The organism is Pseudomonas sp. 86_A (assembly GCF_017491705.1).
Taxonomy (GTDB): Bacteria; Pseudomonadota; Gammaproteobacteria; order Pseudomonadales; family Pseudomonadaceae; genus Aquipseudomonas; species Aquipseudomonas koreensis.
This window is the reverse complement of record NZ_JAFGYS010000012.1, coordinates 1-57,671: the sequence shown is the minus strand read 5'-3', so window position 1 is coordinate 57,671 and position 57,671 is coordinate 1. Positions and strand designations below refer to the sequence as shown.

The 57,671-nt window shown below is 61.4% G+C and carries 35 protein-coding genes and 1 rRNA gene (1 of these 36 running past the window's edge); 14 read left to right on the top strand and 22 right to left on the bottom strand.

Annotated features, from left to right (window positions below; all coding sequences use genetic code 11):
* From J5M57_RS18935 to J5M57_RS18910, 6 genes are all read right to left on the bottom strand, one after another.
* A protein-coding gene (locus J5M57_RS18935; protein WP_207849348.1) for a DUF1656 domain-containing protein crosses the window boundary here: on the bottom strand, nucleotides 1–168 show its 5' portion. The gene continues 42 nt to the left of window position 1, outside the view; 168 of the gene's 210 nt are visible here — the first part of the coding sequence; its start codon is at nucleotides 166–168; the stop codon falls past the left edge of the window.
* On the bottom strand, nucleotides 165–2,228 hold the full coding sequence (locus J5M57_RS18930) for an FUSC family protein (protein WP_207849347.1): 2,064 nt from the start codon (nucleotides 2,226–2,228) through the stop codon (nucleotides 165–167). Before J5M57_RS18930 ends, J5M57_RS18935 begins: the two co-directional genes overlap by 4 nt.
* Nucleotides 2,225–2,653 (bottom strand): MarR family transcriptional regulator, encoded by a 429-nt coding sequence (locus tag J5M57_RS18925; protein WP_007961473.1) that lies wholly within the window; start codon nucleotides 2,651–2,653, stop codon nucleotides 2,225–2,227. Before J5M57_RS18925 ends, J5M57_RS18930 begins: the two co-directional genes overlap by 4 nt.
* 143 nt (nucleotides 2,654–2,796) lie before the next feature.
* Entirely contained in the window at nucleotides 2,797–3,078 is a 282-nt protein-coding gene (locus J5M57_RS18920) for a type II toxin-antitoxin system RelE/ParE family toxin (protein WP_207849346.1), read from the bottom strand.
* A complete protein-coding gene (locus J5M57_RS18915; protein ID WP_207849345.1) occupies nucleotides 3,068–3,313 on the bottom strand; it encodes a type II toxin-antitoxin system Phd/YefM family antitoxin in 246 nt (81 codons plus the stop codon). Before J5M57_RS18915 ends, J5M57_RS18920 begins: the two co-directional genes overlap by 11 nt.
* Nucleotides 3,314–3,394: 81 nt before the next feature.
* Entirely contained in the window at nucleotides 3,395–3,640 is a 246-nt protein-coding gene (locus J5M57_RS18910) for a DUF2789 domain-containing protein (protein WP_064585401.1), read from the bottom strand.
* A gap of 162 nt (nucleotides 3,641–3,802) precedes the next feature.
* Between J5M57_RS18910 and J5M57_RS18905 the strand changes: the two genes are divergently transcribed.
* Nucleotides 3,803–4,333: an NfeD family protein gene (locus J5M57_RS18905; protein ID WP_347709568.1), complete on the top strand. Its 531-nt coding sequence runs from the start codon at nucleotides 3,803–3,805 to the stop codon at nucleotides 4,331–4,333.
* 2 nt (nucleotides 4,334–4,335) lie between these two features.
* Entirely contained in the window at nucleotides 4,336–5,094 is a 759-nt protein-coding gene (locus J5M57_RS18900; RefSeq protein WP_003220464.1) for a slipin family protein, read from the top strand.
* Between the two features lie 18 nt (nucleotides 5,095–5,112).
* Here J5M57_RS18900 and J5M57_RS18895 read toward each other — a convergent pair whose 3' ends face one another.
* Nucleotides 5,113–6,708: a glycosyltransferase family 39 protein gene (locus J5M57_RS18895; protein WP_207849343.1), complete on the bottom strand. Its 1,596-nt coding sequence runs from the start codon at nucleotides 6,706–6,708 to the stop codon at nucleotides 5,113–5,115.
* 373 nt (nucleotides 6,709–7,081) lie between these two features.
* Here J5M57_RS18895 and J5M57_RS18890 point away from each other — a divergent pair, with 373 nt between their 5' ends.
* The 5 genes from J5M57_RS18890 (at nucleotide 7,082) to J5M57_RS18870 (ending at nucleotide 13,787) form a co-directional block, all read left to right on the top strand.
* Nucleotides 7,082–9,148: a type VI secretion system tip protein VgrG gene (locus J5M57_RS18890; protein WP_207849342.1), complete on the top strand. Its 2,067-nt coding sequence runs from the start codon at nucleotides 7,082–7,084 to the stop codon at nucleotides 9,146–9,148.
* A complete protein-coding gene (locus J5M57_RS18885) occupies nucleotides 9,145–9,996 on the top strand; it encodes a DUF4123 domain-containing protein (protein ID WP_207849341.1) in 852 nt (283 codons plus the stop codon). Before J5M57_RS18890 ends, J5M57_RS18885 begins: the two co-directional genes overlap by 4 nt.
* Before the next feature lie 35 nt (nucleotides 9,997–10,031).
* Complete coding sequence (locus J5M57_RS18880) at nucleotides 10,032–10,766, top strand: hypothetical protein (protein WP_207849426.1); 735 nt, start codon at nucleotides 10,032–10,034, stop codon at nucleotides 10,764–10,766.
* A gap of 69 nt (nucleotides 10,767–10,835) precedes the next feature.
* Nucleotides 10,836–11,591 carry a hypothetical protein gene (locus J5M57_RS18875; protein WP_207849425.1) on the top strand — a complete coding sequence of 252 codons (756 nt, stop codon included), beginning with the start codon at nucleotides 10,836–10,838 and terminating at the stop codon, nucleotides 11,589–11,591.
* Between the two features lie 12 nt (nucleotides 11,592–11,603).
* A complete protein-coding gene (locus J5M57_RS18870) occupies nucleotides 11,604–13,787 on the top strand; it encodes a lipase family protein (RefSeq protein WP_207849340.1) in 2,184 nt (727 codons plus the stop codon).
* Nucleotides 13,788–14,070: 283 nt separating this feature from the next.
* Here the strand turns inward: J5M57_RS18870 and J5M57_RS18865 are convergent, their stop codons facing one another.
* The 11 genes from J5M57_RS18865 to J5M57_RS18815 all read right to left on the bottom strand — a co-directional run bounded on the left by J5M57_RS18865 (nucleotide 14,071) and on the right by J5M57_RS18815 (nucleotide 28,539).
* Complete coding sequence (locus J5M57_RS18865) at nucleotides 14,071–15,630, bottom strand: efflux transporter outer membrane subunit (RefSeq protein WP_207849339.1); 1,560 nt, start codon at nucleotides 15,628–15,630, stop codon at nucleotides 14,071–14,073.
* The gene (locus J5M57_RS18860; RefSeq protein WP_207849338.1) at nucleotides 15,627–16,697 is read right to left on the bottom strand and encodes an HlyD family secretion protein; all 1,071 of its coding nucleotides are present in this window, start codon (nucleotides 16,695–16,697) and stop codon (nucleotides 15,627–15,629) included. Before J5M57_RS18860 ends, J5M57_RS18865 begins: the two co-directional genes overlap by 4 nt.
* A 26-nt stretch (nucleotides 16,698–16,723) precedes the next feature.
* The gene (locus tag J5M57_RS18855) at nucleotides 16,724–18,262 is read right to left on the bottom strand and encodes an MFS transporter (protein WP_207849337.1); all 1,539 of its coding nucleotides are present in this window, start codon (nucleotides 18,260–18,262) and stop codon (nucleotides 16,724–16,726) included.
* 190 nt (nucleotides 18,263–18,452) lie between these two features.
* On the bottom strand, nucleotides 18,453–19,370 hold the full coding sequence (locus tag J5M57_RS18850; protein ID WP_207849336.1) for a LysR family transcriptional regulator: 918 nt from the start codon (nucleotides 19,368–19,370) through the stop codon (nucleotides 18,453–18,455).
* 198 nt (nucleotides 19,371–19,568) lie between these two features.
* On the bottom strand, nucleotides 19,569–20,435 hold the full coding sequence (locus tag J5M57_RS18845; RefSeq protein ID WP_169842733.1) for an ABC transporter permease: 867 nt from the start codon (nucleotides 20,433–20,435) through the stop codon (nucleotides 19,569–19,571).
* Between the two features lie 18 nt (nucleotides 20,436–20,453).
* Nucleotides 20,454–21,314, bottom strand: a complete 861-nt coding sequence (locus J5M57_RS18840; protein WP_207849335.1) for an ABC transporter ATP-binding protein — start codon at nucleotides 21,312–21,314, stop codon at nucleotides 20,454–20,456.
* A 5-nt stretch (nucleotides 21,315–21,319) separates the two neighbouring features.
* Nucleotides 21,320–22,345 carry an ABC transporter substrate-binding protein gene (locus J5M57_RS18835; protein WP_207849334.1) on the bottom strand — a complete coding sequence of 342 codons (1,026 nt, stop codon included), beginning with the start codon at nucleotides 22,343–22,345 and terminating at the stop codon, nucleotides 21,320–21,322.
* Nucleotides 22,346–22,363: 18 nt separating this feature from the next.
* Complete coding sequence (locus J5M57_RS18830) at nucleotides 22,364–23,260, bottom strand: TauD/TfdA family dioxygenase (protein WP_207849333.1); 897 nt, start codon at nucleotides 23,258–23,260, stop codon at nucleotides 22,364–22,366.
* A gap of 370 nt (nucleotides 23,261–23,630) precedes the next feature.
* Nucleotides 23,631–24,998: an HlyD family type I secretion periplasmic adaptor subunit gene (locus tag J5M57_RS18825; protein ID WP_207849332.1), complete on the bottom strand. Its 1,368-nt coding sequence runs from the start codon at nucleotides 24,996–24,998 to the stop codon at nucleotides 23,631–23,633.
* Nucleotides 24,988–27,144 (bottom strand): type I secretion system permease/ATPase, encoded by a 2,157-nt coding sequence (locus J5M57_RS18820; RefSeq protein ID WP_064585368.1) that lies wholly within the window; start codon nucleotides 27,142–27,144, stop codon nucleotides 24,988–24,990. The genes J5M57_RS18825 and J5M57_RS18820 overlap by 11 nt, the downstream gene beginning before the upstream one ends.
* Before the next feature lie 42 nt (nucleotides 27,145–27,186).
* Nucleotides 27,187–28,539, bottom strand: coding sequence for a TolC family outer membrane protein (locus J5M57_RS18815; RefSeq protein ID WP_169842735.1), 1,353 nt, complete (start codon nucleotides 28,537–28,539; stop codon nucleotides 27,187–27,189).
* A gap of 356 nt (nucleotides 28,540–28,895) precedes the next feature.
* On the opposite strand from J5M57_RS18815, the gene J5M57_RS18810 reads away from it, so the two are divergent.
* Both J5M57_RS18810 and J5M57_RS18805 read left to right on the top strand, forming a co-directional pair.
* Entirely contained in the window at nucleotides 28,896–44,531 is a 15,636-nt protein-coding gene (locus tag J5M57_RS18810; RefSeq protein WP_207871987.1) for a LapA family giant adhesin, read from the top strand.
* Between the two features lie 148 nt (nucleotides 44,532–44,679).
* Entirely contained in the window at nucleotides 44,680–45,018 is a 339-nt protein-coding gene (locus J5M57_RS18805) for a hypothetical protein (RefSeq protein WP_064585362.1), read from the top strand.
* A 126-nt stretch (nucleotides 45,019–45,144) separates the two neighbouring features.
* Here the strand turns inward: J5M57_RS18805 and lapD are convergent, their stop codons facing one another.
* Nucleotides 45,145–47,091, bottom strand: coding sequence for a cyclic di-GMP receptor LapD (gene lapD, locus J5M57_RS18800; protein WP_169842737.1), 1,947 nt, complete (start codon nucleotides 47,089–47,091; stop codon nucleotides 45,145–45,147).
* A 14-nt stretch (nucleotides 47,092–47,105) separates the two neighbouring features.
* On the bottom strand, nucleotides 47,106–47,798 hold the full coding sequence (lapG, locus tag J5M57_RS18795) for a cysteine protease LapG (protein ID WP_007962016.1): 693 nt from the start codon (nucleotides 47,796–47,798) through the stop codon (nucleotides 47,106–47,108).
* Nucleotides 47,799–47,994: 196 nt separating this feature from the next.
* Between lapG and J5M57_RS18790 the strand changes: the two genes are divergently transcribed.
* The 5 genes from J5M57_RS18790 (at nucleotide 47,995) to J5M57_RS18770 (ending at nucleotide 55,034) form a co-directional block, all read left to right on the top strand.
* Nucleotides 47,995–48,705, top strand: coding sequence for a GntR family transcriptional regulator (locus J5M57_RS18790; RefSeq protein ID WP_207849331.1), 711 nt, complete (start codon nucleotides 47,995–47,997; stop codon nucleotides 48,703–48,705).
* A 730-nt stretch (nucleotides 48,706–49,435) separates the two neighbouring features.
* Nucleotides 49,436–50,212: a DUF3050 domain-containing protein gene (locus tag J5M57_RS18785; protein ID WP_169842739.1), complete on the top strand. Its 777-nt coding sequence runs from the start codon at nucleotides 49,436–49,438 to the stop codon at nucleotides 50,210–50,212.
* On the top strand, nucleotides 50,209–51,138 hold the full coding sequence (locus J5M57_RS18780) for a diiron oxygenase (RefSeq protein ID WP_207849330.1): 930 nt from the start codon (nucleotides 50,209–50,211) through the stop codon (nucleotides 51,136–51,138). Before J5M57_RS18785 ends, J5M57_RS18780 begins: the two co-directional genes overlap by 4 nt.
* A gap of 13 nt (nucleotides 51,139–51,151) precedes the next feature.
* Nucleotides 51,152–54,544 (top strand): amino acid adenylation domain-containing protein, encoded by a 3,393-nt coding sequence (locus J5M57_RS18775; RefSeq protein ID WP_207849329.1) that lies wholly within the window; start codon nucleotides 51,152–51,154, stop codon nucleotides 54,542–54,544.
* 22 nt (nucleotides 54,545–54,566) lie between these two features.
* Nucleotides 54,567–55,034 (top strand): SRPBCC family protein, encoded by a 468-nt coding sequence (locus tag J5M57_RS18770; protein WP_169842742.1) that lies wholly within the window; start codon nucleotides 54,567–54,569, stop codon nucleotides 55,032–55,034.
* 146 nt (nucleotides 55,035–55,180) lie between these two features.
* On the opposite strand, the gene J5M57_RS18765 is transcribed toward J5M57_RS18770, so the two are convergent.
* Both J5M57_RS18765 and rrf read right to left on the bottom strand, forming a co-directional pair.
* Complete coding sequence (locus J5M57_RS18765) at nucleotides 55,181–57,061, bottom strand: methyl-accepting chemotaxis protein (protein WP_064585347.1); 1,881 nt, start codon at nucleotides 57,059–57,061, stop codon at nucleotides 55,181–55,183.
* A gap of 492 nt (nucleotides 57,062–57,553) precedes the next feature.
* Nucleotides 57,554–57,669, bottom strand: a 5S ribosomal RNA gene (gene rrf, locus J5M57_RS18760).
* Between the last annotated feature and the right edge of the window lie 2 nt (nucleotides 57,670–57,671).

Sequence of the window (57,671 nt, the reverse complement as noted above, 5' to 3'; positions counted from 1 at the left end):
CAGCACGGCGTAGAGAGCCACGTTGAACAATGCCCGGTGCCAGACCAGACGGTAAAAGTGCACACGCGTGAGCACGCCGTGCACCAGCAGAAACAACACATAGGTGATGCCCATCAACACCAGCACGGTCGGCAGGAAAATGCCGCTGATATCCAGATCACCGATCATAGGGGCGCTCCATCGGGCAGCGGTTCTTCGGCATCGCTCGTGCTGACAAATTCCACGCCGGGCAATAGCGCCAGGCGCAGACCGCTCAAGGCATGCAACAGGTTTAGACGGGTTTCCTCGTCGCCGTGGCCTTTGAGCGCACGGCGCGCGCGGTCCATGGTCATCAATAAGGGGCTCGGCGCCGGCAAGCGTTCGCTGGCCTTCAGACAGGCGCGAAAATACTCGCCGACCTCGGCCACCACTTGTTGCAGCAGCGCATTCGGTGCACCGGTCACACGCGGGGTGTAGGCCAACAGATCGAGCAGGTTCAGGCCCACGCGCACTTCACGCATGGCGATACCGGTGTCCTGACCGGTCATCGCCAGTCGTGGCAGGTGCTGCATCAAGCGGTCGAGCAGTTGCACGCCCAATTGCCGGTGTTCGGCCAGGTTGGCCGGCTCGGTCATGTGCACGATGTCCTTCCAGCTGAAGCGGGTCAGGCGCTTGGCGGCCAGCTCGACGCCGAACGGGCGGGTGACCAGGGTCCAGATGAACGCGAACAGCAAGCCCATCGGGCCGGCCAGGTTGGAGTTCACGAAGGCAAAGAAATCCGCGTCGTATGCGCCCTGAATGCTGATGAACGATGAGGTGTTGACCAGCGTCAGGAGCATGCCGAGGTAGAAGCGCGGTTGCACCGTCAGGGTGCCGACACAGATGAACGGAATCGCAAACGCCAGCACCAGCATCGGGAAGTCGTGCAGGTTCGGCAGAATCAGAAACAGATAGAGGCTGGCGAACAGCACCGACATCCCGGTCCAGAAAAAGAACCGGTAGATCTGCGGCGCCGGGTCGTCCATCGAGGCGAAGAAACTGCAGGCCACCGCCGCCAGAATCACCGCACTACCGCCGTCCGGCCAACCGAGCAGAATCCACAGCACCGAGGCGACGATGATTGCCAGAATGGTCGATGTCACCGAATACAGCATCATCCCGCGGTCGAGAAACGGCGTCAGCCGCCCAAGGCGCCAGTGCCGGTAGACCGCGCGCCAGCTGTCCTGACGATCGCAGAGAATCGCGTCCTGCAGGCTGCGGCAGTCCTGCCACAGATCGATGAATTCGCCGAGGCGATAAATCGCGTTGGAGAACAGCAACTGCTTGCGATCTTCCAGCGCCTCGCAGCTCGGCTGCAAGGCCTGAAGCTGATCCTTGAGGGCCTGCCAACGCGCCAGGTCGGCGTCGTTATGGCCCAGCCACAGCTGGGTCGCGGTCAGCAGCGGGGCAAACTTTTCCACCAGTTCCGGCGTGCGCCGTTCAAGGGCGTAGAGCGAGTCTTCGAGGGCGTCGATCACCGGCAACAGGTGGATCATCCGCCCGCGCAATTCCTTGGTGTTGCGCACGGTTTGCGGACGGGCGCCTTCGTGAGGCAGCTGGCCGATCATCAATTCGAGACTGTTGAAATTCGCAACCATGGCCATGCGCAGGGCCGTGACCTGTTCCGGCTGCACATCGCGGCTGAGAAATTTCAGGCTGTAAGTCGTGGCATCGGCGAACCACTTGCCCACCGCGTCGTTGAACACTGGCGCCAGACGGCGCGGCCAGAACATCGCGCCGATCACCGCCGCGACGGCAATGCCGAGAAAAATCTCTTCGGTCCGTGCTTCCGCCACGTCCCACACCGCCAGCGGGTTATCCACCGTCGGCAAGGCAATCAGCGGCAGGGTGTAGCCGGCCAGCATCAGCGCGTAGTTATTGGCGGTACGCAGGTGCAGCGAGAGAAACAGCAAAATCCCCGTCCACAAGGCAATCACCACCACCAGCACATACGGACTCTGCACGAACATCGGCACGAACAGCACCGCCGCCGCTGCCCCGAGGAAGGTGCCGATGGCGCGGTACAACGCTTTGGAACTGGTCGGCCCGAGAAACGGGCTGGAGACGATATACACCGTAGCCATCGCCCAATACGGACGCGGCATTTGCATGAGCAAGGCGATGTACAGCGCAATCATCGACGCTGCAAAGGTACGGACCCCGTAGAACCAGTCCCGGGCCGGGGGAATGCCAGAGAAAAAACCGTTCAAGAATTGATCACCACAGGTGGATTGGCCGCCTCAAAAGCTCTCAGTACCCGAAGCGTAGCTTCCAGATCACTCTGGTCGATGCCTTCGAGCACTTCATGACGCAGACGTACCAGTTCGATTTCCACCGCTTGCACCAGCTCGCGGCCTGTGTCGGTCAGGCTCAGGCATTTGGCCCGGCGATCCTGCGCATCTTCGGTGCGGCAGACATAGCCGGCGTGGCACAACTGATCGAGCAGACGCACCAGCGACGGACTTTCCATCCCGGCCGCCTGCGCCACCTGCACCTGCCGCACGCCCTCGCCCAGCCGCCCGATCATCAAGAGCGGAACGGCGCAGGCTTCAGAGATGCCGTAGTTGACCAGCGTGGTCTGGCAGATCTTCCGCCAATGCCTGGCGGCCACCACCATGGCACTGCTGATGTTCATCTGGAGGGCGTCGAGGGAATCTGGCACGGGGAAATGCACACTGTTAGTTTGCTAACTATCAATATCGCATTGGCGGGGAATTTCAGTCAAGTTTTGAAACAAATAGGTGGTCAGGAGAAGAGCAACGCCGAGCTCTGGACGACTCAGCGTTTTTTGGCTTTCTCGTAAACACTGCTGCGCTCGCGCTTTCCTACAGTGACTACCGAAACGACGATCCGCTCCTCTATCACTTGATAGACCAGACGGTAACCAGAGGCCTTCAGTTTGATTTTGTAGCAGTCAGGCATTCCATGGAGCGCATCCGCCGACACCCTCGGCAGCGCCAATCTTTCGGCGAGCTTTTTCTTGAATTGATCGCGTAGCGTATGACTCAGCTTGTTCCATTCCTTATGCGCAGACGGGAGAAACTCGATCTTATAGGTCATCCAGGCTTACCGAAATGGGTGTTTCATGGCTGCGGGAACGAATGATTTCGGCCAGTTCCAAATCATCAAGCCGCTCCATCATTGCTTCGTAAACATCGGCTGGCACCATGTAGCCCATAACGCGATTATGGTTCAGCACGGCCACCGCTCCGCCATGTGCGCCACTCAGCACCGCTGATGGATTTTTCTTCAATTCGGAAACACTGACTGCCATATCGGCAAGAACACTTTGCATAATAAAAGACCTCAATTGAGGTCGTTATACTGGTCTATTTACACCTCCCAGACAACCGCAAAACCATCGGCCGCTAAACCGTTACCCCTCCCGCCCCTTACGCAACAACACATTCAACTGATCCACCACCTCCGCCCAATCCGCATCATCAAGAATCTCGCCGCGCAAGAAATCCGCCTGACTTTTGCTCCAGAAGAACGCATCCGCCAGGTGCAGCTCGGGCTTGAGCGGCGAATGGGCGGCGATGAATTGGTCGATGCTGGTCGGGTCGTTATCCAGACCCAGTTGTTTGAACAAGGACGGGAGACTGTGGGTTGGCTGTTCCATGAAGCACTCCTTCGTTGTGCCTGTTCTGCTGAGTCTAGTTCGGCACGCTGCTGGCAAAGGGAAATCCGCTCACCGGACACATCTATTCATTGATCAAAATTCATCCAGCGTCAGCCTCAACTAGACTCAAAGAACCACCTCATGACTCTCCCGGAGGGTCACGTGAACAGCCGATGTTGTGTGTATGTCTTTTTACTGCTGCTCAGCGGCTCGGCCTTCGCGGCTGATGTGCCGCTGACAGCGTTCAGTCCGGTCGGCCTGTGGCTGATCACGCTCGGCATTGCCTTTCTGATCGCTGAAGCCGCGTTGCCCAACTACGGGGTGATCGGCCTCGGCGGGATCATCATGTTCGTGATCGGCGCGCTGATTCTGGGCAACGCCGAGTTGCCGGTGCCGATGATCATTGGCCTTGGCCTGCTCAGCGCCCTGCTGCTGATCGGATTAATTGTCCGCGCCTTGAAAACCCGGCCACGCCACGCCGTCAGCGGCGATGCCGGACTGGTCGGCAGCGTGACGGCGGTGACCACCGTGCAAGCGGAAAACACCCACAACGGCTGGGTGCAATTGCAGGGCGAACATTGGCAAGTGCACAGCACGACACCGCTGCACACCGGGCAATCGGTGCGCGTGGTCGGGCGTAAAGGCTTATTGCTGAAAGTCGCCGCGACTGACGCGGTGCGACACGGAGAGTGATCATGGGTCTGCAAATCGGTTTTGTTGCACTGCTGCTGTTGGTGATCGCCCTGGCCGGGTCGACGTTCCGCATTCTGCGCGAGTACGAGCGCGGCGTGGTGTTCCAGCTCGGGCGTTTCTGGCAGGTCAAGGGCCCGGGGCTGATCCTGCTGATCCCCGTGGTGCAGCAAATGGTCCGGGTCGATCTGCGCACCGTCGTCCTCGATGTGCCGCCGCAGGATGTGATCACCCGCGACAACGTCTCGGTGAAGGTCAACGCGGTGCTGTACTTCCGCGTCCTCGACCCGCAGAAGGCGATCATTCAGGTTGAAGACTTTCTCTCGGCCACCAGCCAGCTGGCGCAGACCACCTTGCGCGCGGTGCTCGGCAAACATGAACTGGATGAGCTGCTGGCCGAGCGCGAGCAGTTGAACATCGATATCCAGCAAGTGCTCGACGCCCAGACCGACGCCTGGGGCATCAAGGTCGCCAACGTCGAGATCAAGCACGTCGACCTCAACGAATCGATGGTCCGCGCCATCGCCAAGCAGGCCGAAGCCGAACGGGAGCGCCGGGCCAAGGTGATTCACGCCGAAGGCGAACTGCAGGCCTCGGAAAAACTCATGCAGGCCGCAGAAATGCTGGGCCGCCAGCCAGGCGCCATGCAACTGCGCTACATGCAGACCTTGAGCTCGATTGCCGGCGACAAGAGCTCGACGATTGTCTTTCCGCTACCGATTGAGTTGCTTAAAGGGATGGCGGATTTGTCGGGCAAGTCTTGAACCTGCGCAAGCTGATGATCATTCGACCGGTTTGTCGGCGCCTGGGCCCCTGACATACAGGCGTGCAAAGGCTCCGCCTGCATGGACATCGCTGTGCCGCTGCCAGCCTTCGGGCAACGCCGCAAATTCATTGGGCTCATCCAGCGTCCCGATCAGCCACGCCCGCGTGCTGCCCTTGGACAAATCGCCAAGCCGATCGAGGTACACCTCTTCATTGACCAGTGTGCCGAAGCCGTAAGTGTTGGGACGCGTGGAACGCCCGTCCGCCGCCGGTGGCGTGTACAGGCGAATCTGTGCGTCGGTGCGGTTGTAGTAGATGTAACTGAGGTACCACATCATGTCGCTGGTGACGATCCGGTCTCCCTCGACGAAGTGCCGGTTGACGTAGTCGACCAACACGCTGAACTGATCATTGCTGTCGACCGTGGCATTGTTCTTCACACCCACCAGCTCGACCCCGACAAACAGCACCAGAATCGCCAGCGCCAGCACGCGAGAGCCTGCGTACAGGCGATCGACCGCCAGCGCCACCAGCATCGGCAAACCCAGCGCATAAGCCGTCACGTAACGCTCGATGAACACCGGCGAGATGAACGACACGCCATACACCAGCAGGATCGGCAGCACGCTGTAGAACAGCAACAGCACGCTGCCGCGAAACACGCTGCGATCACGGCGCAGGGCAACGCCGATCACTGCCACCAACGCCACCGGCAGGAGCAAAAACAGCCAACCCGGCAAGGTCATGCCGTCGTCCTGAATCAGCAACGACCAGACCATCGACGGCAAGGAGCTGAGGCTGACCGGGTCTTCCCAGCCAATATCGTTACTGGCCTTGAGTTCCGGCAGGTGCTGCAACAGATCAAGCAGATAGGGCACCCACGGCAGGTACAGCAACGCGATGCCCAGGTTGGCCAGCCACCAGGCCGGGCGCTGGATATGGCGCAACCGATACCCCGGCTGCAGGCGGACGGCCGCCAGATAGAGCCAGTGACTGATCACGCACAGCGCGGTGAAGTAATGGGTATAGAACGCCGCCGTCATCAGCAGCGCATAGGCCACCAGGTAGCGATGGCGCCGGGGTTGCCTGACCCAGTAGACCAGCGCAATGGTCGCGCCGATCAGCCACATGCCGAGCAGCGAATACATGCGCACTTCCTGGCTGTAGCGCACCGCCGTGGGCAACAACGCCAGCAACAGCCCGGCCAGCAGCGCGGCGCGGCGGGTGGCGAGCAGATCCACCAGCCATACCCCGAGCCCGACGGTGATGATCCCCGGCACGGCGCTCATCAGGCGAATCGACAGCATGCCGTCACCGAACAGGCCGATCCAGCCGTGCAGCAACATGAAATACAGCGGCGGATGCACGTCATGGGCCGCGTGCCTCCAGATCTCAGACAGCGAAAACTGGCTGAGCAGGACACTGGAGCCTTCATCGAACCAGATCGACGCCGCCGTCAGATCGTAAAAACGCACCAACGCCGCCAGCAGCATGATCGGCAACAGCCAGTGTTCCCGGGCCCAACGAATCAGGCGCAAGGCAACGAACCATGCCCCGGGGACAGCGCGTGGATCCTGCGTGTCGCCAACCGGCGTTTCTCTGTGTGCCGCCATTGCGTCCTCTTGTTGCGGATTTTCTCGAACGGAAGGTCCCGTACCTGCCCATCACTTTAGGTCAGCCATGGGAGGGCCGTCGATGACGGTGTGCGGTTTCACGACATCCGGCAATCCGCTCGGCACGCCCCCTGCAATCTGCAATTGGATTATTTCAAATCACCTTCAACCGAAAATCCTGCGTTTCCACGGCTCGGTTAATGTGTAACTGCAATTTGGGAAGCGTCTGACATCATTTCTTCGGCGGCCTTGTTAGCGTTGCACGAAACTGGCTCCGAGACGTTTGTTTCGCGCAAGACCACGGAAGGTCGGCGCGCAAGCGTTGCATCGACGTCCGAGAGCCTGTGCCCCGTCACAGGACAAGGAATAAAGGATGTCGACCACCCGTGCCTGCTTCAGCCTTTCGCTCACCGACGTTAAACACGACCTGCAAGTCCTCTCCTTCACCGGCCACGAATCCATCAGCCAGCCCTACAGGTTCGAGGTCGAGCTGGTCAGCGAGCGCGCGAACCTGCGCCTTGAAAGCCTCATGCACCAACAGGCGTTCCTGGCATTCGACCTCGAAGGCCGTGGCATCCATGGCGTGGTCAATCGCGTCGCCCGCGGTGATAGCGGCAAACGCCTGACGCGCTACAGCCTGACACTGGTTCCGCGCCTTGCGTATCTGCAGCATCGTTTCAATCAGCGAATGTTCCAGCAGATGAGCGTGCCGCAGATCATCACCCGGATTCTGGCGAACAACGGCATTCAACCTGACCTGCACCGGTTTCATCTCGGTGCCGACTATCCGCCGCGCGAATACTGCGTCCAGGCGGAGTCGGATCTGCACTTCATCCAGCGCCTGTGTCAGGAAGAAGGCATTCACTACCACTTCCAGCACAGCCGGGAAAAACACCTGCTGGTGCTGGGCGACGACCAGACAGTCTTCCCGCGTCTGGACCGACCGACACCCTACCGTCAGGACAACGGCATGGTCGCCGAAACACCCGCGATCCAACAATTGCAGGTACGTGTAGAAACCCGCCCCACGGCGACCGCGCGCCGCGATCATGATTTTCGCAAGGCCCGCTTCATGCTGGAGGCGACCCACCAGCCCGACAGCGACGCGGCACGGCCGGTGCTTGAGGACTATCGCTATCCGGGGCGCTTCACCGATGGCGCGCGGGGCAAGCAACTGACCCACCGCGCCCTGGAATGTCATCGCGCCGACTATTTGCAGGCCCGTGGCCACAGCAATCAGCCAAGCCTGGTGACCGGGCATTTCCTGTCGATCACCGAGCACGCCTGCGAGGAAAACAACGGACTGTGGCTGCTGACCGCAGTCAATCACCGCGGCAAACAGCCCGCGGTACTGGAAGAAACGCTGGGCGAGGCGACCGCCGCCGCTGACGACGGCTTCGTTGAAGGCTACCGGAACGACTTTGTCGCCACGCCATGGGACGTGATCTACCGCCCGCCGCAATCATTCGTGAAGCCGCGAATTTTCGGCAGCCAGACTGCCGTGGTTACCGGGCCAGTCGGCGAAGAGATCCACTGCGACGCGTTCGGGCGGGTCAAGGTCCACTTCTACTGGGATCGCGAGAGCAGCCACGACGACCACAGCAGTTGCTGGCTGCGGCTGGCCTCGAATTGGGCCGGCAACGCCCATGGCAGCGTGACGCTGCCCCGGGTCGGCATGGAAGTGCTGGTCAGTTTTCTTGACGGCGACCCGGACCACCCGGTCGTCAGCGGCTGCCTGATCAACAGTGCCAACCCGGCCCCTTACGAACTGCCGGAACACAAAACCCGCAGCGTGTTTCGCTCGCGCAGTTCACCGGACAACGGCGGCTTCAACGAATTGCATGTGGAGGATCGCGCCGGTCGCGAGCTGATTTACCTGCGCGCCCAGCGCGACCTTGAACACAAAGTGGAAAACGACAGCCGCCTGAACGTCGGCAACGAACGCCACGAGACTATCAAGGGCAACAGCATCAGCGTGTTACAGGCCGAAGAACACCGCACTGTGCACGGCGACCGCAAAACCCGGCTCCACGCCAGCGACCACCTGCACGTCAGCGGTGACAGCCATAGCCGTGTCGATCAGTTGCAGACGATCGAAGCCGGTCGGCAAATCCACCTCAATGCCGGTGATCATCTGGTACTCAACGCCGGCAACAGCATCAGCCTCACGGTCGGCGGCGAGCATCTGGTGATCGGTCACGGCGGCATTTTCAGCAGCAGTGCCATCCAGGTCGGCGGCAGTCCAAAGGCGGTCGCGCCGGCGCGGGTCTCGATGCCCGATGGCGTCGACGACCTGGCGGCCCCACCTCCATTGCCACCCGTGCTGGCGTCCACGCAACTCGCACTGCTGGCGGACAACAACGCAATGGGAGCGACGTTCTGCGCGCTTTGCGAAGCCTGCCGTGATGGCGTCTGCCTGCCACGGGAGAACGTCGCATGAACGACGCATTCCCGCGCCACTGGATGAACCGCCAATTCGCATCAGGGCATGGCCTGTATGTGCTGCTCGACTCGCAACAACAGGACGTTCGTCGGCTATTGCTGCAGACCAGCGACTTCGAGCATTACCGCATCCTCTACAAAGACACGCCCGCCGCCGAACTGGCGGACAACGGGCCGTTTGTTTTCGCCCTTGAACGGTACGACGACAAGCGCATCGCGCCGCTGCTCGCCCGCCCGCAGGACAACTGGGGCTGGCTGTTCAGCCTGCCTCAAAATTCCCTGTCCGCGTGGGTCGAGCACTGGCAGCAACGGCTGATCATCGGTGCCCGCCCGCATCAGGCGCTGTATCGCTTTCACGACAACCGCGTGCTGACCCGGACATTGGCGTATCTGCCGACCGAGGACATCCCGACCTACCTCGGTCCGACCCTTAGCGTGTGTTACTGGCAGGGCTCACGCTGGGAGAGCAGCGACAACCCGGCGCCCGGCCGCCACCCGTTGCCGGAGTCTCCACCGTGGCTGCAAACACCCGCACCTGCGGCGCAAACCCGCGAGATTCGCCAGCTCAACGCTCACCGTTTTCTGCTGGCCGAACACGAACAGGCCTACGCCGAACTCGCGCGAACACAGCCACCGGATATCTGGCTGCGTGAACGTCTCGAGCAGGCAGATGAATGGGGTTGGCAGACAGCGCAGCAGTTGGAGTTTTTGCTGATCCACAGCTTGCGAAGGCCTGCTCACGGCGTTGATGCGCAATGGCAAGTGCGCCCCGGGGAAACGCCGCAGGAGCATTTCGAACGGGTGAGCCATTGGGTGAAAACGATGGGTGGAGAGGGCGCGCAGTGAAACGATTTTTTCGACATGCCGGGTGGGTGGGCGGCATGGGGATGTTGTTGGGCTGTGTGTCGAGTGCGCCTGACAGCTTCACCTTCACGGCTGATTTGCCGCCGGGGTTTGTTTATCAGGCTGTCGCCAAATACGAACCCGACATAGGTGAAACCTGCAGCGTTCCGGACGGCCGGAATACCGCTGTGGGGTACAACCTGCAGTGGCGTGAGAACTATGTGGCCGCCTCCGAAATAGCTATTCGCAGAACCGTGCGCGGCTGCCCGTTGGTGATTCGCAAAATTGATCTGGAAATCTACTTCGCCTATGGGAAAGACCGGGGTGACTTCGCGTCGGACTATGCCGCCGTCGCCATACGCGGGGAGCTGGAAGAAAAGTACAAGGACACTTTCAACGAAACCGGTGAAAGCCGCTTTTACGGCCAATGTCAGTGGCTGTTCCGCACGATGGGACCGTACCGCCGCATCGTAAAACTCCTCGACTGCAAAAAAACCGATGAGCTTGGCGAGCTAGCCCGAGGTCGCCCGTTTGCTGCCTACACCCTCGACCAACTGCCGGGAAAAACCGTGCGGATGAAGATCAAGTTGGCGGCGGAAGAAAGACCTGGTTGGGGAGACACCTGGGTCAAGGTACCCAACGGCTGGAAGCGCTGCATGGGTAACGGCTTTGAAGACCAGCGTGCCTACTGCAACGGTAATTACACCGATTTCAGCACCTTCCAGATGGTCGATGGCCGTATCTGCATCATCTATCCCGGCTGCACGGAATAAGGAGTGTTCCACATGACGTCACTTGAAAAGACTTTGCACAACGGCCTCACCGGGCCTCGCTTGCGATGCATGGCGGTGCTGGGGGGTTGCTTCGCTCTTATGGCCGGCTGCAAGAGCAGTCCGCCCAACAGCTTCACCTTCACGGCTGATTTGCCGCCGGGGTTTTCTTATGAAGCCATCGCCAAATACGTGCCCGCAAAAGGCGAAACCTGCACCGTCCCGGACGGGCGAAATACTGCGGTTGGCTACAACTTGAAGTGGCGCGAGCACTACGAGCCTGTTTCAGAAATTGCCATCTACAGGACGGTCAAAGGGTGCCCGTTGGTGATCTGGAAGATCGATGTAGAAATCAAGGCTGCATATGGCAAGGGCTGGAGTGACATCAACGGTGACAGCGCAGTAGTCGCTGTACGCGAGGAACTGGAAGCCCGTTACAAGGGCGCCTTTAACGATGAGGCTGAAAGCAAGTTTTACGGCCAGTGTCAGTGGCTGTTCCGCACATCGGGCAAGCCTCGCATCCTGCGAAAACTCCTCGACTGCAAAAAAACCGATGAGCTTGGCGCGCTCGCCCGAGGTCGCCCGTTTGCTGCCTACACCCTCGACCAACTGCCGGGAAAAACCGTGCGGATGAAGATCAAGTTGGCGGCGGAAGAAAGGCCTGCCATCGGCAAGACCTGGATCAAAGTTCCGAACGGCTGGAAACGCTGCATGGGCGACAACTTCGAAGACCAGTACGCCTTCTGCTTCGGCAACCACACCGATTTCAGCACCTTCCAGATGGTGGATGGGCGCATCTGCACCATTTATCCCGGCTGCACGGAATAAGGAGTGTTCCACATGACGTCACTTGATAAGGACCTGCAATCACCGCTCAACAGCCGCCTGCTGAGCTGCCCCGCACAAGGCAACTGGAGCAGTTTTCAACTGGTCGATGAGTGTGGCTCGGGGGAAGCTTATGGGGGATTGGCCTATGTTGCGGTCGATTCAGAGGGACAAACATTCAATGGGTATCTGGATATCAACGGAATCGGCAAAGTCGACAGCTATTGTGCCGGGCCGATTGCCTTATGTTTCGATCAAGCTTACGAAGGTCAAGACAAGTTCTATAACTATTTGCAGGCTAGAACCCACTACCCCCTGAAAATCACCGAACTCCAGGTTCGCGCCGAACAAACCCGTTACCGTAATCCGGACGCCACCCGTAACCGCGAACAACCCGTACCGAACGGCGACGAATACATCCAGGTGGAGGTGCGCCATCTGGTCCGGCATGTCGCTCATCTGCCACCCGAGGTCTACCGCCACTACCCCGCCAACAGCGGCCTGTCAGCGATCATGGGCAAGCACGCAGAAGTCGGCGTCGCCCTGGCCTCGCGCAAACACACGGTGCTGGAAGTGCGCGCGTTGCGAGCCTTGCGCCCGATGCTGTCGACGGCGCCGGAGTTCTGTGCACTCAACCTTTACCAACTGGCATTGATGGCCACCCTGAGTTACTGCCCTTTTGGCCAGGAACCCGCCACCGCGCCGATCAAGGAACCCTGGGTGACCTTCCCCGAACAACCCAGCGTGGGCAACTGGTTCGCCGATGCCTTGGCCAAATCCGACGAGTTGTGGCGCGTCGACGCCGCGCAAAGCAAAGCCTATTACCCCTTGTATGAAGACGTGGCGTATTCCAGAAGGCTGGAAATCGTGCCGTTCGATCCGGTGCTGTATGAGGTCAATGATCCGGCCCTTGGGGAGGATCAGGAGCATCCCGAGAAGGTTCACTTTCTCGACGACAGGCATCTCGGAAATAAAGCCACCGACACTCAGGCCTTTATCACTCACAATGACGAACTGATCCTGATCGCAGTGCGTGGAACGTTCGAGATCATTCCTGACGGGGTGCGCGATGCCGATGCATTACAAGTGCCGTTCGAAGAAGGTGAGGGTCAGGTCCACCGCGGTTTCTACCAAGCTGCAAAAAAAGCCGCGGCATTCGCAATCAGCTATCTAGACCGATTCTACGCCGGCCAAAAACTACTCATCTGCGGCCACAGCCTCGGCGGTGCGATCACCCTGCTGCTCGCGGAAATGCTGCGCCGCAGGTCCGAAGACTACAACATCCAGCTCTACACCTACGGCGCCCCCCGCGCCGGCGACACCGCCTTCACGAAAGCCGCCGCCCCACTGGTGCATTACCGCATGGTCAACCACAACGACCCGGTGCCCAGCGTGCCGGGCAGCTGGATGAACACCAAGGCCGGGGTTTACGGGCCTGGCGCGGCGTTGATGTTTACCAATGTGCCGGTCGGGCTGTCGGTGTTCGTCGCGGGGATTACCAACTGGACGGGGGAAGCCTACGATCACCATGGCACCCTGCATCACGCCATGCCGGTGGAGTTCGGGCGTCAGCAGTCGTCTTCGATTCTCTGGGAGCCGGGCTGCGACACCATCAGCCAGCACGCGGCGTGCACCGTCGCGCTGCAGCAGAAAAACGGCCTGCCGGATCGTCCGGGATTGTTGCGGCAGCTCTTCAATGCCGGGCATCACTCGATGGTCGGCGGCTATGTCCCGGCGTGCTGGGCAGCCTTGCGCCGCTGGCAACAGGCCCATGAGGCGAATCACACGCGGGTCACTGACCGCGAGTTTGAATGGGTGGAGCAAGCGCTGGTGCGCATCACCCGACAATTGCGCGCCGCCCGCCAGGATCTTCTGGCCCGACCAGAGGCCTACGTGCGCACCCAGGAGCGCACGATCGAGGCGATCAGCCACGAAGTCAGCCGCATCGAGATCACCCATGCGCGCCTCAGTGTGCTGCGGCATAAACGGGTCAGGGCAACGGACGTCTATGGCCTGCTCGCCGAACAGCCGGAGCTGCTCGCCGAAAGCGTGCAACGCTGGCGCGCGCACCCGGAAAACCTCAAGGAAGAACAACTGGCGCAGGCACCGGACAACGCCAGCAACGATGCGCTGCTGACCTCACTTTACGGGCACCCGATCGGCGCGCCGCACACGCTCGATATCGACTCGATCATCTAGCACACCCTCGCCTTCAGCTGACTGCACATCACACCTGTGGGAGCGAGCCTGCTCGCGAACGCGCTGGTTCATCCAGCGTCGTTGTTGGCTGACAGGACGCCTTCGCGAGCAGGCTCGCTCCCACAGAACTTGAAATCATCGCGACCTTTCCTGACGGACAAATCAAAATCGAACACTTCGCAGGTTGAACAGGTATTGCCTACTTCAACTGGTGAAACTTCCCATTGACTGATTAGCTGCTGCAGCAAATCGAATTCGCTGATCTGCTCCCGCTCGTGCAATCTCAGCGTTGCGCCATCTCCCCCGCCGGATACGCCGACTCCCATCCCCCACCCAATGCCTTGTACAACCCGACCATCGCCAGCGACACCCCGGTCGAACTCTCTACCCACTGCTCCTGCGTCGCCAGCAACGCGCTCTGCACGGTGAGGACGTTGACGAAATCGACCACGCCTTCGACGTATTGCTGTTGCGCGGTGCGCAGGGCGATCTGGTTCTGGCGTACGGCTTCGGCGAGGCTGTCACGGCGGCGCTGGCTGGCGTTGTAGGCCGTCAGTTGGTCGTCGATTTCATGCCAGGCGCGCAGCACGGTTTGCTGGTAGGCGATGGCCGCTTCCTGTTGCTGGGCTTCGCGCAGTTGCAACATGCCACGCAGGCGTCCGCCGTCGAACAGCGGCAGGCTGAATTGCGGGCCGATACCGAACGCGCGTGAGCCCCAGGAGCCGAAATCGCTGAGTTGCATCGCCTGCGATCCGAGGTTGCCGGACAGGGTGATGCGCGGATAGAAATCGCCCTTGGCCACGCCGATGTTGGCGGTGGCGGCATGCAAGTGCGCCTCGGCCTGACGGATGTCCGGGCGGCGTTCAGCCAGTTGCGACGGCAGGCCGATGGCGACTTGCAGCGGCGACTGCGGTACCGCGGCGTCTGTGGATAACTCGTTGGCCAAGGCTTGTGGCGGTTCGCCCATCAGCAGGCTGATCGCGTTGATCAGTTGCGACTGACGTTGTTCGAGCGCTGGCAGACGCGATTCAATGGCCGCGACCTGCGCAGCGGCCTCGGCGACGTCCAGATCGGTCGCCACACCATCGTTGAGGCGCAACTGCGACAGCTTGAGGCTGTGGCGGGCGACATCGAGGTTCTGCTCGGTGACCGCCCGCGTGTTCTGCACGCCGCGCAGTTGAATGTAGTTCTGCGCGGTGTCGGCCAGGACCGCCAGCAACACGCCGCGACGATCGTTTTCCGCGACTTCGAGATTGGCGTCGGCGGCTTCGGTTTCCCGGCGCACACGGCCCCAGAAATCCAGCTCCCAAGAGGCCGAGAAACCGGCGTCCCACAGGTTGAAGGCGGAATCGCCGTTGTGCCCGGACGGGTCGCTCAAGCCTTTGCCGCTGTTGCGTTGGCGGGCGTAGCTGCCGGTAGCGGCGGTGTTTGGATAGCGATCTGCGGTGATCACCTGGCGTGCCGCGCGGCTTTGTTGCAAGCGGCTACTGGCCCGTTGCAGGTCGAGGTTGCTCCTCATCGCCCGCTGGGTGAGGGCCGAGAGCTGCGCATCGTGGAACACGTCCCACCAGCGTTCGTTCAGGGGTTCACTGACCACTTGGCTGGGGGCGGACTTGGCGGGTTTGGCCCATTCGGCGATTTGCGTGGCTTCGGGCTTGTGGAAGTCCGGGCCGACGGTGCAGGCGCTGAGGCCAAACAAGCTCACCACAACAAGTGCCTGAAACAGACTTTTGTGGCCAGGGAGCTTGCTCCCGCTCGAGTGCGTGGCGCTCGCGATTTTCAGGATCGCTGCGCAACCCAGCGGCAGCAAACGCCCTCGCCACAGGTTTTTACGCGGAATCATCGCTGCGTCACCTCACGCACCGCCGGCGCCGAACGCCGGGTATCAATGCTCGCCTCCACCGACATGCCCACCCGCAGCCGCTCGGCCAAAGGCTGACCCAGTTCAAGCAGGATCTTCACCGGAATCCGCTGCACGACCTTGGTGAAGTTACCGGTGGCGTTGTCCGGTTTCACGGCGGCGAAGGTCACCCCGGTCGCCGGCGCGATACTTTCGACGCGACCGCTCAAGGCTTCGCCGCCGAGGCTGTCGACCCGCACTTCGACGGCCTGGCCCGGCTGCACGTTGGTCAGCTGGGTTTCCTGAAAGTTGGCGATTACATACGCCTGGCGCAACGGCACCACCGCCAGCAATTTGCTGCCCGGTGTGACATAGGCGCCGACGCGCACTGCACGCTCGCCGACCATGCCGTCCTGCGGCGCCGTGATACGCGTATAGGACAGTTCGAAACTGGCGATTTCCAGTGCCGCCTGGGCGTGTTTCAAACTGCCTTCGGCGGCATCGCGCTGCGCCGTGAGAATGTCCACCTGCTTGCGCTCGGCCGCCAGTTTCGCGCTGGCCGTATCCAGCCGTGCGCTCGCCTGATCGATGCGGGTACGCGCCTGCTGCGCGTTCTGCACCGTGCCGGCGCCGACACCCGCCAAATGGTTGTAGCGATTGAGTTCCTGCTGGGCGAAAGCCATTTCCGCCTTGGCCGAGACTACCGAGGCCTGGGCCTGAGCGATCACCGACGTCTGCCGCTCCAGAGTCGCCTTGGCGTTCTGCAACTGCGCGCGGGCGACCAGGGTTTGCGCGTCAGCGGCTTGCGCGGCGGCGCGCAGATCGCGGTCATCGATCAGCGCCAGCAATTGTCCGGCCTTGACCTGCTGGTTATCTTCCACCAGCACTTGCTTGATGAACCCGGCCACACGCGGCACCACCAGGGTGTAGTCGGCCGAGACGAACGCATCATTGGTGTTTTGCTGAGTGCGTTTACCGAACAGGCCGGGCATCGCCAGGTACACCAGCACGCCGACCGCCAATGCGGCGGCCACGGCCACCGCGAGTTTCTGCTTTGCTTGAGTCGTCATAAAAACCTTCTGTTTCAGTACAGCGATCAGGTCGGAGCACGGGGCGGAAAGATCCGCGTCGGCAGCCAGAAAATCAGCAGGATCAGCGTCACCGCGACGCCGGCCATGCACACATAGAGATCCGAGGAGGTCAGCACAACGGCCTGTTCGTGCAGGCGATGGGCGAGGCCCGGATCGCTGCGATCAGCCAACGGTGAATTGCCGAGGTTGTCGATCAACATGGTCGAGTGGAAATGCAGACGTGCGGTGGTCAGCGCTTCGATCACCCCGGTGGCGACCACGGCCGCCAAGCCTTTCACCGTGTTGAACCAGGCGGAGGCGAACGGCCCGTCCTGCGGCTGGATGCTGCCAGTGGACAACATCAACAGCGGCAGCACCGACATCGGCTGACCGAAGATCTGCAACCATTGCAGGACGTAGAAATTGTCGCGAATCCATTCCGATGTCAGCAGCGAGCCGCCCAGACAGGACAGCGTCAACATGCTCAAACCGATGCCAAGCACCCAGCGGCAATCGACCCAGCGCAGGTTGCACAGCGCCGCCACCAGCGGCAGCGCAATCAGCTGCGGCAATGCGGCGATCAGCATGATCGGCGCGGTCTGCACCGGGCGATAGCCCTGCACCTGCGCCAGATAGCTCGACGGAATCAGCACCACCGCCTGCAACACCACCAGCACCCCGGCGAGGGTCAGCAGCGCGAACGACAGGTTGCGGATGCCGAGCATCTGCAGCTTGAAAAACGGTATCGGCTGCGACCACTCGTTGATCAGAAACGCCACCAGCAACAGCGAGCCGGCGCCGAGCAAGCCGCAGATCAGGTCCGACTCGAACCAGTCCAGCCGATTGCCCTGCAGCAAGCCGATCACCAGCATGCAGATCGCCGGAAAGCCCAGCAGCAGGCCCTTCCAGTTGAAGGTCTTGAGACGTTCCAGGCGCAGCGGATCCTGCGGAATGCCCCAGGCGACCATTGCCATCGCAATCAGGCACGGCACGATGATTTGCCAGAACGTCCATTGCCAGCCGACGTATTCGCTCCACAAACCGGCCAGCGGCGTGCCAAGGCCCGGGCCGAAAGTGGCCGTCAGCGCGTAACCGGCCAGGCCATAGAGCTTGAAATTGGCCGGCAGGAAACGCAGGGCCACGGTCATCAGCATCGGCGGCAACGCGCCGCCGGCCAGCCCTTGGAGGGTGCGCATCAGCAACAGGCTTTCGTAGTTCGGGGCGAACGGGCACAGCACGCCGAGCAGCGTGAACAGGCTGATCGCGCAGAGGGTGAAACGGCGCAGCGAGAACGTCACCGAGCACCACGGCGCGAACGCCATCGCCGCCACCGAGGTCGCGGCGTAACAGGCAACCAGCCAGGTGCCTTCGTCGTACCCGATGTTCAGCACGCCACGGATGTCGGCGAGCGCGACTTTGGTCACCATCTCGTTGAGACCGGAAACCAGCACCGCCAGCAATACACCGACCAGGCCGGTGATGATCCGCGCCCCGAACACCGGTGGCGTGGCCGCAGTCGCCGGACTGGCCGCAGCGATGGGCGCCGGGACCGTCAGGGATGTCATGAATACACACTCCGGTGGAAAAATACCGGAGCATCTTAGTCGGGCTTACTGCTGACGAAAATTGACTTATTGGCAGGTTATAAGTGCGTCAGACACAATTGTTAAAAGCAAAAGATCGCAGCCTTCGGCAGCTCCTACAGAGCAATATGTTCCCCTGTAGGAGCTGCCGAAGGCTGCGATCTTTTGACTTTCAGGGTTGCGCGGCCAACCAGGTTTCATCGCAACAGGCCTTGAGCGTTTCGCGCAGCCAGCGGTGCGCCGGGTCCTTGTCGAAGCGCGGGTGCCAGGCCTGGGTCAGCATCAGCGTCGGCAACGGAATTGGCAGGTCAAACGAGCGCAGCTTGAGGCCCAGTCGGCGCACGCTGAGCAGCGCTTCCTTGGGCACCGGCAGGATCAGGTCGGAATCGGGCAAGGCAAACATCGCCGCATGGAAGCTCGGCGCGATCACCGCCACCCGCCGCTCCAGGCCCAGAGCATTCAGCGCGGTATCGATGGGGCCACGGGCAATACCACGGCGCGACATGCTGATATGGGAATAACCGGCATAACGCTCTGCGGTGATTTCGCCTTCGAGTAACGGATGATCCTCGCGCACCAGACCGACGAAATGCGTGGAAAACAGGTTTTGCACTTTGACTTCCGGGGTCACCGGGCGAGTGTTGCTGACACTCAGGTCGATGCGCCCTTCGCGCAGCGCCTCATCGTCGCCATCGCCTTCCGGGACGAAGCGCAACTCGCAGTGCGGCGCCACCTGGTCGAGGGTGTCGAACAGCTTGCCGCCGTAGACGCCGATGAAAAAATCGTTGGCGCGGATGCTGAAACGTCGGCGCAGGGTACCGAGTTCTACCGTATCAGCGGAGCGGAACAACAGCGCCGCCTGCTCGACCACATCGCGCACCTGCTCGCGCAACGCCAGCGCTTTGGGGGTTGGCACCAGGCCGCGGCCGGCACGCACCAGGATCGGATCGCCGATGGCTTCGCGGATGCGTGTCAGGGTGCGGCTCATGGCGGCGGGGCTGAGGTTCATCCGCCGCGCGGCGCCTACCACACTGCCCTCGTCGAGCAAGGCGTCGAGGGCAACCAGCAGGTTCATGTCCGGAAGTTGCATGCAGAGCACTCGTGACTGATCAGGATTGATCTGGGTGCAATGCTAGCAAACATCCCTCAAGTCTGGTGGTGGCTGCAAGGACGCCATCGCTGGCAAGCCAGCTCCCACAAGGATTGTGAGCTTCCACAAAGTCTATGGCCGCCGAAACCCCTGTGGGAACTGGCTTGCCAGCGATGGGGCCAACTCACTCAATACACATTACCGCTGCATGCCCCAGCGCTTCACCGTCACCCGCTCCAACGTATCAAACACCAGGTTCTCCACCAGCAAGCCAATCAGGATCACCACCGCCAACCCGGCAAAGACCTTGTCGGTGTACAGCTCATTACGATTCTGGAAGATGTACCAGCCCAGGCCGCCCTTGCCGCTGGTCGCGCCAAACACCAGTTCAGCGGCGATCAGCGTGCGCCAGGCAAACGCCCAGCCGATTTTCAGCCCGGCAAGAATCGACGGCAACGCCGCCGGGATCAGGATGAACAGCACAAACCGCATGCCCTTCAATCCATAGTTGCGCCCGGCCATGCGCAGGGTTTCCGAGACGCCGAGGAAACCGGCGTAGGTATTCAGCGCCAGCGCCCACAGCACCGAATGCACCAGCACGAAAATCAGACTGTTCTGCCCCAGCCCGAACCAGAGCAAGGCCAATGGCAGCAAGGCAATCGCCGGCAGCGGGTTGAACATCGAAGTCAGGGTACTCAGCAGATCCCGGCCAAACTGGGTCGATACCGCCAGCGTGGTCAGGGCAAACGCCAGCACGATGCCGATCAGGTAGCCCTTGATCAGCACCACCAAAGAGATCCACACCTTGCCCAGCAACTCGCCGCTGAGCAGGCCGTCGTACAACGCGTGACCGGTCTGCAGGAAACTCGGCAGCAGCAAGTCGTTGTTCTGCACCCTTGCGATCACTTCCCAGAGGATCGCCAGCAGGATCAGGATCAGGCTTTTGCGCAGCCAGCCCTGTTGCCACAGGCGTTGGCCCAGCGGCAATTCGCGCTCGAGGGGCACGCTGGTCAGCGGTTCAAGGACGGTTTCGAATTCTTGTCGTACAGACGATGGTTGGCTCATCGGGCAATCCTCCAGCGCTCAATAAGCGATGCGAATGTCGTTGAAGTGGTGGTCGCGCTCGGTTTCCGGCGACTGGCCTTCATCGAACAGCAAACGATGAATGCGCCGCGCCGATTCCTGAAACGCCACGCCACCGAGGCTTTGCAGATCGTATTGATGGCTGTGCACTTCAGCGCGCACCCGCCCCGGGTGGGGCGACAGCAGCAGGATGCGATTGCCGACCACCAGCGCCTCTTCGATCGAGTGCGTGACGAACAGCAAGGTGAAGCGCACTTCTTCCCAGAGCAGCAGCAATTCTTCCTGCATCTTGCGCCGGGTCAGCGCATCCAGTGCGGCAAACGGCTCGTCCATCAGAAGGATTTTCGGCTGCATCGCCAGCGCCCGGGCAATCGCCACCCGCGCCTTCATGCCGCCGGACAAGGTGTGTGGATAAGCGTCGGCGAACGCCGCCAGGCCGACCTTTTCCAGATAGTGCAGCGCGCGTTCCTCGGCGTCTTTTTTGTTCAAGGTGCGCGAGGCCAGCAGCGGAAACATCACGTTCTGTTTGACGGTTTTCCAAGGTGGCAGTTGATCGAATTCCTGGAACACCACGATCCGGTCCGGACCCGGCCCCTCGACCCGCTGACCTTGCAGGCGGATCTCGCCTTCACTCGGCGCGATGAAACCGGCGGCCGCTTTCAACAAAGTGGACTTGCCACAGCCGGACGGGCCGAGCAGCACAAAGCGGTCCGCCGGATCGATCTCGAAACTGACCTGATGGGTGGCCCGCACCACCCGTTGCGGGGTGCGGTATTCAAGGCTGACGTTGTCCACCGCCAGCAGCGCTTGCGTACTGGCGATCGGGTTGCTGGCCGCGTGGCCTTGCAAGGGGGCGTTCATCTCGATCAGCTCCCTTGCAGCGGTTTGGCGTCCTGGAAGAAGTAGTCCTTCCACGATTGCGGTTTGTTCTTGATCGCACCGACGCGGTAGAGGAATTCAGCCAGTGGATAGGTATTTTTCGGCGTGACGCTGAATTCGAACTGCGGGTTGTCGATGATTTTCAGCAGTTCGGCGCGATCGATCTTGGCCTTGGTCACGCGGATGTAAGTGTCTGCCGCCGCGCCTTTATCGTTCTGGGCGAATTGCGCTGCTTCGGTCAGCGCTTCGACGAAGGCCTTGTAGGTCTTCGGATTGTCGTTGCGGAATTTCTCGGTGGCGAACAGCACCGTCGGCGAGTTCGGGCCGAGGATGTCGTAGGAATTGAGCACCACGTGCACGTTCGGATTCTGCAGCGCCTGATCCTGGAACGGCGGGTTGGAGAAGTGTCCGGTCAACTCGGTGCCGCCGGCGATCAACGCAGCGGTGGCGTCCGGGTGTGGGACGGCGATGGTGTATTTGTCGAGGCGATTGAATTCCTTGTCCCCCCACTGCTTGGCCGCCGCGTATTGCAGGAAGCGCGACTGCACCGAAACACCCACCGCCGGCACCGCAATGCGGTCCTTCTCGGTGAAGTCGGCAATGGTTTTGACTTTGGGATTGTTGCTCACCAGGTAGTAAGGAAAGTTGCCCAGCGAGGCCACGGCCTTGACGTTCTGTTTGCCGTGGGTGCGATCCCAGATAGTCAGCAGCGGCCCGACGCCGGCACCGGCAATGTCGATGGAACCGGACAACAGCGCATCATTGACCGCCGCGCCACCCGAGAGCTGCGTCCAGTCAACCTTGATGTCGAGGCCTTCCTGTTTGCCGTACTTCTCGATCAGGCCCTGATCCCGCACCACGTTGAGCAATAAATAGACAATGCCGAACTGTTCGGCGATGCGGATTTCACCTTCGGCGTGGGCCAGGGTCGGCGCCACGAGGCTGCCGGCAATCAGGCTGAAACCCAGACCGATGGCGGCGGCCAGCGGTGCAAATGGAAGACGTTTGGACATGATCGAATCTCCGGCAAATCAGAAAGGCGCGTCGCCCTGGATGGTGGTGCGATACAGCTTGCGGCGCAGGTGCGCAGGGCAGCCGGCGGCGAGGTGGATCAGCGAACGGTTGTCCCAGAACACCATGTCGTGGGGCTGCCACTGGTGGCGGTAAATGTTTTGCGGCAGCACGCTGTGGGCGTAGAGCTCGGCGAGCAGTTGTTTGCTCTCGTCCTCGGGTAAACCGACGATGCGCGTGGTGAAGCCTTCGCTGACGAACAACGCCTTGCGGCCGTTTTCCGGATGGGTGCGGACGATCGGGTGCACCACTTCGGCGACCTGCGCCAGTTGCTCCGGGGTCAGCGTCGGACGCCAGTTGCCTTCGAATTTGGTCTCGCTGTAACGCGCGGTATAGGAGTGCGCAGCAGAGCGCCCTTCTACGGCTTTACGCAGCGCTTCGGGCAGGTTTTCCCAGGCTTTGTGCATGTCGGCAAACAACGTGTCGCCACCCTCGGACGGCAACTCCTGGGCATGCAGCATCGAGCCTAGGCTCGGCAGCTCTTTGTAGGAGAGGTCGGAGTGCCAGAACTTGCCGGCATCGCCGAGGCCGATGTTCTGGCCGTTTTCGACGATGTTGGAAACGATGAGGATTTCCGGGTGATGGGCCAGCAGGAATTGCTCGAGCACGTGGATCTGCAACACGCCGAAACGGCGGCTGAAGTCGATCTGCTGTTGCGGGGTGATGCGCTGGTCGCGGAACACCACAACGTGGTGATCCAGGTGCGCACGATGGATCCGGGCGAAATCCTCTCCGTTGACCTGACGGGTCAGGTCCAGACCGATGATTTCGGCGCCAACAGCACCGCTGAACGGACGAATTTCGAAGGTTTGCGGCGCGGCAGTCGCGGCGCTTGGGGTGGCAGTAGCTGCGGACATCTTTCAATCTCCCACGCACGGCGCGCTCACGGGCGCGCACGTCGATCAGACACTCACGCTGGATTGCGTGTCGGTTCAGGTCGTGCGGCGCGCCGATTGGTCGGCAGGTACGCAGGAGATTGACTTTATAGCTATAAGAACTGGAAATTAAATACCGTTAATGAATAACGATATGGCGGTTGGTGAGGAATGTACGGGATGGTGAGTGACGGTTTTTGTCACTTCTAGGCGTAATGTGGCAATTTCACTGACGCCATCGCTGGCAAGCCAGCTCCCACAGTTTCCGATGTCGAGCACACAATCGTGTTCCAACCGAAAACTCTGTGGGAGCTGGCTTGCCACCGATGAGGCCATAAAGACCGCTAGAGCATTAACGCTCGTGCAACGCCTCGGCCCGCGCGCGGATGATCGGCTTGAGCAAATAACTCAACACCGACTTCTTGCCGGTGATGATATCCACCGACGCGACCATCCCCGGAATGATCAGCAGCGGTTTGTCATCGGTGCCCAGATGGCTGCGCTCGGTGCGCACCTTGATGATGTAGTAGGTGGTTTTCTTGTCTTCGTCGGTGATGGTGTCGGCACCAATCTGCTCGAGCTTGGCTTTCAGTCCACCGTAAATGGTGTAGTCATACGCGGTGAATTTGACGATCGCTTCCTGCCCCGGGTGGAGGAAGGCGATGTCCTGCGGTCGGATCTTGGCTTCGACCAGCAGGGTGTCGTCCAGTGGCACGATTTCCACCATGTCGCTGCCGGGCTGGATCACACCGCCAATGGTATTGACCAGCAGCTTGTTGACGATGCCCCGCACGGGCGAGGTGACCAGCGTCCGGCTGACCCGGTCTTCCAGTGCCTTGCCGGTGGCCTGGGCCTTGTTCAGGTCAGTGCGCGCTTCATTGAGCTGCGTGAGCGCATCGCTGCGGAATTTGCCGCGAGTCTCGTCGATCTTGCGTTGTACTTCCTTGATGGCCGATTCCGCGCGCGGAATCGCCAGAGTGGTGGCATCGAGCTGACCACGGGTTTCGACTTCGGCACGCTTGAGCCGCAGCACTTCCACCGGTGACACCGCGCCCTGGGCTACCAGCGGCTCGGACATGTTGATCTCCTGGCGTTGCAGGCCCAGTTGCTGGCGATACTGCGCCTGCTTGGAGCTGAACTCGCGCAGCTCTTGCTGACGCTGGATCAATTGCTCCTGCAAACCACCGATCTCGTCGTGCAACTGCTGGCGGCGGCTGATGTACAGCGACTCTTCGCTTTTCGCCTGGCCCGGCACGGCTTTGAGCACGTCTTCAGGGAAATTCAGCGGGCGGTCATCGACCTCGGCGCTCAGACGCTCGACGCGCAGCAGCATCGACAGCCGATCAGCCTCGGTTTCGCCGACGTTGGAAGCAAATCGCGTGTCGTCCAGGCGAATCAGCGGTGCGCCAGCCTCGACGATCTGGCCTTCCTTTACGAACAGTTCGGAGACGATCCCGCCCTCGAGGTTCTGGATTTTCTGGATCTTCGACGACGGAATCGCCTTGCCGTCGCCCTTGGTCACTTCGTCGATCACGGCGAAATGCGCCCACAGCATCAGGAACACGAAGAAGCCGATGATCGCCCAGATGGTCAGGCGCACGACGCGCGGGGCGTCCTCGATCAGCGCCTTGTTGACCTCCGGCAGCGGCTGGCCCTGCAGCGAGGCAGAACCCTTGAAGTAGCGACGGATCGACTCTTTGACACCCGACTTAAGCAACACTGATCTGCCCCTTCTTCAACGCTTCCATCACGGCGGCTTTCGGGCCATCGGCGAGAATCTGTCCACGGTCGACCACCAGCAGCCGGTCGACCAGCGACAGCAGCGAGGCCCGGTGCGTCACCAGCACCACGGTCTTGTTTTCAACGACGGCGGCCAGACGTTGTTTGAGGCGTTCTTCGCCGGTGTTGTCCATGGCACTGGTCGGCTCGTCGAGCAGCAGGATCGGCGGATTGAGCAGCAGCGCCCGTGCCAGCGCGACGTTCTGCCGTTGGCCGCCGGACAGGTTCTGCCCGCGCTCGCCGACTTGCAGCTCGTAGCCTTGCGGGTGCAGGCGGGCGAATTCGTGGACGCCGGCCAGTTCGGCCGCCTGCAGCACCAGCTCGTCTTCGACATAACGCGCGCCGGAGACCAGGTTGTCACGCAGGGTGCCGGCCAGCAGCTGGATGTCCTGCGGCACGTAGCCGATGTTGTAGCGCAGCTCGCTGACGTCGATCTGGCGGATATCCACACCGTCCACCAGCAACGCGCCATCGTCCGGCTGATACAGGCCCACCAGCAGTTTCGCCAGCGAACTCTTGCCCGAACCGCTGCGACCGATGATGCCGATCTTCTCGCCGGGACGGATCACCAGGTTGATGTTCTTCAGCGCCGGGTTCTGTTGTTCCGGGTAGGTGAAGTTCAGCTGACGGCATTCGATCGCCCCCTGCAGCACCTTGCGGCTGAGCGGACGCTCTTCGAAATTGCGCTCCTGCGGCAGCTCCATCATCTGGTCGACCGAGGTCATGGTCACTCGTGCCTGCTGGTAGCGGGTCAACAGACCGGACAGCGAGGCCAGCGGGCTGAGTGCGCGGCCACTGAGCATGTAGCAGGCAATCAGGCCGCCCATGCTCAGGTTGCCGGCGATGATCTGGTACACGCCGAAAACGATCATGATCACCCCGGCCAGTTGCTGGATCAGCAGGGTGATGTTCATCGCCAGACCGGAAAGCATCTTCACTCGCAGCTCGAGGCGGCTGAGGGTACCGATGGTCTGTTCCCATTGGTATTGGCGTTCGCTTTCGGCGTTGTTGACCTTGACCGCGTCGAGGCCGGCGAGGGTTTCGATCAGGCTCGACTGCCGCTCGGCGCCCAGCGCCATGGTGCGCTCCATGGTCGCGACCAGCGGCTTCTGCAGCGCATAGCCGATCAACAGCGCAATCGGGAACGCCAGCACCGGAATCCACACCAAGTGCCCGCCGAGAATGGCGATGACGATGAAGATCAGAATGGTGAACGGCAGGTCGATCAGGCTGGTCAGGGTCAGCGAGGCAAGGAAGTCGCGCAGGCTCTGGAACTCATGAATGTTCTGCGCAAAGCTGCCGACCCGCGCCGGGCGGTATTTCATGGCCATGCCGACGATGCGCTCGAACAGCGTCGCCGAGATGATCAGGTCGGTTTTCTTCCCGGCCAGATCCAGGCACAGACTGCGCAGGCTTTTGAGGATCAGGTCGAACAGGTAGGCGCCGGTGATGCCCAGTGCGAGCACCCATAAGGTCGCTTCGGCCTGGTTCGGCACCACACGGTCGTAGACGTTCATCACGAACAGCGGCGCGGCCATGGCGATAATGTTGATCAGGAAACTGGCGGCGATGGCGTCGGCATACAGCCAGCGCGAACGCTTGAGGGTGTCGCGAAACCACGAGCGCGCGCGCGGAATCAGCGTGCCGTGGTTGACGTCGAATTTGTGCTGCGGCTGGGCGAAGAACACTTTGCCGGTGTAGTCGTCGGCCAGCAGTTCACGGCTGACCACCGATTCGCCGCCGTCGCTTTCGCTGAGCAGCACCCGGGCTTCGTTCTCGCCTTGCCAGCCGAGCAGGACGGCACTGCGACCATCCTTGAGCAGCAACAGCGCCGGCATGGCAATCGCCGGAATTTCTTCCAGCTTGCGTTGCAGCACCCGCCCCTGCAGGCCGGCGCGAGCCGCTGCGCGGGGCAGCAACTCGACACTCAGGCGCTGCTTGGGCAGCGGCAGACCGGTGGTCAGCATCGCCGCACTGGCGGGTTTCTGATGCAGCATGCACAGAGCAAGCAGACCATCCAGTAACGGATCGTCGTGCATCGCGCGCGGATCATGAATGAGTTGAACTCGACTGACTTCTGATTCCACGCTCGGCACTCTTGGCTAACAATTGAACAATGAAGGTCCTGCTCAATTCATACCGGGCAGTTGAACCTTCGGCTTCACATCGTTCTGCACGACGGATGCCAATGGCGCGACCACTCCCTGGCTCTTGAGCAACTCGCCCATGGTCGCCTTGATTCGATACTGAGTAAATAACTGAATGTTCTTGATTTCGGCCAAACGGCGCGAAGCGGTGAACAACTCGTTTTCACTGTCGAGCAAATCCAGCAGGGTCCGCTCGCCGAGGCTGAACTGACGCTGGTAGGCGGTGCGCACGGCGGTGCTGTGATCAACATACTGCTGAGCGATCGGCACCTGAGCGTTGGCGTTGTTCAGGGCGTTCCAGGCCAGACCCAGTTCTTCGTTCAACTGGCGCAGGGCGTTGTTGCGGATGTCCAGCGCCTGGTTCGACAGGTACGACTTGGACTCCAGATCCGCCTTGTTGCTGCCACCCGAGTACAGGTTGAAGCGCATGCGCAGCATGGCCTGCCACTCGTTGTTGTGACCGTTCTGGCCGTCCAGGTCGTTGTCGGCGGTGCGGCCCAGTTCGGCGTCGAAACGCGGGTAGAAGGTCGACTTGGCGGTTTCGTACTGTTTCTCGGCCGCAGCAATGTCGGATTCCGCCGAACGCAGGATCGGGCTGTTTTCCAGCATCTGCGTACGGGCTTCATTGAGGTTGGCCGGCATCATCGCCATGAACGGCGCCGGACGCTCTAGCTGGTCAGGCATCTGGCCGACGGCGCTGAGGAAGTTGGTCTCGGAGTCGGCGAGGTTGGTTTGTTCGGTGATCAGGTTGTTACGGGCCTGGGCCATGCGCGCTTCGGCCTGGTCGAGGTCGGCGCCGCTGCCGACGCCGCGTTGGGTGCGCAGCTGGATCTGGTCGTAGATGCGTTGGTGGCTCTTGAGGTTTTCCTCGGCCAGGCGCACGAATTCGCGGCGGGTCAGCACATCCAGATAGACCTGGGCCACGGTCAGCGCGGTGCGCTCGGAAGTCCCCAGCAACGAGTAGGCCCGGGAGTTGACGGTGGCTTGTTGACGCCCGACTTCGCTGGAAGTCGCAAAACCGTCAAAAACCATTTGCGAGAGACGTAAACTTGACTCGCCACGGGTCAGGGTTTCGTAGTGATTGCTCCCGCCATTGGCGCGGGTGGTCACGCTGTCGGTGCCTTCACGGCCATAACCGCCCAGCAGGTCGACCTTGGGCAGGTATCCCCCTTTGGCAGCCTTTAACTGATAATCCGCGGCCAAACGACTGTTGACCCCTGCCTGGATTTCCGGATGGACATCCAGTGCCTGTTGCATCGCTTCAGGCAAGGATTGTGCTTGGACGAAAGAGGCGGCGAGGGCGAACGGTAGAGCCTTGAACAGATGCAAACGCATGGTAAAGATTTCCCAGGACTTCTTGTCTTGAATCACAGCTAAACGTGCTGCTGCGTCGGATGATTGGCAACCGGAATGACCGTATGTCGGAAAGTTCAAAATAGGAACTGGATCACACGCTGAGGGACAGGTCGCCGCGGAAATATCAATGTGACATTAGTGGGGCGATTGTTTAGGATGGCACCCAGAAGGTCAATAGTTTGGCATAAAGTTAATAGCGAAAGAATCTAGCCAAATTATTGACGAATAGACGCGTCAAACTTGATTCGCAAATTTTTAAAGTACGTCCAGACTGAATCGGCGCCGAGCCATCAGGCTATGGAAGTCAACTGAACGTAACACCCGGAGAGTCTTCAATGAGCAGTGTTGTTGCCATCGTCAAAAGCATTGTCGGTCAGGTATTCGTGGTTTCCCCTGAGGGTGTACGCCGCGTGCTCGTTGAAGGCGATCGCCTGTTCGTCGGCGACCAGATCGACACCGGTCTGTCTGGTGCCGTGTCGCTGGAACTGGCGGATGGCCGCACCCTGGACCTGGGCCGCGAAACCCAGTGGAGCGCCAACGCGCCCGACTCCAGCACTGACCTGGCAGAAGCCACCGCGCAGGCCGCGCCTTCTGTAGCCGAGCTGCAGCAGGCCATCGCCGCCGGTGCCGACCCGACTACCGCGCTCGACGCCACCGCTGCCGGCCCGACCGCCGCAGGCACTGGCGGTGCTGCCGGTGGTGGCCATAGTTTCGTGATGCTCGATGCCACGGCGGGCCGCGTCGACCCGACCATCGGCTTCCCGACTGCGGGTATCAACTCCGGCGCCCAAGCGGCGCAGAACATCACCGGCGGCCAGACCACCGACACCACCACCAACGCCCTGCGTGAGTCGACCCTGAGCCTCAGCGCCACGCCGACCATCACCGAAGCCGGCGGCGTGCTGGTGTACACCGCGACCCTGACCCAGGCGCCGCTCACCGACCTGACCATCACCCTGTCCAACGGCTCGGTGATCGTGATTCCGGCCGGCTCCACCACCGGCACCGTCAACGTGCCGCTGGCACCGAACGACACCGTTTATAACGACCCGACCCAGATCGACGTGACCGTCACCGGCACTACTGGCGGCAACGGCATCACCGTGACTCCGCCGACCACTCCGGCGACGACCCAAGTCACCGACACCATTGACACCACTACCGTTACCCTGACCGCTGGCAACAGCGTCACCGAAGGCGGCCAGATCACCTACACCGCGACGCTGACCAACCCGGCACAGACGCCGGTGACCGTCACTTTGTCCAACGGCTCGACCATCACCATCGAAGCCGGCCAGACCACCGGCACCGTCAACGTGCCGACCGCGCCGAATGACGTCTATAACAACGGCAGCACCGTCAGCACCACCATCACTGGTGCTACCGGTGGCAATTTCGAAAACCTGGTGCCGAACACGACCCCAGCCGTAACGAATATCGTTGATTCGCGCGACACCACCGGACTGACTCTCACCGCTACCGGCACGGTGGTCGAAGGTGGCCAGATCACCTACACCGCCACCCTGACCAACCCGGCGCAGACGCCGGTGACCGTCACCCTGTCCAATGGCTCGACCATCACCATCGGAGCCGGCCAGACCTCCGGCACCGTCAACGTGCCGACCGCGCCGAACGACGTCTACAACAATGGCGGCACCGTCAGCACCACGATTACCGGTGCGACCGGCGGCAACTTCGAGAACCTGGTGCCGAACACGACGCCAGCCACCACCACCGTCACTGACTCCATCGACACCACCAACCTGTCGCTGAGCGCCACCGGTACCGTGGCTGAAGGCGGTTCGATCGTTTACACCGCAACCCTGACCAATCCGGCTGGCACCCCGGTGACCGTGACCTTGAGCAACGGCTCCGTCATCACCATCGAAGCCGGCAAAACCACTGGCACCGTGACCGTTCCAGCCCCTGCCGATGACGTCTACAAAGACGCCGGCAAGGTTGAAGTCAGCATCACCGGTACCAACGGCGGCAATTTCGAAAACCTGGTGCCGAGCACCGTGCCGGCCGTGACCGAAGTCACCGACACCATCGACACCTCGACCGTCAAACTGACCGCCGATACCTCGGTCGCCGAAGGCGGCACCGTCACTTACACCGCTACCGTCGGTGCACCCGTGACCGGTTCGCCTGTGGTCGTGACCCTGACCAACGGCCAGACCATCACCATCGAAGTGGGCAAAACTACTGGCACCGTCACCACCACCGCACCGAACGACGTGCTGAACGGCCAGGCGCCGCTGAGCAACTCGATCACTGGCGTGACCGGTGGCAACTACGAAAACCTCGTAGCGGACAAAACTCCGGTCAGCACCACCGTCACCGACACCGTCGACATCACCAACTTGACGTTGAGCGCCACTGGCTCCGTCGCTGAAGGTGGTTCGATTGTTTACACCGCGACCTTGACCAATCCGGCCGGCACCCCGGTGACCGTGACGTTGAGCAACGGCTCGGTGATCACCATCGAGGCCGGCAAAACCACTGGCACCGTGACCGTTCCGGCCCCTGCCGATGACGTCTACAAAGACGCCGGCAAAGTTGAAGTCAGCATCACCGGCACCACCGGCGGCAATTTCGAAAACCTGGTGCCGAGCACCGTGCCGGCCGTGACCGAAGTTACCGACACTATCGACACCTCGACCGTCAAACTGACCGCCGATACCTCGGTGGCCGAAGGCGGCACCGTCACTTACACCGCTACCGTCGGTGCACCCGTGACCGGTTCGCCTGTGGTCGTGACCCTGACCAACGGCCAGACCATCACCATCGAAGTGGGCAAGACCACCGGCACCGTGACCACCACCGCGCCGAACGATGCGTTGAACGGTCATGAACCACTGACCAACGCGATCACTGACGTGAGCGGCGGCAACTACGAAAACCTCGTCGCCGACAAGACTCCGGTCAGCACCACCGTCACTGACACCGTCGACACCACCAACCTGTCGCTGACTGCGACCGGCACCGTGGCCGAAGGCGGTTCGATCGTCTACACCGCGACCCTGACCAATCCTGCCGGCACCCCGGTGACCGTGACGTTGAGCAACGGCTCCGTCATCACCATCGAAGCCGGTAAAACCACTGGCACCGTAACGGTTCCAGCACCAGCCGATGACGTCTACAAGGATGCCGGCAAGGTTGAAGTGACCATCAAGGATGCGTCCGGCGGCAACTTCGAGAACCTCGTTCCGAGCACTGTTCCAGCCGTTACCGAAGTGACCGATACCATCGACACTTCGACCGTCAAACTGACCGCCGATACCTCGGTGGCCGAGGGCGGCACAGTCACTTATACCGCCACAGTGGGCGCGCCTGTCACCGGTTCGCCAGTGACCGTAACCCTGGCCAACGGTCAGACCATCACCATCGAAGTAGGCAAAACCACCGGCACCGTGACCACCACCGCGCCGAACGATGCGTTGAACGGTCATGAACCGCTGACCAACTCGATCACTGACGTTACTGGCGGCAACTACGAAAACCTCGTAGCGGACAAAACCCCGGTCAGCACCACCGTGACCGACACTGTCGACACCACCAACCTGACGTTGAGCGCCACTGGCACCGTCGCTGAAGGCGGTTCGATCGTCTACACCGCGACCCTGACCAACCCGGCAGGCACCCCGGTGACCGTGACGTTGAGCAACGGCTCCGTCATCACCATCGAAGCCGGCAAAACCACTGGCACCGTGACCGTTCCAGCGCCAGCTGATGACGTCTACAAAGACGCCGGCAAAGTCGAAGTCAGCATCACCGGTACCGCTGGCGGCAATTTCGAAAACCTGGTGCCGAGCACCGTCCCTGCCGTGACCGAAGTCACCGACACCATCGACACCACGTCGGTGAAACTGACCGCGACCGAAACCGCTGCGGAAGGTGGCACGGTCACCTACACCGCGACCGTGGGCGCGCCAGTCACCGGTTCGCCAGTTGTGGTGACCCTGGCCAACGGTCAGAACATCACCATCGAAGTCGGTAAAACCACCGGCACCGTGACCACTACCGCGCCGAACGATGCGCTGAATGGTCACGAACCACTGACCAACTCGATCACTGGCGTGACGGGCGGCAACTACGAAAACCTCGTAGCGGACAAAACCCCGGTCAGCACCACCGTGACCGACACTGTCGACACCACCAACCTGACGTTGAGCGCCACTGGCACCGTCGCTGAAGGCGGTTCGATCGTCTACACCGCGACCCTGACCAACCCGGCAGGCACCCCGGTGACCGTGACGTTGAGCAACGGCTCCGTCATCACCATCGAAGCCGGCAAAACCACTGGCACCGTGACCGTTCCAGCGCCAGCTGATGACGTCTACAAAGACGCCGGCAAAGTCGAAGTCAGCATCACCGGTACCGCTGGCGGCAATTTCGAAAACCTGGTGCCGAGCACCGTCCCTGCCGTGACCGAAGTCACCGACACCATCGACACCACGTCGGTGAAACTGACCGCGACCGAAACCGCTGCGGAAGGTGGCACGGTCACCTACACCGCGACCGTGGGCGCGCCAGTCACCGGTTCGCCAGTTGTGGTGACCCTGGCCAACGGTCAGAACATCACCATCGAAGTCGGTAAAACCACCGGCACCGTGACCACTACCGCGCCGAACGATGCGCTGAATGGTCACGAACCACTGACCAACTCGATCACTGGCGTGACGGGCGGCAACTACGAAAACCTCGTGGCCGACAAGACTCCGGTCAGCACCACCGTCACCGACACCGTCGACACGACCAATCTGTCCCTGAGCGCCACCAACTCGGTCGCCGAGGGCGGCTCGATCACCTACACCGCGACCCTGACCAATGCGGCCGGCACCCCGGTGACCGTGACCCTGTCCAACGGTTCGGTGATCACCATCGAAGCGGGCAAGACCACTGGCACCGTAACCGTTCCAGCGCCTGCCGATGACGTCTACAAAGACGCGGGCAAGGTTGAAGTGACCATCAAGGATGCGTCCGGTGGCAACTTCGAGAATCTCGTTCCGAGCACCGTTCCGGCGGTGACTGAAGTCACTGACACCATCGATACGTCGACCGTCAAACTGACCGCGACCGAATCGGCCGCTGAAGGTGGCACCGTCACCTACACCGCCACCGTGGGCGCGCCGGTCACCGGTTCGCCAGTCGTGGTGACCCTGGCCAATGGTCAGAACATCACCATCGAAGTCGGCAAGACCACCGGCACCGTGACCACCACCGCGCCGAACGATGCGTTGACCGGTCATGCGCCGCTGACCAACTCGATCACTGATGTGAGCGGCGGCAACTACGAGAATCTGGTGGCCGACAAGACCCCGGTTTCGACCACGGTCACGGACACCGTCGACACCACCAACCTGACGTTGAGCGCGACCGGCACCGTGGCTGAAGGCGGTTCGATCGTCTACACCGCGACCCTGACCAACCCGGCCGGTACTCCGGTGACTGTGACCCTGAGCAACGGCTCGGTGATCACCATCGAAGCCGGCAAAACCACTGGCACCGTGACTGTTCCGGCGCCTGCCGATGACGTCTACAAAGACGCCGGCAAAGTCGAAGTCACGATCAAGGAGGCTGCGGGCGGCAATTTCGAGAACCTGGTGCCAAGCACCGTTCCGGCCGTTACCGAGGTCACCGATACCATTGATACCTCGACCGTCAAACTGACCGCCGATACCTCGGTCGCCGAGGGCGGCACGGTTACCTATACCGCGACTGTCGGCGCGCCAGTCACCGGTTCGCCTGTGGTCGTGACTCTGGCCAACGGCCAGACCATTACCATCGACATCGGCAAGACCACCGGCACCGTGACCACCACCGCGCCGAACGATGTGTTGAACGGCCACGAGCCGCTGAACAACTCGATCACCAATGTCAGCGGCGGCAACTACGAAAACCTCGTGGCCGACAAGACGCCGGTCAGCACCACCGTGACCGACACCGTCGACACCACCAACCTGTCGCTGAGCGCGACCCCGGCGGTGAACGAAGGCGGCCAGATCACCTACACCGCCACCCTGACCAACGCCGCCGGCACTCCGGTGACCGTGACGTTGAGCAATGGCGCGGTGATCACCATCGAAGCCGGCAAAACCACCGGCACCGTGACCGTCGATGCACCGAAGGATGACGTCTACAAGGACGCCGGCACCGTTGAAGCGACCATCAAGGGCGCGACCGGTGGCGACTTCGAAAACCTGGTTACCAGCAACACCCCGGCCGTGACCACCGTCAACGACACCATCGACACTTCCACCGTGTCGCTGACCGCCACCGCCAACGTCGCCGAAGGCGAGACCGTGGTCTACACCGCGAGCGTGACCGCGCCGGTAACCGGCGCACCTGTCGTCGTGACCTTGTCCAACGGCCAGACCATCACCATCGCCGTCGGTGAGACCACCGGCAGCGTGAACTTCGTTGCACCGAACAGCCCCTTGGCGGGCGGCAGCTCCCTGAGCGTCGCCATCGACAAGGTTGCCGGCGGCAACTATGAAAACCTGGTAGCCGACAAGACACCGGCAAACACCTCGGTTTCGGACACCGTCGACACCACCAACCTGAACCTGACCGCCAGCGACTCGGTGGCCGAGGGTGGATCGATTGTTTACACCGCAACCCTGACCAACCCGGCTGGTACTCCGGTGACCGTGACCCTGAGCAATGGCGCGGTGATCACCATCGAAGCCGGCAAAACTTCTGGCACCGTGACCGTTCCTGCTCCGGCAGACGACGTTTACAAAGACGCGGGCAAAGTCGAGGCGACCATTTCGAGCGCCACCGGTGGCAACTTCGAGAACCTGGTGCCAAGCACCGTTCCTGCGGTTACCAACGTTACCGACACCATCGACACCACCACGGTCAAACTGACCGCAACCGAGTCTGCTGCTGAAGGTGGCACCGTCACCTACACCGCGACTGTCGGCGCGCCTGTGACCGGTTCGCCTGTGGTCGTGACCTTGGCTAACGGCCAGAACATCACCATCGAAGTCGGCAAAACCACCGGCACCGTGACCACCACCGCGCCGAACGATGCGTTGAACGGTCATGAGCCGCTGACCAACGCGATTACTGGCGTGACCGGTGGCAATTACGAGAATCTGGTGGCTGACAAGACGCCGGTCAGCACCACTGTTACTGATACCGTCGACACCACCAATCTGTCGCTGAGTGCCACTGGCACCGTCGCTGAAGGTGGCTCGATCGTCTACACCGCGACCTTGACCAACCCGGCCGGCACGCCAGTCACTGTGACCTTGTCCAACGGCGCGGTGATCACCATCGAGGCCGGTAAAAACACCGGCACCGTGACTGTTCCAGCTCCGGCGGACGACGTTTACAAAGATGCCGGTAAAGTCGAAGCGACCATTTCCACCGCTACCGGTGGCAACTTCGAGAACCTGGTGCCAAGCACCGTTCCTGCGGTCACCAACGTTACCGACACCATCGACACCACCACGGTCAAACTGACCGCAACCGAGTCTGCTGCTGAAGGTGGCACCGTCACCTACACCGCGACTGTCGGTGCGCCTGTGACCGGTTCGCCGGTCGTGGTAACCCTGGCCAACGGCCAGAACATCACCATCGAAGTCGGTAAAACTACTGGCACCGTGACCACCACCGCGCCGAACGATGCGTTGACCGGTCACGCGCCGTTGACCAACGCCATCACCGACGTCAGCGGCGGCAACTACGAAAATCTGGTGGCTGACAAAACTCCGGTTTCGACCAATGTCACCGACACCGTCGACACCACTAACCTGTCGCTGTCCGCGACCGGCACCGTGGCCGAAGGTGGCTCGATCGTTTACACCGCGACTCTGACCAACGCTGCCGGTTCGCCGATTACCGTGACGTTGAGCAACGGCGCCGTGATCACCATCGAGGCCGGCAAAACCACCGGCACCGTGACCGTTCCAGCTCCGGCGGACGACGTTTACAAAGATGCCGGTAAAGTCGAAGCGAGCATTTCCACCGCTACTGGTGGCAACTTCGAGAACCTGGTGCCAAGCACCGTGCCGGCCGTGACCGAAGTCACCGACACCATCGACACCTCGACCGTCAAACTGACCGCCGATACCTCGGTGGCCGAAGGCGGTACCGTGACCTACACCGCTACTGTGGGTGCGCCGGTCACCGGTTCGCCTGTGGTCGTGACCCTGGCCAACGGCCAGAACGTCACCATCGAAGTCGGCAAGACCACTGGCAGCGTGACCACCACCGCGCCAAACGACGCGCTGACCGGTCATGCGCCGCTGACCAACTCGATCACCGGTGTGACCGGTGGCAATTACGAGAATCTGGTGGCTGACAAGACGCCGGTCAGCACCACTGTTACTGATACCGTCGACACCACCAATCTGTCGCTGAGTGCCACTGGCACCGTCGCTGAAGGTGGCTCGATCGTCTACACCGCGACCTTGACCAACGCCGCTGGCTCACCCGTCACCGTGACGTTGAGCAACGGCGCCGTGATCACCATCGAAGCCGGTAAAACCACCGGCACCGTGACCGTTCCGGCGCCAGCCGATGACGTGTACAAAGATGCGGGCAAAGTCGAAGCAACCATTTCCACCGCTACCGGTGGCAACTTCGAAAACCTGGTGCCGAGCACTGTTCCTGCCGTCACCAGCGTTACCGATACCATCGACACCACCACGGTCAAACTGACCGCGACCGAGTCTGCTGCTGAAGGTGGCACCGTCACCTATACCGCGACCGTCGGCGCGCCTGTGACCGGCTCGCCGGTCGTGATAACCCTGGCCAACGGTCAGAACATCACCATCGAAGTCGGCAAGACCACCGGCACCGTGACCACCACCGCACCGAATGATGCGTTGACCGGTCATGCGCCGCTGACCAACGCGATCACCGACGTCAGCGGCGGCAACTACGAGAATCTGGTGGCTGACAAGACGCCGGTTTCGACCACGGTTACTGACACCGTCGACACCACCAACCTGTCCCTGAGCGCCACCAACTCGGTCGCTGAGGGTGGTTCAATCATCTACACCGCGACCTTGACCAACGCGGCCGGCTCGCCAGTGACCGTGACGTTGAGCAACGGCGCGGTGATCACTATCGAGGCGGGTAAAACCACCGGCACCGTGACCGTTCCTGCACCAGCCGATGACGTCTACAAAGACGCCGGTACCGTTCAGGCAACGATCACCAACGCCAGTGGCGGCAACTTCGAAAACCTGGTGCCGAGCACCGTACCGGCCGTGACTCAGGTCACCGACACCATCGACACCACCACCGTGAAGCTGACGGCTTCCGAAACGGCGGCCGAGGGTGGCACCGTCACCTACACCGCGACTGTCGGTGCGCCAGTGACCGGTTCGCCTGTGGTCGTGACGCTGGCCAATGGTCAGAACATCACCATCGAGGTGGGCAAAACCACCGGCACCGTGACCACTACCGCGCCGAATGACGTATTGACCGGTCATGCACCGTTGACCAACGCGATCACCAACGTCAGCGGCGGCAACTACGAGAACCTCGTTGCCGACAAGACCCCGGTAAACACCACCGTCACCGATACCGTCGACACCACCAATCTGTCGCTGTCCGCGACCGGCACCGTGGCCGAAGGTGGCTCGATCATCTACACCGCGACCCTGACCAACGCGGCCGGCTCGCCAGTGACCGTGACGTTGAGCAACGGCGCGGTGATCACTATCGAGGCGGGTAAAACCACCGGCACCGTGACCGTTCCTGCACCAGCCGATGACGTCTACAAAGACGCCGGTACCGTTCAGGCAACGATCACCAACGCCAGTGGCGGCAACTTCGAAAACCTGGTGCCAAGCACCGCGCCAGCCGTGACCACCGTCACCGACACCATCGACACCACCACGGTGAAACTGACCGCGACCGAGTCGGCGGCCGAAGGCGGCACTGTGACTTACACCGCGACTGTCGGTGCGCCGGTAACCGGCTCGCCAGTGACCGTCACTCTGGCCAACGGTCAGAACATCACCATCGAGGTGGGTAAAACCACCGGCACCGTGACCACTACCGCGCCGAACGACGTGTTGACCGGTCATGCACCGTTGACCAACGCGATCACCAGCGTCAGCGGCGGCAACTACGAGAACCTCGTTGCCGACAAGACCCCGGTCAGCACCACCGTCACCGATACCGTCGACACCACCAACCTGTCGCTCAGCGCGACCGGCACCGTGGCCGAAGGCGGCTCGATCATCTACACCGCGACACTGACCAACGCCGCTGGCTCGCCAGTCACTGTGACCCTGAGCAACGGCGCCGTGATCACCATCGACGCCGGTAAAACCACCGGCACCGTGACCGTTCCGGCTCCAGCTGACGACGTCTACAAGGACGCTGGCACCGTGCAGGCGACTATCAAGTCGGCGACAGGTGGCAACTTCGAAAACCTGGTGCCAAGCACCACGCCAGCCGTGACCAGCGTCACCGACACCATCGACACCACCACGGTGAAACTCACCGCGACCGAGTCGGCGGCCGAAGGCGGCACCGTGACTTACACCGCGACTGTCGGGGCGCCGGTAACCGGTTCGCCAGTGACCGTCACTTTGGCCAACGGTCAGAACATCACCATCGAAGTGGGTAAAACCACCGGCACCGTGACCACTACCGCGCCGAACGACGTGTTGACCGGGCATGCACCGTTGACCAACGCGATCACCAACGTCAGCGGCGGCAACTACGAGAACCTGGTGGCCGACAAGACCCCGGTCAGCACCACCGTGACCGACACTGTCGACACCACCAACCTGTCCCTCAGCGCCACTAACACGGTTGCCGAAGGTGGCTCGATCATCTACACCGCGACCCTGACCAACGCGGCTGGCTCGCCAGTCACCGTGACGCTGTCGAACGGCGCCGTGATCACCATCGACGCCGGCAAAACCACCGGCACCGTGACCGTGCCGGCTCCGGCTGACGACGTTTACAAAGACGCCGGCACCGTCCAGGCCACCATCACCAATGCCAGCGGGGGCAACTTCGAAAACCTGGTGCCAAGCACGACGCCAGCCGTGACCAGCGTCACCGATACCATCGACACCACCACCGTGAAGCTGAGCGCCACCGGCACCGCAGCGGAAGGCGGCAACGTTGTCTACACCGCCACCGTCGGTGCGCCAGTCACTGGTTCGCCAGTTGTGGTGAGCCTGTCCAACGGCCAGACCATCACCATCGAGGTGGGTAAAACCACCGGTACCGTGACCACCACCGCGCCGAACGATGCGTTGACCGGCCACGCGCCGCTGACCAACGCCATCACCAACGTCAGCGGCGGCAACTACGAGAACCTCGTGGCCGACAAAACGCCGGTCAGCACCACCGTGACCGACACCATCGACACCACCAACCTGTCGCTGAGCGCGACCGGTACCGTGGCCGAAGGTGGCTCGATCGTTTACACCGCAACCCTGACCAACGCAGCTGGCTCGCCAGTCACCGTGACCTTGTCGAACGGCGCCGTGATCACCATCGACGCCGGTAAAACCACCGGCACCGTGACAGTTCCGGCTCCGGCTGACGACGTCTACAAAGACGCCGGCACCGTGCAGGCAACGATCAAGACCGCCACCGGTGGCAGCTTCGAAAATCTGGTGCCGAGCACCACGCCAGCCGTGACCAGCGTCACCGACACCATCGACACCACGGGCGTGAAACTCACCGCCACGGGTACCGTGGCCGAAGGTGGCACGGTCACCTATACCGCCACCGTCGGTGCGCCAGTCACTGGTTCGCCAGTTGTGGTGAGCCTGTCCAACGGCCAGACCATCACCATCGACATCGGTAAAACCACCGGTACCGTGACCACCATCGCGCCAAATGACGTGTTGACCGGCCACGCGCCACTGACCAACTCGATCACTAACGTCAGCGGCGGCAACTACGAAAACCTCGTCGCCGACAAGACCCCGGTCAGCACCACCGTGACCGACACCATCGATACCACCACCCTGTCGCTGAACGCGACCGGCACCGTGGCTGAAGGTGGTCAGATCACGTACACCGCAACCCTGAGCAACGCCGCCGGCTCGCCGGTCACCGTGACCCTGAGCAACGGTTCGGTGATCACCATCGACGCTGGCAAGACCACGGGCACCGTGACAGTTCCTGCGCCAGCCGACGACGTCTACAAAGACGCCGGCAGCGTGCAGGCCACCATCACCAACGCCAGCGGTGGCAACTTCGAAAACCTGGTACCGAGCACGACACCGGCGGTGACCAGTGTTACCGATACCATCGACACCACCACCGTCAGCATCACCGGCAGCACTTCGGTGACCGAAGGCCAGACCGCCAGCTACACCGTCAGCCTGACGCACCCGGCGCAAACCGACGTGACCCTGAAGATCGTCTACAGCGGCACCGCTGCCGACGGTTCGGATTTCACCGGCGTGTACACCGTGAAGATCCCGGCGGGCGCCAGCAGCGCGCAGTTCAACGTCGCGACCATCGATGACAAGATCACCGAAGGCACCGAGAACTTCGTGGTCAAGATCGACTCGGCTACCGGCGGCAACTTCGAGAACCTGGCCGTCAGCAGCACCAACGGCAGCGTCAGCACCTCGATCATCGACAACGATGCGCCACCGGTCATCGACCTCGACGCCAACAACTCCAGCGGCGCCACCGGTGCCGACTACAAGGTGACCTTCACCGAAAACACCCCGGGCGCCGGCGTGTCGATTGCCGACACTGACCTGACGATCACCGACCCGGACAGCACCATGCTGACCGGTGCAACCATCGTCCTGACCAACCGTCAGGACGGCGATGCGCTGAACCTGGGCAACAGCGTCAATGGCATCACCATCAATGCCAACAGCACCAACGGCACCGTGACCCTGACCCTGTCGGGCAACGCGACGCTGGCCGACTACATGCAGGCGATCAAAAACATCAGCTTCACCAACAGCAGTGAAGACCCGAGCACCGTGCCACGGATCATCACCGTGACCGTGACCGACGGCGGCAACTACTCCAACACCGCGACTACCACGGTCAACGTGGTGGCGGTCAACGATGCCCCAGTTGCGGCTCCGGTCAACGTTACCGGCACCGAAGACACGCCGCTGATCCTCGGCTGGTCGACCTTCGGGGTGACCGACGTCGACAGCCCGGCCAGCAGCCTGGGCATCAAAATCACCCAGCTGCCGGGCGAAGGCAAACTGCAGTACCTGGACGGTTCGACCTGGAAAGACGTCGCCAACAACCAGACCTTCAGCAAGGCTGACATCGACGCTGGCAAACTGCGCTTCATGCCGGATGCCAACGAGTCGGGCGTCAACGGTTACGGTGGCACCGGCATGGGCAACAACCAGGCCGACTACGCGCAGATCAAGTTCCAGCCAACCGACGGCCAACTGCTGGGCAACACCGGCACCGTGAAGATCGACATCACGCCCGTGGCGGATGCACCGACCGTGAGCGTGGCCGACAACAGCGTGAAATCCACCGGGCTGGTCAAGGAAGTCTGGACCGGCCTGCCGGGCCTGGGCACCGACGGCAGCGGCGCGAACTCGACCACCCTGAAAAACGTGATCGACGGCGCCGGCACCCCAAACTCCAGCACCAACGTGAACAATGTGCAGTCCGACGGCAGCGTGACCGCCGGCACCGCCTCGAAAACCTCGGGCCTGATCTACCTGGAAGCCGGCAAGACCTACAGCTTCAGTGGTGTGGCCGACGACAGCCTGCTGATCACCATCGGCGGCAAGAGCGTGGCGTCGGGCACCTGGGGCGCGGGCGGCGCGATCAGTGGTTCGTTCACCCCGACCACCAGCGGCTACTACACGCTGGATATCTACCACCACAACCAGAGCGGCCCGGGCAGCTATGACGTGAACCTGTCGGTCAACGGCAGCACGCCAATCGACCTGAGCAGCGCCGGCGTGCCGATCTACACCGGCGTACAGGATCTGGTAAACGCAGGCGTGACCGTCTCCGATCTGCACGGCACCAACGGCGAAGGTTATTACGACGGCTACAAGCTCAACACCGGCGCCGAAGGCACCACGGTGAAACTGTCGGCGATCAACACCGCGCTGACCGACACCGACGGCTCGGAAACCCTGAGCGTGAAGATCAGCGGTGCGCCGGTCGGCTCGGTACTCTCCGACGGCCATGGCCACAGCTTCACCGTGACCGCGAGCAACGGCGAAGCCAACGTCACCGGCTGGAACCTCGGCAGCCTGACCGTGACCCCGCCGACCTACTACAACGGCCAGTTCAACCTGACCGTGACCTCGACTTCCACCGAGATGGTCGGCGGTTCGGCCAGCAGCACCGCGACCATTCCGGTCACCGTGGTGCCGGCGGTGTACAACGCCGTGGTCGGTACTTCCGGCGATGACACCTTCAGCGGCACCGATGGCAACGACATCATGGTCGCCGACATCGGCGGCCTGACCGTGGTGCCGGGCACCAACTACAACATCGCGTTCATGGTCGACAGCTCGGGCAGCATGAGCACCTCGTCGATCAACGCGGCCAAGGACTCGCTGACGTCGGTGTTCAACACCCTCAAGCAGAGCCTGGGCGGCAGCAACTCGGGCACGGTGAACATCTTCCTGGTGGACTTCGATACCCAGGTCAACAAGTCGGTGTCGGTGAACCTCAACGACCCGAACGCGCTGACCAAGCTCAAAGCCGTGCTCGATTCGATGTCGTCCGGTGGCGGCACCAACTACGAGGACGTGTTCAAGACCACGGCCAACTTCTTCCAGAGCCCGGAAGCCTTGGCCAACACCGGGGCGAAGAACCTCACGTACTTCATCACCGATGGCCAGCCGACCTACTACCAGAGCGGCGAATCGACCAACCCGTACCTGTATGGCAATAAAACACTCGATAGCCTGATCACCACCAGCAACTATCAGTTGGGTACAGCCACCACCTTGAATCCGGACAGCACGCACCAGATTTCAATCAGTGCAGCGGGCGCCGTGACGGTCTGGACCAAGTCGGGCAGCAACTGGTCGTACCAGAACTTCGGCACCTTGCATGCTCAGGGCGACGGTACCTATGAGTTCTCGACCCTGGCTGGTACCGGTAGCAGCACCACCTCGGCCACCACCGATAACGCCAGCAGCGGCTTCGCGCTGCTCAGCGGCCTGTCGAACGTCGAAGCCATCGGCATCAACAGCGGTGTCAGCCTCAACGATCTGAAACCGTATGACTCGGATCACTCGCCACAGACCAACATCGATCCGAAGGATCTGGCCAACTCGATCATCGGCCACACCGAAGCGACGCTGCCGGGCAATGACACCGTCAGCGGTGGCGACGGCAACGACATCCTGTTCGGCGACCTGGTGAGCTTCAATGGCATTGCCGGCGAGGGTTACCAAGCGATGCAGGCGTTCGTGGCGCAGCAGACCGGCGTCGACGTCAGCAAGGTCACCACCAGCAACGTGCACCAGTACATCACCGAGCACTATCAGGCGTTCGATGTCTCCGGTGCGCACGATGGCAACGACACCCTGCTGGGTGGCGCGGGCAATGACATCCTGTTCGGCTCGGGCGGCAACGACCTGCTCGATGGCGGCAAGGGCAATGACATCCTGCTCGGCGGCACCGGCAACGACACGCTGATCGGCGGCCAGGGCAACGACATCCTGATCGGTGGTTCCGGTGCCGACACCTTCGTCTGGAAAGCAGGCGACACCGGCAACGACGTGATCAAGGACTTCAATGCCAACGAAGGCGACCGTATCGACCTGCGTGATCTGTTGCAGGGCGAGACCGGCAGCACCATCGACAACTTCCTGAAGATCACCACGGTCGACGGCGTGTCGTCGCTGCAAGTCAGCTCCGCCGGCAAGTTCAATTCTGCCGACGCGGCAGCTGCCACGCCGGACGTGACGATCAAACTGGAAGGCAACAACTGGTCGAGCGCCAACATTCACAACCTGATTGCCGGCAGCGACCCGACCATCAAGGTCGACCACAACAACAGCTGATGCGTGAACAAAACGGCCGCCCCCATGGGGCGGCCGTTGCGTTTGCGTCTATCGGACCGGTGACGATTTCGTCGCCGCACCGCATACTTGCGCGCAGTTGGCTATGCTGCTGACAGCATGACGCTGGTTCATTTCCGAGGGATGCTCAATGTTTTACGTGCAACGCGATGCGCAGGGCCAGTTGATTCGCGTGGAAGCTGCGGCGTACGCCGAGGCCACGGAAACGCTGCCGGCCGACCACCATGAAATCCAGGCCTGGTTCGCCAACGCAGCCGTGGAAAACAGCCTCAAACAGCTCAAGCAGAGCGACTTTGAAATGATTCGGGTACTCGACGACCTGATTCAGGTGCTGACCCAGAAAGGCGTGATCCGGGTCACCGACCTGCCGCCGGCGGCGCAGGCCAAGTTGATGGATCGGACCCAGGCACGTGAGGCGTTGGGCGGGTTGAGCCACTTGATCGATGAAGATGAGAGCGGGTTGATCTGATCCCGGATCTTCACCGACTGAACTGACCCTTTCGCGACCAGGCTCGCTCCCACATTGGAATGCATTTCAAATGTGGGAGCGAGCTTGCTCGCGAAGGCGGCATCACTGAGACCAACGCTCCAAGGTTTACTTCCAGGGCTTGGGCTCACCAAACAACTGCCCCTGCACCCCATACAAGCCCATCTCGCGAATCACCGACAATTCCCCTTCCGTCTCGACCCGCTCGGCAATCAGCGGCAGATCAATGCTGTGCGCGGCGCGCTGGATCGCTTCGATGAACAAGCGCTTGTCACTTTCCTGATCGATCGCGCGAATGTAGCTGCCGTCGATCTTCAGGTACGCCAGGCCCAGCCGCGCCAGGTTGCCGATCATGCTGAAGCGCCCGCCGAAGCGTTGCAGGCTCAGGGAGAAGCCCAACTCGCGCAGACGCCGGGTCAACTGCTCGAGCACCGCTTGTTCGGGCAATTGCTCCTCGCCGATTTCCAGGGTCAGGCGCTCGCCGAGGTTGGAGTGCGCCCGCAGAATCTCGAACACTTTGTTCAGCGCCTGCGGATCAGCCAGGGTCGCCGAGGACAGGTTGAGCGCCAGCGAATCCTCATGCTCTTTCATTTGCTCGAGCACGCGCTCGAGCATCAGCCGGTCCAGGCGCGCGGTCCAGCCGAAGCGCTCGAGCCACGGCAGGAACCGTCCCGCCGGAATGGTCTGACCCTGATCATCCAGCAGCCGCGACAGCACTTTGTAATGCAGCACCAGTTGCGTGTCCTGGGCGGCCACCACCGGTTGGAAGTACAGCTCGAAACGCTGCTGATTCAACGCCTGATCGAGCAAGCGATGCCAGGCATGGTGATCGTCGCCGACATCCGCCACCAGGCTCTGATCGATACACGCCCAGTTCTGCTCGCCCTGCCCCTCGGCCTGCGCCAGCGCCTGGTCGCCGAGGGTCAGCACCGCTTGCGGCGAATCGCCGTGAGCGAACGGCGCAAGGCCAATGGAAGCCACGGCCGGCACATCGGTGGCACCGGTGGCGTGCAGGCTGCTCAGCGCGCTGTCGAGGTTCTGCGCCAGTTGCAGTGCTTCTTCGCGCACCAGCCCCGGCGCCAGCACGGCGAACTCACCGCCGCGAATACGGGTCACGAGGTTCTGGGTTTCCGGGTATTTGGCGCACTCGCGGGACAACTGTTCGCCCACCGCTTTCAACAGCTCATCGGTGCGCTGCCCGCCGAGGCGCTGGTTGAGACCGGCCAGATCCTTGACCCGCAACAGCAGCAGGTAACCGGAGCTGGCCTGCTCCGGGTTGCTCACCCGGTTGTGCAGCTGCATCTCGAAATAGCGTCGGTTGGCCAGCCCGGTGAGGTTGTCCTGATAGGACTCGGCGCGCAGCTTTTCACTGCGCTCGGCCTGCTCCTGGAACAGCGCCTTGAGCTTCTCGACCATCTGGTTCATCGCCTGCACCACGCGCCGCAGTTCAGGGGTGCGCGGCAGCTCCGGCAGGCTGAGGAATTCACGGCGGGCGATGGCGTGGGACTGCTTGACCATGTAATCCAGCGGGCGCAATTGCCGGCGCAGCAGCAACGCACCGAGCACCGCACTGACTGCACCGCAGATCAGCAGCCAGCCGAGGCTGCCCAACGCGCTCTGCCACAACTTGGCCACGGCAAACATCGGGTGGCTGACCACCTCGACCCGGGCGGCCTGCTCCCAGCCACGGCTGACCAGTGCGTCGCCACCGGCCGGCTCGAGGCCGATCAGTTTGACGAACCAGTCGGGCACATTGCTCACCGCCGGAATTCCGCTGCGCTCGACGATGGTCTTGTCGGTTTTCAGATCGACCACACGGATGCTCGCGTAATAACCGCTGTCGAAAATCGAGCTGACCAGCAGCTCGACCATCGCCGGGTCATCGATATTCGGCGTCAGCGACAACGCCAGCGCCGTGGCGGCGTCCTGGGCGTGGGAACGCAGCTGGTTGACGTACTGGGTGCGCGAGCTCTCCAGACTGACCATGAAGCTGCCGGTGAAGGCAACCACCAGGAACAGACAGATAGCGATCAACAGCTGTTTGAACAAAGACATCTGAGCGCGTGCTCCTAGTTAGTCGTTTCGACCGGAAAACCTTCGGCCTGCATTTTCTTCAGCACATCCTGCCAGCGCGACAGGCGTTTGGTATCACCGACCTTCTTGTTGCCCTTGGCCCCCGGCAGGTACAGACCTTCGGCATTGAAAGAGTAGACCGGCAACAGGTCGGTTCGCTGGGACGCCGGCTGGATCGGGTCGATCAGGCTGTCGAGCACCAGCGGCATGGCATCGGGGGTGGCGTAGTACGTCAGCACCATGTGCGCGCGGTTCTGGCGCAGTGCCTTGACGTAAGTGATGCGCAGCTTGTCACTGGAGACCCCCAGATGACGCAGGCTGAAATACTTGGCGATCGCATAGTCTTCACAATCGCCGGCACCTTTCCACAGCGCCTCGATGGGCGTCTCCCAATAATCGACCTGACCCCACAGATCGATATCTTCTACATACCGCACCTGTTTGTTGAAAAACAGGTTCACCACCTTGAGCTTTTCCATCTCGCTGACCTGTTTCTGCGTAGCCAGCAGATTTTGCCAGGCATCGATCCGCTGCTGCCCGGCGCCCAGCGGCCCGTACAGCGCGGTGGCTTTGCGGCTGATTGCGGAAAAATCCCAATCGGCATGCAGACCGCCCAGCATGACGCCGGCCAGCAGCAGTGCGCAGCCTAGCCAGCGCAGAGTCCGGGGGATCGCGAAACGTACCGCCACAGCAGGTTTCCAGAGGGCAGGAAGGAAAGCGTTTGATGGTGAAGCTTAGCCCGGCAAAAAACAATGGCACCATGAGATCATCTTCATCGCGCTAAACTTCACACAGCACGGCAATCCTCTACACGGTTTGACAACCTGTAGAGCAATCACTAGTGTCGTTGGATCCAAATTCCGTTGTCATTCAGGGTGAGTAGTCGTGACACAGAAGCCCAAACCACTGCACAGCATCAAAGTCGATGGGCCGATTCCCGCACACCTCGCCCGCCCGATCATCGAAGAGACGCTGCGCTCGGCGATCCTTGACGGCCGCTTGCCGTGCGGCACCGCCCTGCGCCAGCAGGACCTCGCCGACCTGTTCGGGGTCAGCCGCATGCCGGTGCGCGAGGCCTTGCGCCAGCTCGAAGCTCAGCAACTGCTGAACGTCACCACTCACAAAGGGGCCGTCGTGGCACCTCTGATTCAGGGTGATGCAACGGAAACCTACGAGTTGCGAACCCTGCTCGAATCCGAGGCGCTGCGCCAGTCGATCCCGTTGCTGACCAGCGCCGAACACGAGCTCGCCGCCGGTTACATTGCCGAACTCGAGACTGAACACAACTACGCCGAAATTGGCCGGCTCAATCGCTTGTTCCATATGGCGCTGTACAGCAAGGCGCCGAACAAGCGCCTGCTGCGTCTGGTGGAAGACGGACTCAACGAAGAAGAACGCTTCCTGCGTTTCAACCTCGAGGCCATGGGGCTGGGCAAGCTGTCCCAGGACGACCACCGGGCCATGCTGCAAGCCGCCCGCGAAGGTGATGTCGAACACTCGGTCGAATTGCTCGAGCAGCACCTCAACCGTGGCGTCGAGGTTATCACCCGTTACCTCGCCACCCCGGCAGCGCAAGCGCGCAAATCGTCGCACTGAGCCTCTGCGCGTCGAATAACCTGCTTACAAATCCCCCGTCGGTCTGCCCCTGATCAAGGTGGCAGATCGACCTCCCCGCTCTAATCTCCCTGCGCCCGTCAGCCCGAAGCCTGCTTGCTGTCGATGATCAATCGGCCATAGCCGTGGCGACGATTTACCCGCACTCTTGGACGGCCAACCCCATATAGAACGGGCGATGCACCGCACGGTCGGTGCAATCCCCGCAACAGGAACCTACGGAAGGAGCCTTGTCACGGGAAAAAGGAAGTCTCGGCGCCGTTCCCGGCCAACTTTCGTCCCCCTCAAAACATTTAATTTCATTCGTTAAAAGTTGCTTCGAGTGAGGCATTCACTCTGTTTATTCGATTTTGATCTTTGTTGATCGAAAGGAGTAACTACGCCCAAATAAAACTTACCCAAAGAGTTTTATCAGAGCAACTCATGCTTGAAAAAGACCAAACTAAAAATAATCAAATTAACCCTTGTTAATTAATTTTTCGACGTATAACTTTTTCTCCGCCGGGGATTAAACCCCAGCCATGGCAAGCGCCCTAACGCTACACACCGCGCAGATCGCCATTTTCGAGCATTGCAGTAACGTTCTTCGAAGTTAACTTTCAGGTTATACAAAGAGGTCAACGCACGCCCAGATAAAGCCCGCCATTTTATCGCCCCATTGATTGCGCAGTTAAAAGAGCCGTTCCATTTTATATCAATGATAAAGGACATCATGATGTCGACTAAGAACCAACTCGCCCAGAAGAAAGCCGAACTGAGTATTCACCCGATCTTTTCCGAGATCACTTCGTTGCCGGTATTGCGTCGCTTCATGGAGACCCACGTGTTTGCCGTGTGGGACTTCATGTCGCTGACCAAGCGTCTGCAACAGGAGCTGACCTGCACCCGTCTGCCATGGTTGCCGCCGCGCGATCCGCATGCCGCGCGCCTGATCAATGAAATCGTGCTCGGCGAAGAATCGGACGATCGCTTGATCGAGGGTCATTACAGCCATTTCGAGCTGTACCTCGACGCCATGCGTGAGATCGGGGCAAGCACAACCGCGGTAGAACGCTTTGTTGCGCTGCAACAGGAGGGCGTGAGTTATGACGTTGCGCTGCAAAGCGTGGAGGTCGATCCGGCGGCCGCGCAGTTTGTTCGCGACACCTTGCGCACGGCGCTGCAGGCGCCAGGTCATAGCGTCGCCGCGGCATTTTTGCATGGCCGGGAAAGCGTTATTCCAACAATGTTTCAGCGCATCCTCGATGACTGGGGAATCGGCATCGAGCAGGCGCCGACCTTTCGCTACTACCTGGAGCGCCACATCGAGGTCGATTCCGAAGATCACGGCCCGGCGGCGGAGCAATTGCTGGAGCGTCTGGTCGATGGCGATCCGCAGCGTGAAGCCGAGGTCTACGCCAGCGCCATCGCGGCGGTGGAAAGCCGCATCGCCCTGTGGGACGGCCTGCGTCTGAGCATGCGTGAACCCTTGGCGGAGGTGGCCCAATGAACGCCGCCGATTACCAATCCTTCGCTGACGCCTGGGAAAACCGCGCCACCATCCGCACCCGGCCACGGCGCGTGCTGGAAGACGATGAACGCCTGATCTACCCGCTGAGCCGCCAGCCTCTGGTGCTCAGCGAAACCTTCCTGCGCGAGTGCCCGCAACAACGGGATTTTGCCCTGGTGCAGACGCTGTACAAGTTCATCAACGATGTGGTGATTTTCGAAACCGAGATCGTCGACAAGACCGCGCGCAGCATCGCCAAGAATCGCTTCGCCGTGGCCTTCCCATTCGCCTGTCGCTATGACGCCATGACCGTGGTGGTGGACGAGGATTACCACGCGCTGGTGGCAATGGATTTCATGCAGCAGACCGTGGCCATGACCGGCATCGAGCCCATCGAACTGCCCGCTGAAATCGAACTCAGCCGGGCGATTCCTGCCGCTGTCAGCCTGGCGCCAGAGCACCTGCGCAGCGCAGTGGAACTGATCTGCGTGGCGATCGCCGAGAACACCGTGACCGGCGACGTCGCGGCATTCGCCCGGGATGACACGGTCAAGCCGTCGATCAAAGGGCTGATGGCCGATCATCTGCTCGACGAAGGCCGGCACTCCAGCTTCTGGGCGCGGATGGTGCGCATCTATTGGCACACCGCCAGTGACGCCGACCGGGAAACCATCGCGCAGATCCTGCCGGTGTTCATCGGCCATTACCTGACCAACGACATCCAGAAGTCCTTCGATCTGCGCCTGATCGACGTCTTGCCGGTCAGCGATGCGGTGCGCCGTTCGCTCAAGGACGAGATGGCCGGGCTGGCGTTCCCGATCAATCGCCACCATCCGCTGGTGGGCAACATCGTACGTTTTTTCCACAACAGCTCGCTGCTCGACACGCCCTGCGTGCAGCACGCCTTGCGTGATTATCTGGTTTGATGAGGAGGCCGACATGAGACGTCTCGACATTTTGCTGATTGGCGCCAGCCAGGCCATGACCGACCTGGCGCAGGAACTCGAACAACACGGTCACTCATTGCTGCGCAGCGGCGCGGCGCAGTCGGCGGTGGATCTGATCATCGACGATGGCTTTATCGGCGCCGGCGATTTCTGCGCAATCCCGCACCTGCATCTGCGCCTGGGTCTCGGTGCGCCGAGCATTACCGGTTTGCCGACGCTCGACCTGCTGTGTTTCCTCGGCTCGTCACTGATCAGCCGCGTGCCGATTGGCGATGAGCCGTCCGGCAACGGTCAGGCACTGCGCCAGCGAGTGCTGACGCATGTGGTCGACGAAGTCGCGTTGCTGGTCAGCCGTTTCTCCCGCGATGCCGAGTATTTCCAGCAGGCAATGCCCGCCACGGCACCGGACTTCGAACAGGTGGAGGACCTGCTGTTTCTCGACCGCCTGGCCTACGTCCATCGCCTCAACGACACGGCCAATCCCGTGCTGCTGAAGCAGGCGAAGATCCCGCTGATCGAACGCCTGCAACGCAGCCTGATCGAACACGCCGAGCGACCGGCGCTGCACCTGGCCGAGCAGTCGATCAGCTATCGCCAGTTGCACGCACACAGCCGTGCGATCCAGCAGCGTCTGCAACCATTGCTCGAGCAACATCCGCAGCCGTGGATCGTCGGCATTTGCCAGCCGAAAAGCCCTGCGCTGTTCGCCTCGATTCTGGCGGTGCTCGGCAGTGGCGCGGTGTATCTGCCGCTGGAGCCGAGCCATCCGTTACAGCGCCAGCAATACATCCTGCAAAACGCCGGCGCGGTGTTGTTGCTGCACGACGGCGAGCACCCGCTGAGTGAATCGATGCCCGGGCTGGATGTCAGTCGTATCGACGTCGCCGACGCCAATCTCAGCCAACCGCTGATGCGCCAGCGTCCCGAGCTCGACGCCCCGTGCATGGCGCTGTACACCTCGGGCACCACCGGCCATCCGAAGGGGGTGCTGCTGAGCCAGGCGAACCTTGCGCACTTCACGGCGTGGTACGCCGATTACGTGCAGTTGCGCGCCGAGAGTCGGGTGTTGCAGTTCTCTTCGCTGAGTTTCGATTCTTCGCTGATCGATATCTTTCCGACGCTGCTCGAAGGCGCCGAACTGGTGGTGCCCGATGACACTCAACGCCGCGACCCGCTGCAGCTGGTGGCGTTGATCCGTCGCCGGCAACTGACCCACGCATTCCTGCCGCCGGCGCTGCTGAGCATCCTGCAGCTGGAGCAATTGCAAGGTGTGGAAGTGATGACCGGCGGCGATGTCTGCGAGCCCTTCGTCATCGAGCAACTGACCCGGCAGGGCGCGCTGCACAACCTCTACGGTCCTACCGAAGCCACGGTGCTGATCACCGCCCGGCCACTCAAGCAGGGTGACAGCAACCGCACCCTAGGCGCGCCGATTGCCAACAGTCAGGTGCTGATTCTCGACGACGACCTGCAACCGGTGCCGGAGCACACCGTCGGCGAACTGTTCATCGTCGGCCCCGGCGTTTGCCTCGGCTATTTGAACAATCCGCAGCAGACCGCCGAGCGCTATCTGACCCTGCAACTGCCGCACGGCGAAACCTTGCGGGCCTATCGCAGCGGCGATATGGCCAAGTGGGGCGAACACGGTATCGAGCTGTGCGGGCGGCGCGACAATCAGGTGAAGATTCGTGGTTTCCGGGTCGAGCCGGAAGAGATCGAGCGCTGCCTGCGCGAAAGCCAGCTGTACCGTCAGGTGGCGGTGGTGATCGACAGTCAGCGGCGGATTCTGGCGTTCCTCGCCCAACCACAATCGGACGCCGCTCGCGATGCGTTGAAGGCCCATGCCCAGCAGTTCCTGCCGGACTACATGCAACCGGTGGCGTGGACTGAGTTGGCGCACATGCCGTTCGCCAGCAATGGCAAGGTCGATCGCAAGGCCTTGCTGGAGCTGCCGGTGAGCGTGCTGGACAGCGGCCCTAAATGCTTGCCGACGAACGCCGACGAAGCGCTGTTGCTGGAGATCTGGGCGGAATTGCTGGAACTGCCGAGCAGCGATATTTCCACCGACGAAAGCTTCTTCAACCTCGGTGGGCACTCGATTCTGCTGTCGCGCATGTTGCTGCGTTTGCGCGAGGAGTTCGGGCGCAGCATCTCGATCAACCGCTTCATCGAACTGCCGACCATCATCAAGCTCGCGACGCTGGTGCGCGGTACCGATGACAGCGCGGTGCTCAGCGCCCAGGCCATGGCCGATGCCGAGCGCCCACTGGACATCGAGCCGCTGCCGATCAGTCGTCTCGGCGATGTGCACAAGGTGATCGTCACTGGCGCCAACAGCTTTGTCGGCGTGCACATCGTTGAAGCGCTGCTCGGTTGGGGGGCTAGCGAAGTGGCGTGCCTGGTACGTGACGGGGGCGGACAGACGGCGGCGCAGCGCTTTGCCCAGGCATTGCGCGAGAACCGTCTGGAGCACCTTGACCTGAGCCGGGTGCGGATTTATTCGGCAGACATCACCCGCCCGCAACTGGGCTTGGCCGACGACGATTATCAGCGTCTCGATCGCGAGTTCGGCGCACTGGTGCACAACGCCGCCAACGTCAATCACGTACTCGATTACGAGTCGCTGGCCGCCGATAACGTCGAGCCGATCTTCGAGCTGTTGCGCCTGTGCGAAGGGCGCAGCAAGAAGGTCTTCAACTTCGTCTCGACGCTGTCGGCATCCAGCACCGTCGATGGCGCAGGCCGCGTGCTCGAGTTGCCCGCCGCACCGACCCCGCCGATCTACATCCGCAACGGCTACAACCTGTCGAAATGGGTCGGCGAACGCATCCTCGAGCGGGCCCGCGAGCGCGGGGTGTGGGTCAACCTGTATCGCCCCGGGAATATCAGTTTCAACAGCCTGAGCGGCGTCTGCCAGCCGCACAAAAACCGTTTGATGCTGATGCTCAAGGGCTCGATCCAGCTCGGTCAGGTACCGGCCTTCGCACTGAATTTCGACTTGATGCCAGTGGACTTTCTCGCCCGCTTCATCGCCTTCCACGCCAGCCGTTATTCGACCGAGCGTGCGGTGTTCAACCTGCACAACCCCGAGCCACTGAGTTGGGATGCCTATGTCGCCTCGTTCCGCGAGACCGGCAGCGAGTTCTCGCTGGTCAGCGTGGCCGACTGGCAACAGCAACTGGGCCGGGTGGACGCCGACAACGCGCTGTTCGGCGTGCTCGGTTTCTACCTCAACGGCTTCGAGGAAGACATCGGCGACATCTCCCTGATCGGGCACGCCAACGCCGAGGCCGGCGTGCAACAGATGGGCGCGCAGTACCCGGAAAAATCCCCGGCGCTGCTGCGTCGCGGCTGCGATTACCTGAAACAGATCAACTTCATCTAGTTCAACCACAAGGAGCAACACCATGAGCACTCTGCAACCCGACACCCTGATCAAAAACCCTCACGGCTGCCATGTTGTGTCTTCGGTGGAAGTGCCGGCAGACGCGGCGCAGGTCTGGGCGGTGGTCGGCAACTTCGGCGGTTTCGAGCGTTTCATCCCGGCGCTGTCGCGCATCGAAATGACCGGCGAAGGCGTGTCTTCGCTGCGCAAGAAATTTTTCAAGGACGGCAACGTGGTGGTCGAGCAACTCAACTCCCGCGATGAGCAGGCGCGAAGCATGACCTGGACCACGATCTACAACACCCTGGGGGTGGCCAATCTGTGGGCGGCGATGAATGTGGAATCGTTGGGGACGGAAAAGTCGCGGGCGACCTGGACGATCATTGCCGAACCGGCTTCGGGCGGCGAGGAGGCGCTGCCGGGGTTCAAGGACTTCGTGCAGGGGTTTGCCGATGATGCGATGGGGAATGTGCTGAAGCTGTTTGTTTAAGGCTTGAGCTTGGCGGTGAATTTTATACCGCTATCGCGAGCAGGCTCACTCCTACAGTTGATCGGGTTCCTTCAGACGAAACTCGATCAATTTGTAGGAGTGAGCCTGCTCGCGATGAACGATTACGCGGTCATACTGACCGGAAATCAGATCTTGAAGCTGTCCACCAACTGCTTCAACCGGTTGGCCTGCTGCGACAACGCATCACAATCCTTCAACGTCTCGTTGAGGTTGGCGACACTCTGCTGGTTCAACAGGTTGATCTGGTTGACGTCGACGTTGAGGGTTTCCACCACAGCGGTCTGCTCTTCGGTCGCGGCAGCCACCGACTGGTTCATACCGTCGATCTCGCCGATGCGCTGGGTCACGCTGACCAGTCGCAGACCGGCCTGGTTCGCCACTTCGACCGATTGTTCGCTGGAGGCCTGACTGGCGTTCATCGTGCTCACCGCTTCACGCGAACCGACCTGCAGCGAAGTGATCATCTTGTGGATCTCTTCCGCCGATTCCTGGGTGCGATGGGCGAGGTTGCGCACTTCGTCCGCCACCACCGCAAAGCCCCGTCCGGCTTCACCGGCACGCGCCGCTTCAATGGCCGCGTTGAGCGCCAACAGGTTGGTCTGCTGCGAGATGCCTTTGATCACATCGAGGATGTGGCCGATGTTGTCGGTGCTGGCGTTCAGGGTTTCGATCTGGGTGCACGACAGGCTGATCTTCTGCGACAGCTCGGTCATGGCCTGGATGGTCTGCTCCACCACCTGACGGCCGTCATCGGCCTGCTCGCTCGCGCCGCTGGCGTGTTGCGAAGCATCGGCGGCGTTGCGGGCGATCTCCTGAGTGGCGGCGCCCAACTGGTTGATCGCGGCAGCGACGCTATTGGTGCGTGCGCTTTGTTCGTCGGAACCGACGATCGAGGCGTTGGACGACGCCATTACCCGTTGCGACAGATCGTGCACGTGACGGGTGGCCGACGACACCTCGGAAATCGACGCGTGAATACGTTCGACGAACTGGTTGAACGAACTGCCCAGTTCCGCGAACTCATCCTTGCCTTCCACGACCAGACGACGGGTCAGGTCGCCTTCGCCCTGGGCGATGTCCTGCATCGCACGGCCCATGGTGGTCAGCGGACGCATCAGGACATTGATCAGCAGGCTCAGCAGCAGTGCGATGGCGGCGACCGCAACGAACATGGCGATCAGCGCCGAGGTACGGAATTGGCTGAGGGCGGCGTAGGCCTTGTCGCGATCAATCGACAGACCGATGTACCACTCGGCATTCGGCAGACCGGTAACCGGGGTGAACGACAGGATGCGTTCCTGACCGTTGAGCACCACGTTCTGGTTGCCCTTCTCGATGCGCACGCTGGAATTCGGGTAGATGTCCTTCAGGTTCTTCATCACCTGATCCTTGTCCGGGCTGACGATCACCTGACCGTCACCGCTGACCAGGAACGCATGGCCCAAGCCACCGAAGTCCACCGAGTTGATGATCTTCACCAGAGTTTCCAGGCTCAGGTCACCACCGACCACACCGAGCAGTTCGCCGTCCTTTTTTACCGGCATGGCGATGGTCACCACCAGACCACCAACGGCGGCCATGTAAGGCGGGGTCAGCATGGTCTTGTCGGCGGCAACGGCTTGCTTGTACCAAGGGCGCTGACGCGGGTCGTAGCCGTCCGGCATCTTCGCATCCGGGCGCTGGGTGAACACACCGTTGGCCTGGCCGACGTAGGTGAACTGGAAGTTCGAGGTAAAGGCCGGTTGATCGACCAGCCCCGGGAAGTCGGCGTTCTTGCCCTGATGAGCAACGTTTTGCGCGAGGTTTTCCAGCACCAGAATTCGCCCGCTCATCCAGTTCTGCACGCTGCTGGCGGTCAGATCGCCGGCCTGCTGCACGGAGGACTGGAGGTTCTGGCGAATGGTGTTTCGCTGCAGATAGTCGTTGTAGAGGGTGAACAAAGCGAAAGCCAGGACCACGACGCCCGAGGCGGCCAACAGGATTTTATGGCTGAACTTGAGATTCATTTCATGGGACTTCTTATGCAAAAGTGGGGATGCGTTCCGGGATGCAACATTCCATGTAGCTCCAAATATCCAATAGCTGGCAGGCAGCGTTCTAATGGCCGCTCTACTTTGGTGCACGCATGTCTCACCAGTCTGTCGGCACGATTCGGAGAAATCTTAGGGCTGTGTAGGAAATGGATGTTCTTTCTGGCAGATTCCCGCCGAACGGCGTGCCAGAGCGTTCGCCATGAGGTTTTCAAAGGCGTTATTCGGGGCAAGGCGGCTTGAGGGGCGCCGACGTGCACCTGCACGCGAATACCTGACCGATGAGCCCTATATCGCCTGCTGAACGAGTCTGAAGGTCTTCTAGATGGGCGAAGAGCGCAGCGTCGCCGCCACGGTCAGCTATCAGTGCTGATCGCGATCAGCAGTGTCGTGAACCTGGATTTTTTAGCTGGCCCTGAAACGACAAAACCCCTGTCTGCGTTAGCAGACAGGGGTTCTGGAATTTAATCTTGACGATGACCTACTCTCACATGGGGAAACCCCACACTACCATCGGCGATGCATCGTTTCACTTCTGAGTTCGGGATGGGATCAGGTGGTTCCAACGCTCTATGGTCGTCAAGAA

What these genes read in the sequence shown, in the direction of transcription:
- J5M57_RS18810 (WP_207871987.1), top strand. Translation starts at nt 28,896, where the DNA reads ATGAGCAGTGTTGTTGCCATCGTCAAAAGCATTGTCGGTCAGGTATTC.
- J5M57_RS18890 (WP_207849342.1), top strand. Translation starts at nt 7,082, where the DNA reads ATGTCGACCACCCGTGCCTGCTTCAGCCTTTCGCTCACCGACGTTAAA.
- J5M57_RS18805 (WP_064585362.1), top strand. Translation starts at nt 44,680, where the DNA reads ATGTTTTACGTGCAACGCGATGCGCAGGGCCAGTTGATTCGCGTGGAA.
- J5M57_RS18920 (WP_207849346.1), bottom strand. Translation starts at nt 3,078, where the DNA reads ATGACCTATAAGATCGAGTTTCTCCCGTCTGCGCATAAGGAATGGAAC.
- J5M57_RS18840 (WP_207849335.1), bottom strand. Translation starts at nt 21,314, where the DNA reads ATGAACGCCCCCTTGCAAGGCCACGCGGCCAGCAACCCGATCGCCAGT.
- J5M57_RS18845 (WP_169842733.1), bottom strand. Translation starts at nt 20,435, where the DNA reads ATGAGCCAACCATCGTCTGTACGACAAGAATTCGAAACCGTCCTTGAA.
- J5M57_RS18835 (WP_207849334.1), bottom strand. Translation starts at nt 22,345, where the DNA reads ATGTCCAAACGTCTTCCATTTGCACCGCTGGCCGCCGCCATCGGTCTG.
- J5M57_RS18870 (WP_207849340.1), top strand. Translation starts at nt 11,604, where the DNA reads ATGACGTCACTTGATAAGGACCTGCAATCACCGCTCAACAGCCGCCTG.
- J5M57_RS18785 (WP_169842739.1), top strand. Translation starts at nt 49,436, where the DNA reads ATGATGTCGACTAAGAACCAACTCGCCCAGAAGAAAGCCGAACTGAGT.
- J5M57_RS18895 (WP_207849343.1), bottom strand. Translation starts at nt 6,708, where the DNA reads ATGGCGGCACACAGAGAAACGCCGGTTGGCGACACGCAGGATCCACGC.
- J5M57_RS18815 (WP_169842735.1), bottom strand. Translation starts at nt 28,539, where the DNA reads ATGCGTTTGCATCTGTTCAAGGCTCTACCGTTCGCCCTCGCCGCCTCT.
- J5M57_RS18850 (WP_207849336.1), bottom strand. Translation starts at nt 19,370, where the DNA reads ATGCAACTTCCGGACATGAACCTGCTGGTTGCCCTCGACGCCTTGCTC.
- J5M57_RS18910 (WP_064585401.1), bottom strand. Translation starts at nt 3,640, where the DNA reads ATGGAACAGCCAACCCACAGTCTCCCGTCCTTGTTCAAACAACTGGGT.
- J5M57_RS18885 (WP_207849341.1), top strand. Translation starts at nt 9,145, where the DNA reads ATGAACGACGCATTCCCGCGCCACTGGATGAACCGCCAATTCGCATCA.
- J5M57_RS18880 (WP_207849426.1), top strand. Translation starts at nt 10,032, where the DNA reads ATGGGGATGTTGTTGGGCTGTGTGTCGAGTGCGCCTGACAGCTTCACC.
- J5M57_RS18775 (WP_207849329.1), top strand. Translation starts at nt 51,152, where the DNA reads ATGAGACGTCTCGACATTTTGCTGATTGGCGCCAGCCAGGCCATGACC.
- J5M57_RS18830 (WP_207849333.1), bottom strand. Translation starts at nt 23,260, where the DNA reads ATGTCCGCAGCTACTGCCACCCCAAGCGCCGCGACTGCCGCGCCGCAA.
- J5M57_RS18770 (WP_169842742.1), top strand. Translation starts at nt 54,567, where the DNA reads ATGAGCACTCTGCAACCCGACACCCTGATCAAAAACCCTCACGGCTGC.
- J5M57_RS18860 (WP_207849338.1), bottom strand. Translation starts at nt 16,697, where the DNA reads ATGACGACTCAAGCAAAGCAGAAACTCGCGGTGGCCGTGGCCGCCGCA.
- lapD (WP_169842737.1), bottom strand. Translation starts at nt 47,091, where the DNA reads ATGTCTTTGTTCAAACAGCTGTTGATCGCTATCTGTCTGTTCCTGGTG.
- J5M57_RS18900 (WP_003220464.1), top strand. Translation starts at nt 4,336, where the DNA reads ATGGGTCTGCAAATCGGTTTTGTTGCACTGCTGCTGTTGGTGATCGCC.
- J5M57_RS18875 (WP_207849425.1), top strand. Translation starts at nt 10,836, where the DNA reads ATGGCGGTGCTGGGGGGTTGCTTCGCTCTTATGGCCGGCTGCAAGAGC.
- J5M57_RS18780 (WP_207849330.1), top strand. Translation starts at nt 50,209, where the DNA reads ATGAACGCCGCCGATTACCAATCCTTCGCTGACGCCTGGGAAAACCGC.
- J5M57_RS18925 (WP_007961473.1), bottom strand. Translation starts at nt 2,653, where the DNA reads ATGAACATCAGCAGTGCCATGGTGGTGGCCGCCAGGCATTGGCGGAAG.
- J5M57_RS18915 (WP_207849345.1), bottom strand. Translation starts at nt 3,313, where the DNA reads ATGCAAAGTGTTCTTGCCGATATGGCAGTCAGTGTTTCCGAATTGAAG.
- J5M57_RS18855 (WP_207849337.1), bottom strand. Translation starts at nt 18,262, where the DNA reads ATGACATCCCTGACGGTCCCGGCGCCCATCGCTGCGGCCAGTCCGGCG.
- J5M57_RS18865 (WP_207849339.1), bottom strand. Translation starts at nt 15,630, where the DNA reads ATGATTCCGCGTAAAAACCTGTGGCGAGGGCGTTTGCTGCCGCTGGGT.
- J5M57_RS18765 (WP_064585347.1), bottom strand. Translation starts at nt 57,061, where the DNA reads ATGAATCTCAAGTTCAGCCATAAAATCCTGTTGGCCGCCTCGGGCGTC.